This window comes from Campylobacter concisus (assembly GCF_050447445.1).
In the GTDB taxonomy this organism is placed as follows: Bacteria; Campylobacterota; Campylobacteria; order Campylobacterales; family Campylobacteraceae; genus Campylobacter_A; species Campylobacter_A concisus_BI.
This window is the reverse complement of record NZ_JALMFW010000001.1, coordinates 1,785,817-1,842,656: the sequence shown is the minus strand read 5'-3', so window position 1 is coordinate 1,842,656 and position 56,840 is coordinate 1,785,817. Positions and strand designations below refer to the sequence as shown.

At 37.3% G+C, this 56,840-nt stretch carries 52 protein-coding genes and 11 tRNA genes (1 of these 63 running past the window's edge); 30 read left to right on the top strand and 33 right to left on the bottom strand.

The window, feature by feature from the left end; all coding sequences use genetic code 11:
- Positions 1 to 171 precede the first annotated feature (171 nt).
- From MTT30_RS09580 to ccoG, 9 genes are all read right to left on the bottom strand, one after another.
- Positions 172 to 318 carry a hypothetical protein gene (locus MTT30_RS09580; protein WP_429801791.1) on the bottom strand — a complete coding sequence of 49 codons (147 nt, stop codon included), beginning with the start codon at positions 316 to 318 and terminating at the stop codon, positions 172 to 174.
- The gene (locus MTT30_RS09575) at positions 308 to 976 is read right to left on the bottom strand and encodes a tRNA 2-selenouridine synthase (protein WP_429801790.1); all 669 of its coding nucleotides are present in this window, start codon (positions 974 to 976) and stop codon (positions 308 to 310) included. The genes MTT30_RS09580 and MTT30_RS09575 overlap by 11 nt, the downstream gene beginning before the upstream one ends.
- 36 nt (positions 977 to 1,012) lie before the next feature.
- Complete coding sequence (locus MTT30_RS09570) at positions 1,013 to 1,702, bottom strand: tRNA 2-selenouridine synthase (protein ID WP_429801789.1); 690 nt, start codon at positions 1,700 to 1,702, stop codon at positions 1,013 to 1,015.
- Between the two features lie 27 nt (positions 1,703 to 1,729).
- Positions 1,730 to 1,957 (bottom strand): hypothetical protein, encoded by a 228-nt coding sequence (locus MTT30_RS09565; protein WP_021090435.1) that lies wholly within the window; start codon positions 1,955 to 1,957, stop codon positions 1,730 to 1,732.
- A 16-nt stretch (positions 1,958 to 1,973) separates the two neighbouring features.
- Positions 1,974 to 3,356, bottom strand: coding sequence for an efflux transporter outer membrane subunit (locus MTT30_RS09560; protein WP_429801788.1), 1,383 nt, complete (start codon positions 3,354 to 3,356; stop codon positions 1,974 to 1,976).
- Positions 3,346 to 6,471 (bottom strand): efflux RND transporter permease subunit, encoded by a 3,126-nt coding sequence (locus MTT30_RS09555; RefSeq protein ID WP_429801787.1) that lies wholly within the window; start codon positions 6,469 to 6,471, stop codon positions 3,346 to 3,348. The genes MTT30_RS09560 and MTT30_RS09555 overlap by 11 nt, the downstream gene beginning before the upstream one ends.
- A gap of 10 nt (positions 6,472 to 6,481) precedes the next feature.
- On the bottom strand, positions 6,482 to 7,639 hold the full coding sequence (locus tag MTT30_RS09550) for an efflux RND transporter periplasmic adaptor subunit (RefSeq protein ID WP_429801786.1): 1,158 nt from the start codon (positions 7,637 to 7,639) through the stop codon (positions 6,482 to 6,484).
- A 108-nt stretch (positions 7,640 to 7,747) separates the two neighbouring features.
- A complete protein-coding gene (locus MTT30_RS09545; protein WP_429801785.1) occupies positions 7,748 to 8,374 on the bottom strand; it encodes a TetR/AcrR family transcriptional regulator in 627 nt (208 codons plus the stop codon).
- A 30-nt stretch (positions 8,375 to 8,404) separates the two neighbouring features.
- On the bottom strand, positions 8,405 to 9,730 hold the full coding sequence (ccoG, locus tag MTT30_RS09540; RefSeq protein WP_429801784.1) for a cytochrome c oxidase accessory protein CcoG: 1,326 nt from the start codon (positions 9,728 to 9,730) through the stop codon (positions 8,405 to 8,407).
- Between the two features lie 138 nt (positions 9,731 to 9,868).
- Here ccoG and rpsU point away from each other — a divergent pair, with 138 nt between their 5' ends.
- The 28 genes from rpsU to MTT30_RS09400 all read left to right on the top strand — a co-directional run bounded on the left by rpsU (position 9,869) and on the right by MTT30_RS09400 (position 38,261).
- Positions 9,869 to 10,081, top strand: a complete 213-nt coding sequence (gene rpsU / locus MTT30_RS09535) for a 30S ribosomal protein S21 (protein ID WP_009294994.1) — start codon at positions 9,869 to 9,871, stop codon at positions 10,079 to 10,081.
- A 103-nt stretch (positions 10,082 to 10,184) separates the two neighbouring features.
- Complete coding sequence (locus MTT30_RS09530; RefSeq protein ID WP_429801783.1) at positions 10,185 to 10,817, top strand: DNA-binding protein; 633 nt, start codon at positions 10,185 to 10,187, stop codon at positions 10,815 to 10,817.
- Positions 10,814 to 11,431: a UPF0323 family lipoprotein gene (locus tag MTT30_RS09525; RefSeq protein WP_429801782.1), complete on the top strand. Its 618-nt coding sequence runs from the start codon at positions 10,814 to 10,816 to the stop codon at positions 11,429 to 11,431. Before MTT30_RS09530 ends, MTT30_RS09525 begins: the two co-directional genes overlap by 4 nt.
- A 3-nt stretch (positions 11,432 to 11,434) precedes the next feature.
- Positions 11,435 to 12,616 (top strand): glutathionylspermidine synthase family protein, encoded by a 1,182-nt coding sequence (locus MTT30_RS09520; protein WP_429801781.1) that lies wholly within the window; start codon positions 11,435 to 11,437, stop codon positions 12,614 to 12,616.
- Positions 12,617 to 12,618: 2 nt separating this feature from the next.
- On the top strand, positions 12,619 to 13,554 hold the full coding sequence (locus MTT30_RS09515; RefSeq protein WP_429801780.1) for a D-2-hydroxyacid dehydrogenase: 936 nt from the start codon (positions 12,619 to 12,621) through the stop codon (positions 13,552 to 13,554).
- On the top strand, positions 13,554 to 14,312 hold the full coding sequence (locus tag MTT30_RS09510) for a hypothetical protein (protein WP_429801779.1): 759 nt from the start codon (positions 13,554 to 13,556) through the stop codon (positions 14,310 to 14,312). Before MTT30_RS09515 ends, MTT30_RS09510 begins: the two co-directional genes overlap by 1 nt.
- A gap of 16 nt (positions 14,313 to 14,328) precedes the next feature.
- Positions 14,329 to 14,826 carry a YajQ family cyclic di-GMP-binding protein gene (locus MTT30_RS09505; protein WP_429801778.1) on the top strand — a complete coding sequence of 166 codons (498 nt, stop codon included), beginning with the start codon at positions 14,329 to 14,331 and terminating at the stop codon, positions 14,824 to 14,826.
- 276 nt (positions 14,827 to 15,102) lie between these two features.
- On the top strand, positions 15,103 to 15,894 hold the full coding sequence (locus MTT30_RS09500; protein ID WP_429801777.1) for a YegJ family protein: 792 nt from the start codon (positions 15,103 to 15,105) through the stop codon (positions 15,892 to 15,894).
- Positions 15,895 to 16,006: 112 nt separating this feature from the next.
- Positions 16,007 to 17,464 carry a hypothetical protein gene (locus MTT30_RS09495; protein ID WP_429801776.1) on the top strand — a complete coding sequence of 486 codons (1,458 nt, stop codon included), beginning with the start codon at positions 16,007 to 16,009 and terminating at the stop codon, positions 17,462 to 17,464.
- Positions 17,465 to 17,466: 2 nt separating this feature from the next.
- Positions 17,467 to 17,835, top strand: coding sequence for a hypothetical protein (locus MTT30_RS09490; protein ID WP_429801775.1), 369 nt, complete (start codon positions 17,467 to 17,469; stop codon positions 17,833 to 17,835).
- Between the two features lie 238 nt (positions 17,836 to 18,073).
- Positions 18,074 to 19,165, top strand: a complete 1,092-nt coding sequence (locus MTT30_RS09485; RefSeq protein ID WP_429801774.1) for a hypothetical protein — start codon at positions 18,074 to 18,076, stop codon at positions 19,163 to 19,165.
- A 185-nt stretch (positions 19,166 to 19,350) separates the two neighbouring features.
- Complete coding sequence (locus MTT30_RS09480; RefSeq protein WP_429801773.1) at positions 19,351 to 20,715, top strand: coproporphyrinogen III oxidase family protein; 1,365 nt, start codon at positions 19,351 to 19,353, stop codon at positions 20,713 to 20,715.
- Positions 20,715 to 22,349 carry a multidrug ABC transporter permease/ATP-binding protein gene (locus tag MTT30_RS09475; protein WP_429801772.1) on the top strand — a complete coding sequence of 545 codons (1,635 nt, stop codon included), beginning with the start codon at positions 20,715 to 20,717 and terminating at the stop codon, positions 22,347 to 22,349. The genes MTT30_RS09480 and MTT30_RS09475 overlap by 1 nt, the downstream gene beginning before the upstream one ends.
- Positions 22,350 to 22,454: 105 nt before the next feature.
- Positions 22,455 to 22,844, top strand: coding sequence for an NAD(P)H-quinone oxidoreductase subunit 3 (locus tag MTT30_RS09470; RefSeq protein WP_021090439.1), 390 nt, complete (start codon positions 22,455 to 22,457; stop codon positions 22,842 to 22,844).
- Entirely contained in the window at positions 22,826 to 23,338 is a 513-nt protein-coding gene (locus MTT30_RS09465) for a NuoB/complex I 20 kDa subunit family protein (protein ID WP_103624212.1), read from the top strand. Before MTT30_RS09470 ends, MTT30_RS09465 begins: the two co-directional genes overlap by 19 nt.
- Entirely contained in the window at positions 23,335 to 24,093 is a 759-nt protein-coding gene (locus MTT30_RS09460) for an NADH-quinone oxidoreductase subunit C (RefSeq protein ID WP_429801771.1), read from the top strand. Before MTT30_RS09465 ends, MTT30_RS09460 begins: the two co-directional genes overlap by 4 nt.
- On the top strand, positions 24,090 to 25,319 hold the full coding sequence (nuoD, locus tag MTT30_RS09455; protein WP_429801770.1) for an NADH dehydrogenase (quinone) subunit D: 1,230 nt from the start codon (positions 24,090 to 24,092) through the stop codon (positions 25,317 to 25,319). The genes MTT30_RS09460 and nuoD overlap by 4 nt, the downstream gene beginning before the upstream one ends.
- Positions 25,316 to 25,546, top strand: coding sequence for an NADH-ubiquinone oxidoreductase subunit E family protein (locus tag MTT30_RS09450; protein ID WP_072593998.1), 231 nt, complete (start codon positions 25,316 to 25,318; stop codon positions 25,544 to 25,546). The genes nuoD and MTT30_RS09450 overlap by 4 nt, the downstream gene beginning before the upstream one ends.
- On the top strand, positions 25,543 to 26,253 hold the full coding sequence (locus MTT30_RS09445) for a hypothetical protein (RefSeq protein ID WP_429801769.1): 711 nt from the start codon (positions 25,543 to 25,545) through the stop codon (positions 26,251 to 26,253). Before MTT30_RS09450 ends, MTT30_RS09445 begins: the two co-directional genes overlap by 4 nt.
- Positions 26,250 to 28,550, top strand: a complete 2,301-nt coding sequence (locus tag MTT30_RS09440; protein WP_429801768.1) for an NADH-quinone oxidoreductase subunit G — start codon at positions 26,250 to 26,252, stop codon at positions 28,548 to 28,550. The genes MTT30_RS09445 and MTT30_RS09440 overlap by 4 nt, the downstream gene beginning before the upstream one ends.
- The gene (gene nuoH / locus MTT30_RS09435) at positions 28,543 to 29,538 is read left to right on the top strand and encodes an NADH-quinone oxidoreductase subunit NuoH (RefSeq protein WP_194168630.1); all 996 of its coding nucleotides are present in this window, start codon (positions 28,543 to 28,545) and stop codon (positions 29,536 to 29,538) included. Before MTT30_RS09440 ends, nuoH begins: the two co-directional genes overlap by 8 nt.
- 8 nt (positions 29,539 to 29,546) lie before the next feature.
- A complete protein-coding gene (gene nuoI / locus MTT30_RS09430; RefSeq protein ID WP_429801767.1) occupies positions 29,547 to 30,164 on the top strand; it encodes an NADH-quinone oxidoreductase subunit NuoI in 618 nt (205 codons plus the stop codon).
- A gap of 23 nt (positions 30,165 to 30,187) precedes the next feature.
- Positions 30,188 to 30,724: an NADH-quinone oxidoreductase subunit J gene (locus tag MTT30_RS09425; protein WP_429801766.1), complete on the top strand. Its 537-nt coding sequence runs from the start codon at positions 30,188 to 30,190 to the stop codon at positions 30,722 to 30,724.
- Positions 30,721 to 31,023: an NADH-quinone oxidoreductase subunit NuoK gene (gene nuoK, locus MTT30_RS09420; protein ID WP_084041822.1), complete on the top strand. Its 303-nt coding sequence runs from the start codon at positions 30,721 to 30,723 to the stop codon at positions 31,021 to 31,023. The genes MTT30_RS09425 and nuoK overlap by 4 nt, the downstream gene beginning before the upstream one ends.
- Positions 31,024 to 31,026: 3 nt before the next feature.
- Positions 31,027 to 32,865: an NADH-quinone oxidoreductase subunit L gene (nuoL, locus tag MTT30_RS09415; RefSeq protein ID WP_429801765.1), complete on the top strand. Its 1,839-nt coding sequence runs from the start codon at positions 31,027 to 31,029 to the stop codon at positions 32,863 to 32,865.
- Positions 32,865 to 34,376 (top strand): NADH-quinone oxidoreductase subunit M, encoded by a 1,512-nt coding sequence (locus tag MTT30_RS09410; RefSeq protein ID WP_429801764.1) that lies wholly within the window; start codon positions 32,865 to 32,867, stop codon positions 34,374 to 34,376. Before nuoL ends, MTT30_RS09410 begins: the two co-directional genes overlap by 1 nt.
- Entirely contained in the window at positions 34,373 to 35,863 is a 1,491-nt protein-coding gene (gene nuoN, locus MTT30_RS09405; RefSeq protein WP_429801763.1) for an NADH-quinone oxidoreductase subunit NuoN, read from the top strand. Before MTT30_RS09410 ends, nuoN begins: the two co-directional genes overlap by 4 nt.
- Positions 35,864 to 35,885: 22 nt before the next feature.
- Entirely contained in the window at positions 35,886 to 38,261 is a 2,376-nt protein-coding gene (locus MTT30_RS09400) for a tetratricopeptide repeat protein (protein WP_429801762.1), read from the top strand.
- Between the two features lie 575 nt (positions 38,262 to 38,836).
- On the opposite strand, the gene MTT30_RS09395 is transcribed toward MTT30_RS09400, so the two are convergent.
- The 19 genes from MTT30_RS09395 to tig all read right to left on the bottom strand — a co-directional run bounded on the left by MTT30_RS09395 (position 38,837) and on the right by tig (position 48,140).
- Positions 38,837 to 38,911: transfer RNA gene (locus tag MTT30_RS09395), tRNA-Glu, on the bottom strand.
- A gap of 8 nt (positions 38,912 to 38,919) precedes the next feature.
- Positions 38,920 to 38,995 (bottom strand) — tRNA-Lys (locus MTT30_RS09390).
- 121 nt (positions 38,996 to 39,116) lie between these two features.
- Positions 39,117 to 39,193 (bottom strand) — tRNA-Asp (locus tag MTT30_RS09385).
- A gap of 8 nt (positions 39,194 to 39,201) precedes the next feature.
- Positions 39,202 to 39,277: transfer RNA gene (locus MTT30_RS09380), tRNA-Val, on the bottom strand.
- Positions 39,278 to 39,295: 18 nt separating this feature from the next.
- Positions 39,296 to 39,371: transfer RNA gene (locus MTT30_RS09375), tRNA-Glu, on the bottom strand.
- Positions 39,372 to 39,384: 13 nt separating this feature from the next.
- Positions 39,385 to 39,460: transfer RNA gene (locus tag MTT30_RS09370), tRNA-Lys, on the bottom strand.
- 139 nt (positions 39,461 to 39,599) lie between these two features.
- A tRNA-Leu gene (locus MTT30_RS09365) sits at positions 39,600 to 39,684 on the bottom strand.
- A gap of 15 nt (positions 39,685 to 39,699) precedes the next feature.
- Positions 39,700 to 39,776: transfer RNA gene (locus MTT30_RS09360), tRNA-Arg, on the bottom strand.
- A gap of 15 nt (positions 39,777 to 39,791) precedes the next feature.
- Positions 39,792 to 39,868 (bottom strand) — tRNA-Arg (locus MTT30_RS09355).
- Between the two features lie 6 nt (positions 39,869 to 39,874).
- A tRNA-His gene (locus MTT30_RS09350) sits at positions 39,875 to 39,951 on the bottom strand.
- A gap of 9 nt (positions 39,952 to 39,960) precedes the next feature.
- A tRNA-Pro gene (locus tag MTT30_RS09345) sits at positions 39,961 to 40,038 on the bottom strand.
- Between the two features lie 425 nt (positions 40,039 to 40,463).
- Positions 40,464 to 41,186: a TerC family protein gene (locus MTT30_RS09340; protein ID WP_429801761.1), complete on the bottom strand. Its 723-nt coding sequence runs from the start codon at positions 41,184 to 41,186 to the stop codon at positions 40,464 to 40,466.
- The gene (gene purN, locus MTT30_RS09335) at positions 41,179 to 41,766 is read right to left on the bottom strand and encodes a phosphoribosylglycinamide formyltransferase (RefSeq protein WP_429801760.1); all 588 of its coding nucleotides are present in this window, start codon (positions 41,764 to 41,766) and stop codon (positions 41,179 to 41,181) included. The genes MTT30_RS09340 and purN overlap by 8 nt, the downstream gene beginning before the upstream one ends.
- Positions 41,748 to 43,151 carry an NAD(P)H-hydrate dehydratase gene (locus MTT30_RS09330; protein WP_429801759.1) on the bottom strand — a complete coding sequence of 468 codons (1,404 nt, stop codon included), beginning with the start codon at positions 43,149 to 43,151 and terminating at the stop codon, positions 41,748 to 41,750. Before MTT30_RS09330 ends, purN begins: the two co-directional genes overlap by 19 nt.
- A gap of 1 nt (position 43,152) precedes the next feature.
- On the bottom strand, positions 43,153 to 44,658 hold the full coding sequence (locus MTT30_RS09325; RefSeq protein WP_429801758.1) for a YifB family Mg chelatase-like AAA ATPase: 1,506 nt from the start codon (positions 44,656 to 44,658) through the stop codon (positions 43,153 to 43,155).
- Positions 44,655 to 45,173, bottom strand: a complete 519-nt coding sequence (gene def / locus MTT30_RS09320; protein ID WP_429801757.1) for a peptide deformylase — start codon at positions 45,171 to 45,173, stop codon at positions 44,655 to 44,657. The genes MTT30_RS09325 and def overlap by 4 nt, the downstream gene beginning before the upstream one ends.
- Positions 45,174 to 45,187: 14 nt before the next feature.
- Positions 45,188 to 46,210 (bottom strand): GGDEF domain-containing protein, encoded by a 1,023-nt coding sequence (locus MTT30_RS09315; RefSeq protein ID WP_085657935.1) that lies wholly within the window; start codon positions 46,208 to 46,210, stop codon positions 45,188 to 45,190.
- Between the two features lie 8 nt (positions 46,211 to 46,218).
- Positions 46,219 to 46,809 (bottom strand): ATP-dependent Clp endopeptidase proteolytic subunit ClpP, encoded by a 591-nt coding sequence (clpP, locus tag MTT30_RS09310; RefSeq protein ID WP_054196008.1) that lies wholly within the window; start codon positions 46,807 to 46,809, stop codon positions 46,219 to 46,221.
- Positions 46,809 to 48,140, bottom strand: coding sequence for a trigger factor (gene tig, locus MTT30_RS09305; RefSeq protein ID WP_087577216.1), 1,332 nt, complete (start codon positions 48,138 to 48,140; stop codon positions 46,809 to 46,811). The genes clpP and tig overlap by 1 nt, the downstream gene beginning before the upstream one ends.
- Positions 48,141 to 48,277: 137 nt before the next feature.
- On the opposite strand from tig, the gene folE reads away from it, so the two are divergent.
- The gene (gene folE, locus MTT30_RS09300; RefSeq protein WP_021090409.1) at positions 48,278 to 48,850 is read left to right on the top strand and encodes a GTP cyclohydrolase I FolE; all 573 of its coding nucleotides are present in this window, start codon (positions 48,278 to 48,280) and stop codon (positions 48,848 to 48,850) included.
- Between the two features lie 11 nt (positions 48,851 to 48,861).
- On the top strand, positions 48,862 to 50,154 hold the full coding sequence (fliI, locus tag MTT30_RS09295) for a flagellar protein export ATPase FliI (RefSeq protein WP_429801830.1): 1,293 nt from the start codon (positions 48,862 to 48,864) through the stop codon (positions 50,152 to 50,154).
- A 771-nt stretch (positions 50,155 to 50,925) separates the two neighbouring features.
- Here the strand turns inward: fliI and MTT30_RS09290 are convergent.
- The 5 genes in view from MTT30_RS09290 to MTT30_RS09270 are tightly spaced (at most 12 nt apart) and all read right to left on the bottom strand, a layout consistent with a single transcriptional unit that may run on beyond the window.
- Positions 50,926 to 52,659: an ATP-binding protein gene (locus MTT30_RS09290; protein WP_429801756.1), complete on the bottom strand. Its 1,734-nt coding sequence runs from the start codon at positions 52,657 to 52,659 to the stop codon at positions 50,926 to 50,928.
- The gene (locus MTT30_RS09285) at positions 52,659 to 54,335 is read right to left on the bottom strand and encodes a fatty acid--CoA ligase (protein ID WP_429801755.1); all 1,677 of its coding nucleotides are present in this window, start codon (positions 54,333 to 54,335) and stop codon (positions 52,659 to 52,661) included. Before MTT30_RS09285 ends, MTT30_RS09290 begins: the two co-directional genes overlap by 1 nt.
- Positions 54,336 to 54,347: 12 nt before the next feature.
- Complete coding sequence (locus tag MTT30_RS09280; protein WP_429801754.1) at positions 54,348 to 55,577, bottom strand: OmpP1/FadL family transporter; 1,230 nt, start codon at positions 55,575 to 55,577, stop codon at positions 54,348 to 54,350.
- On the bottom strand, positions 55,574 to 56,425 hold the full coding sequence (gene nfo / locus MTT30_RS09275; RefSeq protein ID WP_429801753.1) for a deoxyribonuclease IV: 852 nt from the start codon (positions 56,423 to 56,425) through the stop codon (positions 55,574 to 55,576). Before nfo ends, MTT30_RS09280 begins: the two co-directional genes overlap by 4 nt.
- On the bottom strand, positions 56,422 to 56,840 hold the 3' portion of the coding sequence (locus tag MTT30_RS09270) for a hypothetical protein (RefSeq protein WP_149702392.1). 52 nt of this gene lie beyond the right edge of the window; the window shows 419 of its 471 coding nt (coding positions 53-471); its start codon lies off the right edge, out of view; the stop codon is at positions 56,422 to 56,424. Before MTT30_RS09270 ends, nfo begins: the two co-directional genes overlap by 4 nt.

Sequence of the window (56,840 nt, the reverse complement as noted above, 5' to 3'; positions counted from 1 at the left end):
AGAGTGTTATAGCTAGAAATTTCATTGGTTATCCTTTTATGTTTGAAATTTTAGTTTGGATATTTTATTGTTATTGTATTTATAATATTATTAATTTATTATGTGCTGTTTGGGGTTTATTAAATTTATTATGTAGATAAAAATTTATTTCAAGTATTTTTATAGCTTACTTCATTTATCATAAAGCTCATCAAGTCCATTTCTTTCATTCTCAAATACATTATGAAGCATTGCATAACTTGCATCACTTGCATCAGCTATATCAATATAGTCTTTAAAGCAATTTATTAGCTCTTTATTTGATTTTTTAGTTTGCACTTGCTTGTCCTTGTTTGCTTTTATGAAATTTGTTGTTTGTTAAGTAGAAAATATTATCTCCTGATTTTGTACCAAAAGACTCTTTGGTAAATGATACACCTCTACCTTCATCACCAAATAGTCCATATTTGGTTTCAATATAAGTATATGAAAGATATATTTTTATAATTCTCATCTCTTTTCCATCAAAATACATATATTTAGGATAAATTCTAGGTTCTTCTTTTAAAAAATTATCTCCAATAAATTCTTTTATTTTATTTATATAAATTTCTGGTACTTCTGCTTTTTTACCGGTATCTCTTTCATAATCTATCCAACGAATATAATATTTTTTACCATTTGAGAGGGTTTGAGGGAATTTTTGATTTACCAAGGTCATGTCTACATCATATATCGTTATAAATTTATCACCTTGTTTTATCTTTCTAGGATTAGATCTTATTTTATCACCTAAATTTTTGGCTAGCTCTTCTCTTTCTTTTTCTCTTCTCTCTATCTCATCAACAAATTTTTGATTAAATATATACACTCCACCATATTGTTTAGCTAAGTTTTCTAGTTCAGAGTTACTTATCTTTTTATTTGCTTGATTAGCTGAGCAAGCTATTAAGAATATACTTGTTAGAAGTAAGAGTGTTATAGCTAGAAATTTCATTGATTATCCTTTTATGTTTGAAATTTTAGTTTGCACTTACTTGTCCTTGTTTGCTTTTATAAATTTGTTGTTTATTAGAATGAATCTATCTTTACTAGTTCTTGTTACAAAATTTTGTTTACTTAATTTAAAACCCCTTCCTTCGTCACCATATAAGCCATAGCTGGTCTTTACATATGTATAAGATACTCTTACAGTTACAGGTATAGCCATATCTTTGTCTTCATATAGATAAAGCATTAGTAATTCTGGTCTTTGTTTGCTAAAATCATCTCCAATAAATTCTTTTATCTTATTTATATAAACTTCTGGTACTTTGGCCTCTTTACCAGCTTGGTTCTCATAATCTATCCAGCGAGTATAGTATCTTTTACCATTTGAGAGAATTCGTGGAAGTTTTTCATTAATAGGCTTTGGATCAATAGCGTAAAGCCCATCACCCAAATCTCTACCTTTCATTTTTTTACTTAACTCTTTTCTCTCAGCTTCTCTTTTCTCTATCTCTTTCTCAAATTTCTCATCAAATATATATACTCCACCATATTGTTTAGCTAAGTTTTCTAGTTCAGAGTTACTTATCTTTTTGTTTGCTTGATTAGCTGAGCAAGCTATTAAGAATATACTTGTTAGAAGTAGTAATATAAATGCGGTAAATTTCATAAATAAATTTTTAAAATAAATAATCAAAAATCTAAGAATTTTACATAATGAAGTCAAGGAGTTCATCTAAGGATTTTGTCCTTAGATGAAAGATTAAGATTTTTTGATCGCTCTAATAGGAATAACAAATATTGCTGCGATCACATAAAAAGCAATACAAAAAACAGCCGCCATCATAAATATCTCACCGATATCATAAAAGCTTGACTCAAGCCTAAATGTATCCACGTAATTTATCGCAAACCATAATGCTACGCCAAGAGCGATAGCAAAAACGAAAAAACCCCAAGAAAACAAGAAATTTAATATCTTAGTTCCCAATTTCTCTCCTTTTTAATTATTTTTCTAACTTAAAACCGCCACCAAAAGCTCTATAAACTTCGACTGCGCTATCGACCTCATCAAGCTTTGCCGAGACATCTTGTAATTTTGCTTGAAGCAAATTTCTCTCCGCATCAAGAAGCTCTAAATGTCCAATATAGCCAGCATCATATTGCTCTTTAGCAAGCGAGTAAATTCTTTGTTGGGATTTTAGCAAATTTTTCACTTGTTCCAAAGAAATTTTTGCATTTTGCCTTGAAACAAGCGCATCTCTTACTTCGCCAAGAGCCGATTTTACCGCTGCTTCATAATTAACAGCGGCAATTTGTTCATTTGTTTTAGCCACCGCTACATTATTTTTTGTCCTACCAAAATCAAAAATTTTCTGAGCTAAAGAGCCCCCTATACTCCATGTATTGGCATTTCCAACAAAGATATTTTCAAAATCAATACTTGAAAAGCCAAAAAGTCCAGTCAGTGAAATGCTTGGAAAATACTCAGCCCTTGCAACACCAACAAGAGCATTTGTAGCTTTTAAATCAGCCAGTGCCTTTGCCACGTCGCTTCTTCTTAGCAAAATTTCAGAACTAATGCCAGCACTTATCTCGGGAGAAGCTGGTAAATTTTGCGAGCTAGCAATAGCTCCACTTAAAATTTCATTATTACTTTTACCAGTCAAGATAGCTAGTGAGGTGATAGCTTTTGACTTTGCATTTAATATAGAAGTAAGATTGGTCTTAGCGCTTTCTACTGCTGCCTTGCTTTGCAAATAGGTCATCTCGTTTATGCTTCCAAGATCAAGCTGTGTTTTGCGAAGCGCTAGCGTGTCTTCATAAGTTTTTAAAGTCTCTCTTAGCACAGCTTCTTGCATATTTAATGAAACTAACGCAAAGTAGCTTTTTGCAACACTTGAGCTGATACTTAGTCTCGCGCTATCGTAGTCAAATTTGGTTGCATTTAGGCTTTCTTCGGCCGCAGCTACATTATTTCTTACTCTACCCCAAAGATCAATCTCATAGTTTAATCCTAAATTTATATCTGATTTTCTATAACGAGTTTGTGGTTGTTTAGTATATGTTTCGCCGCTACTTTTTGCTTTTTCGTAGCCTACATTTAAATTTATACCAGGAAGCAAATCTGCCTCAGCTACGCCAAGGCTTGCTTTTGCTTTCTCTAAATTTAAATAAGCAACACGTAAATTTGTATTTTTCTCAAGTGCATTTTCTACTAGAGAATTTAAATTTTCATCGTTAAATTCTCTCCACCAAAGATCCCTTATATCGCTTGTCTCATAAGTGTAAGTAGATGTGAAATTTGTATCTACATTTGGCATATCTGGACGAAATGAGCAACCAGTTAAAAACGCCGCCGTTATAAGTATAAACGCCTTATTTCTCATCTTTTTTTGCTCCCTTTTTCCAGTATTTTTCATTTAAATTTTCAAGCAAATAGTAAAACAACGGTACAAAAAATATCGCTATCGTCGTAGAAGCGATCATGCCACCAACCACGCCAGTTCCAAGCGAATGGCGAGATGCAGCGCCTGCGCCTGCGCTTATAACCATAGGAAATACGCCAAGTGTAAATGCGATTGATGTCATTACAATTGGTCTAAAGCGAAGTCTAGCTGCATTTATCGCTGAGTCAAATATACTCTTACCACTATCACGCTCTTGCATTGCAAACTCTACGATCAAAATGGCATTTTTAGCCGCCAGACCGATGAGTAGCAAGAGTCCGATCTCAAAGTAGATATCATTTGTTAGGCCTCTTATCCAAACAGCTAGCAACGAGCCAAATACCGCAAATGGAACGGCTGTGATAACCGCAAGTGGAATGAGCCATCTCTCGTACTGAGCAGCAAGGATGAGAAATACAAAGATCATACCAAAGATAAAAGCAACCGTGCCAGTACCCTGAGAATTTACCTCTTGATACGCCGTTCCCGCCCAGCTTATAGCGTAGTCCTCGCTGCTTAGCGTGTCATTTACGACCTCTTGGATCGCTCTGATCGCATCGCCTGACGTATAGCCAGGTTTTGGATCGCCCATGATCTTAGCTGATGGAAAGAGGTTAAATCTATCAACGATATCAGGTCCAATCGTTCTTGCAAGTGTTGCTACTGAATTTAGTGGCACCATGCCGCCATCATATGAGCGGACGAAAATTTTTCTTAGATCCTCAGGATTATTTCTAAAACTTTCCTCAGCTCTTGCATATACTCGGTAAGATTTACCAGCAAGATTGAAGTCATTTATATAGTAAGAGCCAAAAGTAGCTGCTACCGTGCTAAAAATTTCACTCTCGCTTACACCAAATAATTTAGCTTTTTCTTTATCAACTGTTATCTTGAACTGACGATAATTTGTCTCAAGCGTGGTTCTGACATTTGTTAGCTCAGGTCTTGCGTTTGCTGCTGCAGCTACCTTTCTAGCATCTGCTTCTATCTCGTTGTAACTCTTGCCGCTTTTATTTTGTAGATACATCTCAAAGCCACCAGTCATTGATAGACCCATAATAGGCGGTAAATTTACAACAAATGTCATTGAGTTTTTTGAGCCCCAAAGCATACCATTAAACTGGCCAGCTAATGTATCAGCTCCATTGTTAACGCCTTTTCTCTCACTCCAATCTTTTAGCTTTATAAAGCTAACGGCTGAATTTTCCCTAAGCGAGCTAGCTAGTATGTCATAACCTGCAAAAGCCATAGTAAACTCAACATTTGGGTTGCTTAAAATGGCGTTGCTAATCGAGACTACTTCTTCTTTTGTCTTTAGCATATTTGTTGAAGGCGGAAGTGAGGTGATAACCATTAAAGCACCCTTGTCTTCTGAAGGCACAAGTCCTTTTGGCACAGCATCAAATAGCTTATAAGTGGCAAATCCTAAAATACCAATTACAATAAAGCTAATAATAATATGCCTTAAAATTTTAGCCACTCCAGCCGTAAAGAGTCTAGTGCTAAAGTCAAAGAAGTCGTTAAATTTCTGAACTATCCAAAATGGCTTGCTCTCTTGTTTCTTAAGCATAACCGCACAAAGCGCTGGCGTAAGTGTAAGAGCAACAAAGCCTGAGATACAAACAGAAATAACAAGTGTTAGAGCAAACTGCTTTTGTATAACGCCAACAAAGCCTTCCATAAATGAAACTGGCACGAAAACTGCGCAAAGCACGAGTACGATAGAGATAACCGGAGTTTGCACCTCCTCCATTGCCTTAAATGTCGCGTCTTTTACGCTGATCTCTTTATCTTCATGCAAAATTCTCTCGACATTTTCTATGACGATAATAGCATCATCTACGACGATACCAATAGCAAGAACTAAGGCAAAAAGTGTAATCAAATTTATACTAAAGCCCATTACATAAAGTCCGCCAAATGTACCTATGATAGAAACTGGCACAGCAAGCATCGGAATGATAGTCGCCCGAAAACTTTTTAAGAAAAAGTACATTACGATTAAGACGAGTACCATCGCTTCAATGAAAGTTTTTATAACCTCATCAATTGAAACATCTATAAATTCTGTTGGATTGTAAGCTATGGTGTGCTCTAGGCCAACAGGATAAGTTTTCTTTAGCTCGTTAAGCTTTTCTTTTACAGCATTTGCAGTAGCAAGAGCATTCGCATCGTTTTGTAAAAATAGCAAAAGAGGAATAGCTGGTTTGCCGTTTAACATCGCGTCGTTAGCATAGCTAGCTGCTCCAAGCTCTATGGTAGCTACATCTTTTAGCTTCAATACTGATCCATCAGAACTTTTAATTATTATATCGCCAAACTGGGTTGCATTTTTAAGACGTCCATCGGTACGAACAGAATAAACATAAGGATTACCACCATCAGATGGCTGTTCGCCTATCTTGCCAGCAGCGTATTGTGAGTTTTGAATTTTTACTTGAGAAATGACGTCACTTGGAGTTAGTTTAAAATGAGCTAGTCTATCTGGCTTTAGCCAAATTCTCATAGAATACTCTTTAGTACCTATCAATACTGTATCACCTATACCACTAACCCTTTTTATCTCATCAGCAATATTTAAATTTACATAGTTATATAGTTCGATCAAATCCATATTTGGATTTGTAAAGCCAACAACTTGAAGGATCGAGCCACTTCTTTCACGCACTGTTACGCCCATATTTTGCACTTCTTGGGGCAATCTTGAAAGAGCTGCTTGCACGCGGTTATTTACATCGATCGTAGCTTGTTTTGACGATGAGCCGATCTTAAAATATACGCTTATATTCATAGTACCTGCTGAGCTTGATGTACTTTGCATATAGAGCATATTCTCAACACCATTTATCTGATCTTCAATGGCACTTGCGACTGAGTCGGCGATAGTCTGCGCATCAGCGCCGCTATATGTCGCACTTACAGAGACAGTAGGCGGGGTAAGACTTGGATACTCCTCTATAGGAAGCCCCTTGATACCCATAAAACCTGCTATAACTATGATGATAGATATAACAGTTGCAAATATCGGGCGGTTTATGAAAAATCTTGAAAACATCTATCTGCCTTTACTTGCTACTTGTAGCGTTTGCATCTTTGTTTAAGAAATTTGCGCTTAAGTCTTTATCAGTTTCAACTGGTGCGCCAACTCCGATTTTAAGGAAGTTATTAACTATTATCTTATCGCCATCTTCAAGACCTTCAGTGACTGCTACCATATTTTTTGTTTGATATCCTATTTTTACATTTTTTTGGCTTACTTTGCCATCTTTTACGACTAAAACATAAGTGTTTGTAGCGCTTTGCTGAAGGGCAACTTGCGGTATGTTAAAGGCATTTTTTTGAACAAAGCCGCTCATCTTTATATGACCAAACGCACCTGGTAAAATTTTACCTTCACTATTATCAAAACTAGCCTTTGCCAAAACGCTACCAGTTGCAGTATTTACAACGTTATCTATAAAATTTACTTTACCATTAAAATTTTCTCCATTGACACTTAACACAGCGTCACTATTTAGCTGCTGCCATGAGCCGTTATCCAAATTTGTCTTTCTAGTTAGATTATCCACATCAGCGATATAAAATTCTGCTTCAATAGGATTTATTTTTGTAAGCCTTACAAGTTTTGTTTGGTTTGCTACGACAAGCGAGCCAACATCTACTTGGTTATCGCCCACTACACCGTCAAATGGCGCTGTGATAGTCGTGTAGCCAAGATCTATTTTTGCATTTTTTAAATTTGCTTTTGCACTTACTAAATTTGCATTTGCAATATCATAGGCTGCAACTGCTGCGTCGTAGTCTTTTTGAGAGACTGCATTTTTCTTATAAAGGGCAGAAATTCTTTTAAACTCGGTCTCGGCATTTTTTAAATTTGCATTTGCTACTCCAACAGAGGCATCAAGTGAGTCAAAGCTAGCTTGATATTTTTCTGGATCTATCAAAAATAACTTATCGCCCGCTTTTACTTTACTTCCTGGCTTGAAAAACTGCTTTATGATAGTTCCGCCAACTTTTGGATAGATAATAACATCTTGACTACTTGTAACCGTTGCGGTGTAATCAAAACTAATAGGCATGTCTGTTTTTTGTGCGGTAAAAATATCCACATGAGATAGCGGCATCTGGCGACCTGCTGCCGCTTTATTCTCTTTATTTTCAAAACAACCACTTAGAAATAAAACTGCAACCGAAAGCACAAGAACACTCTTAAAATTTGCCATAAAAACCTCTCTTAATTTTAAATTTTAATATCATATTTAGTTTTTGTAATAATTGTTACAAAAATTTAAAGTTCTCGATTCTATTAGAAAACAAATAAAAAGTCAATTTTATTTTTTACCAATTCCATTCAAAAACAGCTCTACACACAAGCCAATATGCTTTTTACGCTCTCTTTCACTAAGCTTTGGTTCTTCATTTATCAAAAGCGAATCATAGTAATAAGCCCCGATCACGCTTTGTATAAAGTACTTTGCAGCAAATTTGGCTGAAAATTTTGGATCAAGTTTGGCTTTTACTTCGTCTCTTTCAAAGAAATTTATAAGCACAAGATCGATCTTTTTTAAAATTTGATCTAAAAACGTCTTACCAAGCTTGCCACCATTTTTAGAACCCTCGCTCATCATTATCCTACCAAGAGAGATATGCCTTTTGCTACAAGTAATAGAAAATATTATGGTTGCAAATTTGGTTAAAAATTCCTCCAAGCTGTGAGAAATTTTAAGATCTATTTTCTCATCGATCTCTTTTATAAGGCTATCTATCTCTTGCTCAACGATCGCCTCAAAAAGCCCCTCTTTGTTCTCAAAAAATGTATAAATGCTAGAAAGCGATCCGCAACTTATCGCTACGATATCACTTAAGCTTGTCTTTTCGTATCCTTTTTCTAAAAATAGCTCAAGTGCTGTTTTTACGATAAGTTCGTATCTTTTTTTACCCTTTTCTGAGATCGCCATCTTATTTCCTGTTAAATTTTTGCTATTTTATCATCCTTTAGGATAGATAAAAGTGCTTTGCCTTTGAACGCTGATAGCTGGCTCGTCAGTGGCGTAGGCTTTTATATTTATATGTTTTAAAAGATCTTTATCGCTTAAATTTTCATTTTTTGATTTTAGCGTGACGATTACTCGTTGTTTTGCGCCAGCTTTTAATATAAATGGCTTATTTGGACGAGAAATTTCTATATTCTTATCGTCTACTTCAAAGTAAAAGGCGTGCTCTTTATTTTGTGTGTTTTGCACCAAAAATACGTAAGAATTTTCGACTTCATTTTCACCTAAAATTTTATAAAGCTCGCTTGTTCTATTTATATTTAAAAGCATACTTTCTTTTTTGCCACTCATCAATACCCCAGCTGTCAAAATAATGCCCAAAATGACAAGATAAGCAACCGTTCTAAAGCGTAAAATTTTGACTCTTTTTTGCTCTTTTATAGAATTTATACTTCTCCACTCAATAAGCGAGCTTTCATCAAAATGCTTCATCACTTTAGCGCAAGCATCGCTACACTCTAGACAATTTATACATTCAAGCTGCATACCTTTTCTTATATCAATGTGTGTTGGGCATATCCTCACGCATGCCTCGCAGCCAGTACATAGCGCACCCTCTTCTTTTGGCTTTTTAAATTTCTCTTGTCCATTATAGATTACGCCGCCTCTTTTTTGATTGTAAATAACTTGGATCGTATCGTTATCAAACATTACTGATTGCACCCTCGCATACGGGCAGACATAGACGCAGAAATTCTCTTTTAAAATGACCACGTCATAGACTAGCCAAGCGGCTATGCCAAGCCAAAATGCAAGTAAAATTTTATGTTCGCTTGGCTCGCTTATATAGGCTAAAAAATCAAATGGCGGCACAAAAAACCACATGAAATTTGCAGCTATGATAAGGGCTAAAATACACCAAATTCCAACTGCTAAAGCACGCTTTAAAATTTGTCCTTTTGGCTCATTCTGCTTATTTTGTATATTTTTTCTGACCTTTAAAATTTTAGTTTGCAAAAGGTCACGAAATATCGTTCTAAAAATAGTTTGCGGACAGCTCCAACCGCACCAAACGCGCCCTGCAAGTGTCGTTAGAAAAAATATGCTTAAGAACAAAATAATAAATAAAAATGGTAGCAAGTACAGCTCTTGCATATCAAATTTTGTAAAAAAGAGATCAACTCTACTTTTATCAAAACTTAGCAAAAATAGCTGCGCATCATTTACTCTGATAAATGGCAAAACAAAGACAAATAGCGTAATACAGGCGAAAAAAATGTAACGCCTCTTGGCGTAGCTAAGATGAAAATCCTTTGACATAATAAGCCTTTTTTGAAATTTTATGATTATAAAGCTTATGGCATTAAAAGAGTTTTAAAAAAAAATAGTTAAAAGCTTAAATTTATGAAAATTAAACTATACTCACGGCTTATTTTAATCTGAAAGGTGGTGAGGACGTTGCCTGGTATTAAGGTACATCCTAACGAGTCATTTGACGAGGGTTACAGAAAGTTTAAGAAACAAACTGACCGTAACTTAGTAGTAACTGAAGCAAGAGCTAGACGCTTCTTTGAGCCTAAAACTGAGATCCGCAAGAAACAAAAAATTGCTGCTCGTAAGAAAATGCTTAAACGTCTTTATATGCTTAGACGCTACGAGTCAAGACTCTAAAACCAAGACAAAGAGGGCTTTGCTCTCTTTGTTTAACTCTTCTTTTAGCCTTATTTTTTTATAATCAAAGCAATTTTTTTATTTTATTTTAAACGGAAATTCGATGCAAAAGCTAGCTATAAACGAAGCTGCAGAAATTTTAGGCATAACAAAAGAAGCAGTCTATAATAGAATCCGCCGTGGTTCGATAAATACAGTCATTGAAAATGGCACAAAATTTGTCATCCTTGATGAGAAACCAAGTAGCGAAAAAGTCACAAAATCCGCTCCAAAAAGTACAAAAACTAAATCCCAAAATGATGAGTTTGTAAATTATTTGCTAAATGAGTTAAGCGAGTTAAAGAGTTTAAATTTAAACTTGCAAGCTGACAAGGACAGGCTTTTTAAAGAAAAAGAGCAGATGCTAATCGAGCGAAAAAATGAAATTTTGCAAATTTATAAAGATAGAGATGAGAAACTCATGCAGTTTCTAAATGCTATGCAAAGGCCACTTTTAGCACAAAAAAATGACGATATGCCAAATAATGAAGCGATAGAGGCCGAGATAGAAAATGAGTCAAAATGGATAAATTTAAGTGAATTTTTAAAGGAGCTAAATCTAAAGCCAAAGGCAACGAAAAAAGCCAGTGAAAAGATAATAAAAGCAATACACCACTCAAAATTTATAAAATTTAAACGAGGTGTGATACTTGTTAGAAGACATAAAAATTTAAAAGAGTTGATAGGAGAGATATGAAACACATTAAAAAGATAGCTACTTATGCTGCAGTAGGCGGATTTGGTGCGATCGTTATGGCTGGCCTTGCTGGTTGCGGCAGTAACAATGGCGGTAATGAAAACGCACTAAATGAGGTTGCACAAAAAAATGGTGCCTTTGTCATCATCGAAGAGAGCGCACCTGGAGTTTATAAAATTTTAGAAGAGTATCCAAGTACTGAAACTAGAGTCGTGTTAAAAGATATCAACGGCACTGAGCGTATGCTAAGCAAAGACGAGATCGATAAGCTCCTAGCTCAAGCAAACGCAAATATCGACAATGGCACTTCAAATTTAACAAAAACGAGCGACGCCCAGCTAAGTAGCGGTGGGCTAAGTCTTGGTGAGACGATACTTGCCTCAGCAGCCGGTGCGATACTTGGTAGCTGGATAGGTAGCAAGCTTTTTGGAAATCAAAATTTCCAAGCTACTCGTCAAAATTCTTACAAAAATCCAAGTGCATACACAAGAAGCGTTGATAGTTTTAACAAGCAAAAAGCGGCAAATTCTGCTGCAAGAAGTAGTGGCGGCAAGAGCGGATTTTTCGGTGGTGGCTCAAAATCAAGCTCTAGCTCATCAAGCTTTGGAGGCTGAAAAATGATAAATTTAAGAAAAATCACCCCGTTAAATAACGAATTTATGGGAAAAATCGGCTTTGCGTGGCATACAGATAACGATAACAGCTCATATATCGCAGATGAGATCGTACAGGTAAAAGCAAGCGAGGCGGATGCTTACTACGAAGCAGCAAATGAGCTATATGATATGTACGTAAATGCCGCTCAGTACGTCATTGACAACAACCTTTTTCACGAGATAGGCATACCATTTAACCTCGTTGATAGTATCAAAAAAAGCTGGGAAAATGACGTTCACTGGCATCTTTATGGCAGATTTGATCTTGCTGGTGGGCTTGATGGCAAGCCGATAAAACTGATCGAATTTAACGCCGATACGCCAACGGCAGTCTTTGAAACAGCGATCATTCAGTGGGCGATGCTAAAGCTAAATCACATGGATGAAGCTGAACAATTTAATAACCTTTACGAAGCTCTAAAGCAAAATTTTAAACGCCTTATCACGCTTGGCGATAATAATGTAAATTTTGAGGATGTTTACGAGGGCTGGGGGATACTCTTTAGCTCTATCGCTGGCAGTATCGAGGATGAGCAAACCGTAAAATTACTACAATACATCGCAAAAGAAGCCGGCTTTAAAACCGACTTTGCTTACGTTGATGAGGTCGTTTTTAACGATGATGAGGGCATTTTTAAAAATGATGAAAATTTTGAATACTGGTTTAAGCTTGTGCCTTGGGAGAGCATAGCGATCGACGAAGGTGAGCTAGCACTTATACTTTCAAATATCATCAAAAACCAAAAAGCCATCATCATAAATCCCGCCTATACGCTGCTTTTTCAAAGCAAGGGAATTTTAAAAATTCTTTGGGATCTATATCCTAATCACCCACTCTTGCTTGAGACCTCAAACGAGCCACTAAAGGGTAAAAAATATGTGAAAAAACCACTCTTTGGTAGGGAGGGCGCAAACGTCTCGATACATGATGAAAACGGTGCAAAAATAGCAAGCAACGACGGCGAATACGACTCAAACAAAGCTATCTATCAAGAATTTTACGAGTTTAACCAAGATGAGAGAGGCGATAACTACCAAGCCGGCGTATTTTACGCTTATGAAGCGTGTGCGCTTGGATATAGAAAGGGCGGCAAAATTTTAGATAACTACTCTAAATTTGTAGGACATTTCATTAAGGACTAAAGATGAAGATCGTTTGTTTAGACGCGGCAACGCTGGGAGAGAACGTTGATCTTAGTGTTTTTAAGAAATTTGGCGAGTTTATCAGCTACCAAAAAACCAAAAGCGAAGAGGTCGTGCCCCGTCTAAAGGGCGTTGATGTTGTCATCACAAATAAGGTCGTCATCGACAAAGCTGTGATGGACGCGCTAAATTTAAAGCTTATCTGCATAAGCGCAACTGGGATGAATAATGTTGATCTAGAGCATGCAAAAGCTAAAAACATAGCTGTTAAAAATGTCGCTGGCTACTCAACCGCAAGCGTCGTGCAGCATACGTTTGCGATGCTTTTTGAGCTAACAAATCACATAAAATTTTATGATGAATACGTAAAAAGTGGCGAGTGGGTGAGGAGCGAAATTTTTACCTATCTTGGCGCAAACATCAGCGAGATCGCTGGCAAAGAATTTGGCATCATCGGACTTGGCGAGATAGGACGTGGCGTGGCGGTAGTGTCGCGCGCATTTGGCGCAAACGTGAGCTACTACTCGACAAGCGGAGTAAATAAAAATAGCGAATTTAGGCAAAAAAGCTTAGACGAGCTACTAATAAGCAGCGACATCATCAGCATCCATGCACCACTAAATGAAAAGACTAGAAATTTACTAGGTATAAACGAGATAAATTTACTAAAAGATGATGCGATAGTGCTAAATTTAGGACGCGGCGGCATAGTAGACGAAGTAGCGATGGCAAGAGCGATAGATGAGAGAAATTTACGCTTTGGTACGGACGTTTTAGAAAGCGAACCGATGAGCGAAAATAGCCCATTTTTAAATGTAAAAAATAAAGAAAATCTACTCATCACGCCGCACGTAGCGTGGGGCAGCTTGGAGGCTAGAAAGACGCTCATCGCAAAGATTGTCGCAAACATCGAAAATTTCATCAATGAGAGCAAGTAATGGGCTATGATATAAGCTATCACGCCATTAGCGAAGATGAAATTTCAAAGTGGTATTTTGAGGCACTTGAGCTTGTAAGGGCTGGTAAATTTGACGAGGTTTTAGCACTTGCTAGCAAGGCTGGCGTAGAGGAATTTTACGCACAAAAGTACAAAGATACGCTAAGTGCTGCGTTGCAGTATAAAGACGATGAAATTTTTAACAAAACTCACGGCTTTTGTATCGCCGTCACGCAAGGATTTTTTAGAAAGTATTTCTACACTCGTGGTACATCGCTAAGCTCTTTGGCGCAGCAAAACGAGAAATTTAAAAACTACGTCAGCAACTGGCGAGAAATTTTACCAAGTGAGTTTTTGGATAAATTTAGTGGTGAAATTTATAATGAGATCACCGAAAACTACTGTTGTGGCGCTTATGTAAACGCTCAAAACGTAGCTAAACTAAAAGCTGACTATGAAGCAGGTGGTGAGATAAAAGAGGCAATTGATGGCTTTTACGCTCAAAATTTACCTGCATTTTTAGATGCGCTAAACTACGCATGCGAGCTAGAAATAGGCCTGCTCGAGGCCACTGAGGTCGTGGAGCCAAATCCACTTGATCTAAACAAATCAAGCTCATATTCAAATCTCTTTAACTGCGATCCAAAGGGTGCTATTATCTACGCACAGATCGCAGTGCAGCAGATTGGCGAGGCGATAAATCAAGAAGAGACTGGCAAAAAGTCGATTTTTGAGAAGATCAAAGGGCTATTTAAATAAATTTGAAAGGATAAAAATGGCAACCGAACATAGCTTTGATATAAGTGCTGAGGTCGATATGATGGAGGTTAAAAACGCTCTTGAGACAGCGAAAAAAGAGATTGCTGCGAGGTATGACTTTAAAGGACTTGCGGCCGAGGTCGAGCTAAATGAAAAGGAGAAATTTATCACGCTTCTTAGCTCAAGCGACAACAAGATCGATGCATTAAAAGACATCGTGATCTCAAAGCTCATCAAGCGAAACATCCCACCAGTAGCGATCACAGAGACAAAAAGAGAGCTGGCAAGTGGCGGAAATTTAAAGGCGACGCTAAAGCTAAACGACACGCTTGATGGCGAAAACTCAAAAAAGATCACCAAAGCGATCAAAGACTCAAAGATCAAGGTGAGCGCGCAGATAAGAGGCGAAGACATCAGGGTGACAAGCAAAAGTATAGATGACTTACAGGAGTGTATAAAGCTAGTGAGGGGGTTAAATTTAGAACTTCCGATAAGCTTTAAAAACCTAAAATAGCACGCATTTTCGCTTCATTATGCGTTGTTGATTCAAATTTTTGCTAGGTCATTACCCACTCTCGGTAACTCCCGTCACAAAAATTTAAATCGCCTAGCCTAATTTTGAGAAAACGTCGCATGATTTTCATGTTAAAATTTGGCAAATTGCTTGGATAAATTTGCGAAATTTCGTATGATTTTGTATCTAAAATTTGGCGTATTCGTTGATAAAATTTCGCCTTATCATTTTGCATTCAAATTTGATCTATCTAAAATAAAAAATAAGGACAAAAAAATGAGCTTTTTTAAGAAAATTCTCGGTAAACAAATCGATCTTGGCAAGCAAATGCCGATCTATTTTGTAAGTAGCGACGAAGACTACATGCAGCGTGCGTTTGAGCAGGCCAGAGAGAGCTTTAGATATTTTTGGCGTGAGGTTTACTGGGAGCGCCACAGGATCGTACCTATGCTTGATTATGCGATGGTAAAAATTTGTTTCTTAGATGTCGTAAATGGCGAAGAAGTTGGCGAGCACATGTGGATAGACGATGTGGAATTTGACGGCGAAACGATATATGGTACACTCATAAATGAGCCTGATAGCGTGCAAAACGTAAAAGTTGGTGATCAAGTAAGCGCGAAGATAGATGAGATGAGTGACTGGCTCTTTTCGATAGATGGACGCGCATACGGCGGATTTAGCGTGCAGGCGATGCGCTCACGCATGCAAAAGAAAGAGCTAAAAGAGCACGATAAAGAGTGGGGGCTTGATTTTGGCGATTTTAACGATATTTTGGTAGTTTACGAGCAAAAAGAACACCCTGAAAATTTGATAGAACATCCAATGAGCAAAAATACATATGAGCAAGTAAGGCAATATATAAAAGAGCACCCAAATATGGTCACGGACGCTGATGAAATTGGCTATACGCAGCTTCACCACGAGGCGATCGCTGGGAATTTAAACCTTGTAAATCTTTTGCTAGAAAACGGTGCTGATAAAAATGCCCGGACAAAAAGTGGCAAAATGGCGGCTGATTTTGCTGAGAATTTGGGCTGGAGCGAAATCGCGAAGGTGCTTAGCTAGTTAAATTTTTATAGGAGATAACTTTGAATTATCAAGATAATTTAAAACAGAAAGAAAATAATATTGCTAGGATAGACGAATTCATACTTTTTTAAGAGAAACTTTTGAAAACTTGGATAAATATGATAATAAATACGGTCAGTTAATAGTTCTTTTAAACAAGGAAAAGAGATTATATAGTGGTTTGGATAAAGATGATCCTGATGTTTTCTATAAAAAACTAAGAGAAATAAAACATCAAATATATTCCAAAATATCCGAGATAAAAAATAGGATTAAATTTGATAATATAAACATTCATGAAGAACTAACTTTATCATATCAAGACCTAATATTAAAAGAAAATATATCCAATATAAAAAATAGTTTACAAAATAGCATTAGCGATCAAAATTTTTTATCATTATCAAATTTACCAAAAAACAACGACGACAAAGACAAGGTAGAGGCAATTAAAAACTTTAAAGATTTTTGTAAGAGTCATTTTCCAGATTTTGAGTACTTGAAGTACAATATTTCAGACTTATTATCAGATTTAGAAAAGAACATTAAAGAAGGTGCAGAAAAAGAAAAATATACAAGAACAAAAATAGATCAATTGATATATGAAATAAAAAATAAAATTTCAAATTCTAATTCTATAAGGGATTTAAAAGAGCAAGTAAAAATCACTGATAAGTATATTAATGATAAAAAAAATGAATTACTGAATAAGGATAGCATTAAAATAAAAAATAAACTGCTTTCTAACGAACATTTTAAATATTATTTAACAAAATCTTTTGAAGAAAGAGGTACAAAAGACTATTTTAATGCTCTTTTAAAATTTCATCCATTGATACTATCTGGCATTAGCTTGGTTGGCATGATCTATTATTTTGCATATTTTGGATTTAAGTTGAAATATGTTCCTGATTTAGGTGGAGCAGATGTAGCATATGTTGGTGTATCATTATTTTTTATGCTAGCAACTATTTCTCTTTTCTTTATTTTGCCTTGTTTATGTTATCCAGGCTATCACAAGAAAGATATAGGATGGATATTTTTCTTTGGGCTTTCTTTGCTTCCTCTTTTTACATTGGTTTGTATGGCAACATTAAATACTATTATAAACAAATCACTTGACGTTTTATTTTGGTTTTCTTTGATAGGATCATTTATTTATTTGATTATTGTTATTTGCACAGATAAATTTACAACTTTCTCTTTATGTAAAGTTGCTATATTAATAATAATCTTTCCCGAAAATTTTAGTTTCAATGGATGGTTTTTTTCTTCAATAGTTGGACTTTATCTTATGACACTTGTATACTTTAAAGGTTTGGAATATTTTTATAACAATAATGACTTACTTCAGTTTGTAGTTGCTTTCATAATTGTAGTATTTGCAATTCTTTCTTGGTTTGTAACAAATGAATTCGCAAATAGGCTTGGCATAGCAAATGTTGAATATAAATATTTATCTATTGAAAAAAGTGCATTGGGTGCTTTACCAAAAGGAATTTATGATATTAGTAAAATAGCTCCATTTGAAAAAAGCCAGTTTTCTCATATATTGATAATAACTTGACTATGGAACATGATGAGAAAAACAACACAATATCTTATACTAATGTTTCACATAAGTATATACAATTCGGATGCGAAGAAAAAAATTGTAACGATATAAAAGACGCAATAAACATAAATTATAAGGATAAGAAGCTAAGCTATACAACAAAAGACAAAGAGGACATATCAAAGGAAAATAATTTTACTATTGAAACTACTGCTAACCTAAAAACAAAAGATAATATAACCTACACAGAAGAAAGCAGAGATATCATTTGGCTTCACAATATAAAAGCCATTTCAACTCTTGGTAAGTTTTATTATTTAGAGACAAAAGATGGAACAAAATTCGAGCTTGACGCAAGTAAAATCATCTCAAGAAAAAAATAAGAAAGGTAAATTTGAGTTATCAAGACATTTTAGATGAAAAAGATGAGAGTGTTAAAAACGCTAAAAAATTTGTAAATTTTTAAAGGCAAATTTTTCAAACTGCGAGATAAGAAGCAGCAAACAAGGTAAACTTATAACTCTTTTAAATGCAGAATATGAGTCTTACCTTGAGCTAAATAGAACAAATTTTATTGAAATTTCAAAAAAGCTTAACGAATTAAAAAAGCAAATTTGTTTTATGATTTTGGATATAAAAGATGAGATTACAAAAGATTTCAATGAGAAAAACTATGAAATTTATATAGGTGCAAGCTATAAGGAACCAGAATATCTTGAAAAAATTAAAAATGATTTGCTAAATAACACTTATTTTGAGAGTAGACTTAGCGAATATTCGGCAAATTTAAAGACTAATTTTATAAAAAATTGCGTGGCAAATTTCTTTAAATATTCAAATTTTATCGTACCAATCGCTAGTATCTTTTGCTACTTTTTATATTTTGGCTTTGAAGTAAAATATTTTCCGATTTTAGACAGCTCAGAGATGATATTTACGGGCATTTTGCTATTTTGTGCGACTGCATTTATCACGGTTTTTGAGATCGGTATCTTAGTCTTTGTCTCAAACCTTTATCAAAATGATAATAAAAAATACAAATTTAAAAAGCCAAAATTTCTCTTTTTCTATAGCTCAAATTTCATATATTTTTTGACATCCATATCATTTTTCATTTTTGCTTTTATAGCTCATAGGCTTTCTTATAATTTGCTAATGATACTATCGCTATTTCCGCTTTCTTATATCTGTGTAAATTTAGCAGTTTTCTTTAAGGATAGATCAAATTTTGTTATATATTTCTTGACTATTATAATGCTTATTTTATTTATCGCATCGATTGTTATTTCAAATAGCATTAGTGGATTTTTGGCACTTTGGATATTATTTTGCTCTTTTATGCTCTCATTTATTCTTGGAATAGCTAGCATAAAAGAGACGAAAGATTTTACTATTATTTTTTATTCGGCGCTCATTTTCATGATCATTTCAAACTCTCTTTTATTTATAAAATACACAGCAAAAACGCTTGCTATAGGAAATATTGATTATAAATTTTTGCTTATTGACAAAAGCGCTTTAAAAGCTTTGCCAAGCTCGTTTTGCGAGGCAAAAGGTAAAGGTCAAACTTCTTGCGAGATAGATGAAAAGGCAGTTAAAATTTATGACGTGAAGTCGCTTTGCAATATTGGTAAATTTTATTATTTAGAAACAAAAGACGGAGAGAAATTTGAGCTTGACTCGAGCAAGATCATCTCAAGAGCCAAGGATTAATTTCCTTAAGCTTTGGGATTAAAATTTGATCAATACGTGAAATTTGCGGATTCAAAAAATTAAAAATTTATAGGCCAAATTTATGTGGCTAAGCCAAAATTTTCTTTAGCACAAGGCTAAATTTATTAAAAGTTAGCTATCCTAACACATAAATTTAAAACCAAACTTATTTAAGGCGATTAGTTATGATCTTTAAAAATATTGTCGAGAATTTTGCCGTAAATTACGCTCATAATTCTATTCAAAGATCACTATATAATGAATTTAATATAGACATTTTAACCACAACTTACAACAAAACTCCCAAAAAAGACAAAAAGTATATGCTCTACGCGCATGTACCATTTTGTCACACATTCTGTCCATATTGCTCGTTTCATAAGTACCACTATGAGCAAGAGCTTGCAAAAGTTTACTTTGAAAATTTACGTGAGGAGATGAGGCAGGTTAAAGAGGCTGGATTTGACTTTGATTCACTTTATGTTGGTGGTGGCACGACGCTTATAAATGAGCCTGAGCTTGAGAAAACACTTAAGCTTGCAAAAGAGCTTTTTAGTATAGATGAAATTTCAGCAGAAAGCGATCCAAATCATATCTCGCCCGAGAGTTTAGCTAGATTTGATGGATTAATTGATCGCTTAAGCGTTGGCGTACAAAGCTTTGATGATGAAACGTTAAAAAGAGTTGGCAGATACGAAAAATTTGGCTCAGCCAAGGAGATAAAAAGAAAACTTGAGCTCGCTCTTGGAAAGATCCCAGTCATTAGCCTGGATCTCATCTTTAACCTGCCAAATCAAACAAAAGAGCAGCTCATAAACGACATAAATACTGCAAAATCGATCTCTCCACAACAAATCACCTTCTATCCACTTATGAAATCAGAGCTAACAAGAGAGAATATAGCTCGCTCGCTTGGTGTTTCAAACGTAGATAATGAGCGTGAATTTTATGAGATAATCACTGAAGAATTTAGCAAAAGTAACTACAAACAAAGCAATGCTTGGGCATTTTCAAACGAAAAAAGTGCCGACCTTCGCGACGAATATGTTGGCTCAAATTTAGAGTATCTTGGCGTTGGCAGTGGAGCATTTAGTTTTCTTAACGGTGAGCTTGTAATAAATGCGTTTAATCTACTTGAATACGGCAAAAGGATAAAAAATAGGCAAAGCCCAGTCATTGCAAAATGTAGTTTTAGCAAGAAAGAGCGACTTAAATACACATTTTTAACAAGGCTTTTTGATGGCGGAGTTGATATTAAAAGATATAATGACGAAAATAACACAAACATTAACAAAGCCTTATTTATGGAGCTTAGCTTACTTAAGCTTGTAAATGCGGTATATGAAGAAAATGGCATTATTAAGCCGACATTTTTTGGCAAATATATCTGCATCGTGCTTATGCGTGATTTTTACGCCGGTATGGACAAAGTTCGTGCGATATTTAAGGATGACGCTAAGATAAGACGAAGCAAAGTGCTTCGTATAATGAGCGAAAATACTGAACAAAAGTATGAGCCAAATATCATTCAGCCACGAGCTGCGATGTAATGCTTGCAAATTTAATCAAAAAAAACATATATCAAATTTCTAAAATAGTGTTATTAACACTCCTATTTAGCGGACTTGGTGTCTGGACTCTTTCGTTTATAAACAATGAGCTTGTAAGTTTAAAAGAATTTGATCCGATTCTTGCGATTAAATTTATAGCAGTTTTACTTTTATTTTTTATAAGCGCCATCGCCGCAAATATATCGCTTACAAATTTTGGGCATAAATTTATCTATGAGCTAAGATATCAAAGTGTAAAGCAAATTTTAGATACACCAAATAGCGTGATAAATGAGATCGGCAAGGCAAAGATTATAGCTAGCCTAAACAACGACATAAAAACGATCACATTTGCCTTTATGAGCGCTACTGGCTTTATACAAAGTCTAGTTTTTATCGTCTGTGCCAGCATCTATCTTTGTGTAATCGCTCCAAAAATTTTTATCTTTTTATCCGTTTGGATCGGTGCGACTCTTTTTATAAATACGCTTTTTATGAAAAAAATTCATCTTTATTTTAAGCATTCTAGAGTTCAAGATGACGCATTGCAAAAGCACTACGACGATATCGTAGAGGGGCATAGAGAGCTTAGTTTAAATAGAGCAAGGGCAAGTGTCTGCTTTGATGAGTTAAATTTTACAGGCGATAAAAAACGTCAAAATATGGTAAAGGCCGATATTTATCACGCATTAAGTGATAATTTTACAAACATTATGCTTCTTGGCTCAGTTGGACTTTGTGTATTTTTGTGCGTAGCATTTGACTGGGCGAGCCTGCAAACGGCACTAAGCATTAGCCTAACGATACTATTTTTAAGAGGCTCATTTATGAGCATGGTTGGCTCCATACCAGCTGCACTTAGCGCAAAAGTAAGTTTAGAAAAGATCATGAGCTTAAATCTCAATAAATTTAAGGAAGGCTTTAAATTTGACGATAGCCTAAGCGATAATTGGCAAAACATAAAGCTAAAAGATATAAATTTTAACTACACTCACGGCAAATTTAGCCTAAAAGATGTAAATTTAGAGATCAAACGCGGTGAGATAACATTTATCATCGGTAAAAATGGTAGCGGCAAAAGTACGCTTATAAATTTACTTTGCGGGCTAATGCGCCCAAGTAGTGGCGAGATTTACCTTGATAGCACAAAGATAGATGAAAGAAATTTACAAAGTTATCAGGCAAAGATTAGCGCTATTTTTGCTGATTTTTATCTATTTTCGCAAACGCTCTCTCATAATGGCTTTGCTAGCCAAAGCGAAATAGACGAGCTTTTAGCCTTACTTGAGATCGACAAAAAAGTAAGTGTCATAGATAATAAGCTTAGTACCACGCAGCTCTCAACCGGCCAGCGAAAGCGACTAAGCCTACTAATAGCTATTTTAGAGCACCGCTCTATCCTTATCCTAGATGAATGGGCGGCCGACCAAGATCCGCTATTTAAGCGAAAATTTTATAAAGAAATTTTGCCATTTTTACAAAGTAAAGGTATCAGCATAATCGCTGTTAGCCACGATGATAGCTATTTTGATGTAGCAACTAGGATCATCTTGGTAAAAGATGGCTTTGTGCGTGAGCTAGATGAGAGCGAGCGAATAAGTGCTGCAAAAGATGCAGTTGAGAAGATAAAATAGGAGTAATTTTTACACAAAAGCACAATACTCACCCTACTCTTAAGCCGTTTCAAGCTCAAATAAATTTAAATTTAGTAGAATCTTAAAAATTAAAAAAGGCAAAGTATGTCACATTCGGAGCTTGAAAGCACCTATTTTGGTGCATTTATCATACTTTTACTAGCGACTTGTTCATTTTGTTTAATAACATTCTTATCTTCGAAAATAAGCAAAAAACTAGCCAACCGCAATACCCAGCGTCTAAAACTTGGCTTTTATGAGTGTGGTCCAACCACTGTAAAACAGCCAAATAAGATAAATATCCACTACTTTTTTTATGGAATTTTATTTATTTTGTTTGATGTTGAAGTCATTTTTATGTATCCGTGGGCGGTGGATTTTAGGCTACTTGGAATTTTTGGACTAATCGAAATGTTGCTTTTTGTGGCGATTTTACTTATCGGCTTTGCTTATGCTTGGCAAAAAGGAGTCTTTAAATGGCAAAGCATCAGATAAATTACGCTGCAAATGGTGGCTTGCCAGTCGCTTTAACAACCGTTGATAAGCTAGTTCAGTGGGGCAGGAGCAACTCGCTTTGGGCACTTAGCTACGGGCTTGCTTGCTGTGCGATCGAGATGATGGCAAGTGGCGCTAGTAGATATGACTTTGATAGATTTGGCACCATTTTTAGAGCAAGTCCAAGACACTCAGAGGTGATGATCATAGCTGGCACGCTAACTAAAAAACACGCTGAGTTTACAAGACGTCTTTATGATCAGATGCCTGAGCCAAAATGGGTCATCTCAATGGGTAGCTGTGCAAACACTGGCGGCATGTTTAACACCTATTCAACCGTTCAAGGTGTTGATAGAATAATACCAGTTGATATCTACATCCCAGGCTGTGCTCCTCGCCCAGAAACGCTTCAATACGCGCTTATGATGCTTCAAAAAAAGATAAGAAAACAAAGTGCATTTAGGGCGCAAAAGCCAAGAAAGCTTGAGATATGAGAGAGTATAAGCCAAAAAACGATCTGCAAAAAAAGCAGTACTATAGCGAGAAATTTTATATCGCCAAGCAGACGCCAAAAGAAGCAGCAAGTGGCTCTAAATTTGACGAGGAGCTGGCTGTTTTAGAGCAAAGCGGAGTAGAAAATTTATCTAGCTACGTGGAGTTTAATCAGCTTGTAATTTATATAAATTCTAGTGAAAATTTTAAAGCTCTTGAGACACTAAAAAGCTTTGGTTACGAACAGCTTAGTGAGCTTGCAGCACTTGATTTCATAAATCAAAAAGGTGGATATGAAGTCTTTTATCAGCTTCTTAGCATTAGTAAAAATAGACGCGCTCGTGTAAAATGCTTTGTAAAAAAAGATGAAATGCTAAAAAGTGTTTGCGAGCTTTATAAAAGCGCAAACTGGGCTGAGCGCGAGATGTATGATCTAAGCGGCGTTCTCATTAAAGATCATCCAAATTTAAAGCGCCTCATCATGCCTGATGACTGGCACTCACACCCGCTCTTAAAGAGCTATCCGCTAGTGGGCGACGAGGCTGCTAAATGGTACGAGGTGGATAAAATTTTTGGGCGTGAGTTTAGAGAGCAAATTGGCGAAGAGAACCGCGACCCAGCATATGTGGACGAGAAAGATACCTTTGGATTTTCAAGGGTGTTTAGCGAAGAGTACGAGTATCAAGAAGATGGTGGCGTAAAATTTGTCAAAAAGGCTAAATTTAGCCAGAGCCAGATAGTAAAGGAAAGACCTTGAGCCAGTCACCAAACCGCTTAAAACCATTTTTTGAAAATTTAGAATTTGAGCAAAATGACGGCAAGATGATATTAAATTTTGGCCCACAGCACCCAAGCGCTCATGGTCAGCTAAAGCTCGTGCTTGAGCTTGATGGCGAAAAGGTCGTGCGTGCCATGCCAGAGGTTGGTTTTATGCACCGAGGCGTTGAGAAGATGGCTGAAAATATGACCTATCAGGAATTTATCCCAGTGACTGACAGGGTTGATTACATCGCATCAAGTGCAAATAACTACGCATTTTGCGCGGCTGTGGAGAAGCTTTGCGCTATCGAAGTGCCTCGCCGTGCGCAGATTATTAGAGTGATGCTTTTGGAGCTAAACCGCATCAGCTCACACCTTTTATTTTTAGCCACGCATGCCCTTGATGTGGGGGCAATGAGCGTCTTTTTATACGCATTTAGAGAGCGCGAATACGTCCTTGATCTTATAGAAAAATACTGCGGCGTAAGACTAACTCATAGCTCGATAAGGATCGGTGGTGTGCCGCTTGATCTGCCTGATGGCTGGTGCGAGGAGCTGCTTAAATTTTGCGAAAAATTTCCAAGCGATATCACGCTTTATGAAGATCTGCTAAGTGAAAATAGAATTTGGCAAGCAAGACTTGTTGATGTGGGCGTAATTAGCAAAGAGCTAGCCCTTAGTAGCGGCTGCTCTGGCGTCATGCTAAGAGCAAGCGGGATCGCACGTGATATAAGAAAAGAAGAGTCTTATCTCATCTACGACGAGTTAGAATTTGACGTACCTTACGCCACTAAAGGCGACTGCTACGCAAGGTATCTGCTTTACATGAAAGAGATGCGCGAGTGTGTGAAAATTTTAAAGCAGTGCGTTAGCAAGTATCAAACAAGCAGCCCCGCTATCATCGCCGACGCGCCAGATTACGTGAGCGCTTCAAAAGAGCAGATAATGAGCCAAAACTACTCATTAATGCAGCATTTTGTGCTAATAACTCAGGGGCTAAAGCCTCCAAAAGGTGAAATTTACTTTGCTAGCGAATCGCCAAAGGGCGAGCTTGGAATTTATATAAACTCAGATGGTAGCGCAAGCCCATATCGTCTAAAAATTCGCACGCCAAGCTTTTGGCACTGCGCTATTTATGAAGATTTATTGGTAGGCCAGTACGTTGCTGACGTCGCTACGATAATTGGTAGCACAAATATCATCTTAGGCGAGGTCGATAGATGAGAAGGGTCGATCTTAGGCACTTAAAGAGTGAGTTTTTGAGCGCTCTTGGACAACAGATAAAGGCTAGCGAGGCTGGCGAAGTGATTATATTTTTATTTGAGATAGGCGATTTTAGTGGTGTGACAAAGGCTGTAAATTTAGCCTATAATCTAAACTGCGAAGTGATGAACTCGCTTAAATTTAACCAAGTTGATTGGGTATTAACCATAAAAAAGGGCAAGATATGAAATTTAATGATTTAATAGCAGGCAAAAGCTTAAGCATTGCAAATTTACTAAGCTTGAGCGATAAAAATTTAGCAAAAAAGATGAAAGAGCACGAGTTTAAGTACATCTCTTGCATCGAAGATAGCGAGCTTGGCGGCGAAAATTTAATCCGCTGCGAAATAGGCTCAATAAGCTACGTCTTAGCTCTTCTTTGCAAATACGCAAATTTATCTTGTGATGAGTTTTTTAGCGAGCTTGATGATGGGCTGATAAGTGGCGAGTGCAATGTTGGAGAAGAGGAATTTGAAGAGCTAGGCGAGTGGATAAAGGACGTTAAAAACATCGTTATTGATGATTCATTTTTTACTCATTCAGATAAAGATGCGATCTTTTGGCTACTTGAAATTTTAGGCAAAAATATCGTTTTGGCTGGTGATTACAAGAAAGAATTTAATGATTATCACAAAATAGACGAGCTAAAAGAGCTTGAAAATTTTGACGGAGCGGTCGTTTATCTAAACAAAAACGCAAGCGATGAGATCGTGGGCGGCGTGCAGTTTGGCATCGTAGCAAAGGCAAAAGATGGCGATATGCTAGAGCTTAAAGCAAAAGATTTTAGCGTGAGGGCAAAATTTAAACTAGACCATTCGCTAAAAGGCACAGTTGCCGTGCTTGGCGCAAAAGATTTTGATGGATACGCATTTAAACAAGTAGTAGTTAGTAAATGAAAATAAGCATAAATGATCAAATTTTAGAAGCAGATGAAGGCGAGAGTATCCTAAATATCGCAAGAGCAAATGGAATTTATATCCCAGTTCTTTGCTATCTTAGCGGCTGCTCGCCAACTCTTGCTTGTAGGCTTTGCATGGTCGAGGTAAACGGCAAAGTAGTTTATAGCTGCAATGCCAAAGCAAAAGAGGATATGCAAATTTATACAAACACGCCAGAAATCGCTGCCGAGCGAAATGCGATCATGCAGACTTACTGTGTAAATCATCCGATTCAATGTGGCGTTTGTGACAAAAGCGGCGAATGTGAACTACAAAATTTAACCACACATCTAAAAGTAAATGAGCAAAAATTTGCCATCGCTGACACGCACAAACCGCATAAAAAATGGGGGCTAATCAACTACGATCCAGCTCTTTGCATAGTCTGCGAAAGATGTGTCACTGTTTGTAAGGATAGGATCGGAGAGAGTGCACTAAAGACCGTACCAAGGGGCGTTGAAGTGCCAAAAGAGCTAAAAGAGAGTATGCCAAAAGATGCCTATGCAGTTTTTAGCAAGATGCAAAAAAGCTTAATAGGTCCAAGCGTTGGCGAGAGTCTAGACTGCTCATTTTGTGGCGAGTGTATCAGTGTCTGCCCTACTGGAGCGCTTATTAGTTCGCATTTTCAATATAGCACAAATATCTGGGAGCTAAACCCTATCCCAGCAGCAAATCCACATCAAAGCGACTGCGAGCTAATTTACTATGATGTAAAAGAAAAGAGCACTAGCGATAGAAGTAAGCAAATTTACCGCGTCAACAATGATTTTACATTTGGTGAAGTAAGTGGGGCAGCTAGGTTTGGCTATGACTTTCACAACGAGCTTGCCTGTAAGAATAAAGAGAAATTTGAAGAGATTGTTTTAAATATTAAAAATGGCGCGATCAAAAATATAAAATTTAATAGCTTCATCACAAACGAAGAGGCCCTTATTTTAGAGCATTTAAGAGAAAAATTTGATCTAAATTTAATAAACAATGAAGCGCTAAATTATCAAAAATTTTTAAATAAATTTAGCGAATTTAGTGGGCTTAGCTCATATAACGCAGACTATGAAGATATTAAAAATAGCGATTTTATCATCAGTGCTGGTAGTTTTTTAAGACACGAAAGCCCAGTGACAAGCTTTAAGTTAAATAACGCTTTAAAAATGAATAAAGCAGCTGGAATTTACTTTCATCACATAGCCGATGAGATCGTTAAAAAATATTCTAAAAATTTTATCTATGTAACGCATGAAGCTGGAAAATTAGAGCAAATTTTACTCTTTGTGCTTAAAAACTGGGGCGAAAATTTATCTAGCACGCTTACATCAAAGCTTGAAAATTTTGATGAAAATTTTGGCTTAGATGTACCAGCTTTAAGCGAGGGCAAAAGCAAATTTATGCTCATTTTAGGAAGCGATTTTTACACAGATGAAAATGCGAATTTACTAGCAGCACTTACTGGAGTGATCGCTAGAGCTACGCCTTTTCGTGTGATGCTAATACCACCACGCACAAACTCACTTGGCGTTGCTAAAATTTGCACTCTTACAAGCGAGAAAAAGCCTGGCAAGACGCTTGGCTATAACGAAAATGGCGATTATAAATTTAGTATTTTTGAAGGTGACATCGATGCTAGCGCGCTAAATCAGCAAGAAGGCACATTTACAAGCATAAATAACGCCCTAGTGCCAACAAATGTGGCGATACCGCACAAAGGTTATTTTCTAAACGATATTGCAAATGCGCTTGGACTAATGGCTAAAGATACGATTGATTACACGCCAAATTTACCAAAAGAAAAGGGTTACAAAGGCATTAAATTTGATGATTTAGAAAATTTTTACGCAAACGACGGCACAAGTCACAGAGGTTATAAGCTTGAAATTTCAAATTTCACACCAAATGATGATATGGAGCCACTTTTTAAAGAGAAAAATGAGCTAAATTTAAAAGACGACGAAGCACTCATAAGTCTTACAAATCCTATAAATTTGCCATCATTTTTTGCAAACTATGCCACACAAACAGCCAAAAGAGCGAAGCTTTATGCAAGTAGCGAATTTATGGCTAAATTTGAAATTTCACAAAATGAAGCGATTATTTTAGAAAAAGATGGGCACAAGCTTGCCATTTGCGTGGAGCTTGATAGCGAGCTTGGTGGAGTTGGTGCGTATTTAGGTGATTATGACGATAAGCTTGATGTGGGCGTTATATTTAATGGCAAAAGCTACGCCGCAGTTAAAATCATAAAGGCAAAAGATGAGTGAAACGCTATTTTTTGTGCTAAGCACTATCATTAAAGCCGTGGTCATTTTAGCCGTCATGGCTAGCCTTGCAGGACTGGCGACCTATGCTGAAAGAAAGGTACTAGCCTACATGCAGCGCCGCGTGGGACCTGATATGGTTGGACCTGCTGGAATTTTACAGATAGTAGCTGACATGATAAAACTCTTTACAAAAGAGGACATCGTACCAGCAAATACGAATAAATTTATCTTTTTAATAGCTCCACTAATATCAGCCATTGCCGCATTTGCAGCGCTTGCACCTGTGCCATTTTTACCTGAGTTTGAAATTTTTGGACATACATTACGTCCGATTCTCTCAGATATTAATGTTGGTATTTTATACATCGCTGGTGTTGCTTCAGTTTGCGTCTTTTCTCCACTTGCAGCAGGTCTTGCAAGCTATAATAAATTTGCATTAATTAGTGCAGCTCGCGCAGTAGTCTCACTTCTTAGTTTCGAAATAGTCGCTGGCATGGCTCTTTTAAGCGTCGTAATGGTAACTAGCTCACTCTCACTTGTGGATATAAACAACTATCAAAAAGGAATTTTTGGCTGGCTTATATTCAAGCAGCCCCTTGCCTTTTTACTCTTTTTAATAGCAAGCTTTGTGGAGTGCAACAGAACACCATTTTGCTTAACAGAAAACGAAACAGAGATAGTAGCAGGCTATGGCACCGAGTATAGCGGCATGAGATGGGCGATGTTTTTCATCGGCGAATACACAAATATGATCGCTGCTAGCATCATCATTACGATTTTATTTTTAGGTGGATTTAACGAATTTTTATTTATCCCAGGTGCTTTGATGATCATCTTAAAATCAAGCATTGTCTTTTTCTTTTTTCTTTGGGTGAGGGCTTCATGGGCACATTTAAGAGTTGATCAGTTAAGTGCATTTTGCTGGAAAATTTTACTTCCGCTTGGAATTTTAAATATCGTAGTCACTGGCTTTATGCTACTAATCTAAGGCGAAAAATGAGCGAGAAAAAATATATTTTAATAGATGAAAAGTTAAAGCCAAAGAGTGTATTTGATAAATTTAAACACTTCATCGCTATCACATTTAAGCCTGATCTTTTGATCGGACTAAAAGTTACGATAAAGCAGATGCTCTTTAGCAAGTCACATACTTTAAAATACCCTATGCAAAAGATGGAGCTAAACGCTAGATATAGGGGCATTCATAAGCTTTTGAAATTTGTTGAAAGTGAAAATGAACGTTGCATTGGGTGCGGGTTATGTGAGAAAATTTGCGTTAGCAACTGCATTTCGATGAAGACTTCACTTGGCGAAGATGGCCGCAAAAAGGTCGCAAGCTACTCAATAAATTTAAGTAGATGCGTGTATTGTGGATTTTGCGCTGATGTTTGTCCTGAGCTTGCGATAGTTTGCGGACAAGAGTACGAAGTCGCAAGCGAGAGCAGGATTATATTTGGCACAAAAGATGAGTTTTTGACAAAGGATAAATTTTTAAAAGATCAAAGCGAGTTTGAAGGCTATGGCGCACTTCCTAAAAATGCTGATAGCTTAATCAAAAAGACGCCAAATGCATTTATAAGCAAAAATGAAAATGAGACAAAAAGTGATGAGTAGTATAAATTTCAAAAAGGCAAAAGATGTATGAGAGCTTTGCATTTTATATTTTTAGCGCCTTGGTTTTAGTTAGTTTTTCTTTTAGCGTATTTTGTAAAAACGCACTAAATGCAGTCTCTGCACTAGCTGCTGGCATGGTCTTTATCTCGGCTATATTTTTCTTACTTGGAGCGGAATTTCTAGGCGTAGTGCAGATAATAGTCTATACAGGCGCTGTGGTAGTTTTATATGCATTTGCGATGATGTTTTTTGATAGCAGTAAAGAGTGTGAGCCAAAAAGTAGCAAAAAAGCAAAGATCACCATCTATCTTTTAAGTAGCTTTATAGCGCTTCTTTTGATATTTATATTTTTAGCTCCTATTTATGGTGCAAAATTTGATGGATTAAGTCCCATTGCTAGCGAGCTTGGCAATATCGAGGCTATCGGAATTTTGCTTTTTAGCAAGTATTTAATCGCTTTTGAGATGTGTGCTGTAATGCTTCTTGTGGCAATGGTTGCTGGCATTATCTTGATACATAAAGACCTAAATACTCAAAATACGCTAGAGGAGATGCTATGATAGGGCTTACTCACTACCTCATCCTTGCAAGTCTGGTCTTTGTCATAGGGCTAGTTGGCATAATGCGAAGAAGAAATTTGATCATGCTATTTTTCTCAAGTGAAATTTTACTAAACTCGGCAAATATCGCACTCGCGGCTATCTCAAAATACCACTTTGATCTAACTGGACAAATAGTTGCATTTTTTATAGTTGCCATCGCTGCTAGCGAAGTCGCCGTGGGGCTTGGCCTGCTCGTGCTTTGGTATAAAAAGACTGGTAGCATTAGTCTAGATTCGATGACAAATATGAAAGGCTAAGAGATGACTTTATTTTGCATTTCACTATTTTTCCCGCTTCTTAGCTTTATCGTTTCTGGACTCTTTTCACATAATAGTAAAAATTTTTTACTTGGTATCTTTTGCTCACTTTTAATGATAATTAGTACAACCGCCTCGCTCATGCTAACAGCTAGCCTTGGCATAGATGAACCATTAAATTTATCACTAAAAGAATTTATAAATTTTGGCGGTCTGGATTTAAATTTTGGCTTCTATCTTGACGCCATTAGCCTTGTTATGCTTAGCACCGTTGGTATCGTAGCAAGTATCGTGCATATCTACTCGGTTGGCTACATGAGAGATGATGCAAGCTTTAACCGCTTTTTTAGCTACTTGGGGCTCTTTGTCTTTTGCATGAACGTCCTTGTCTCAAGCGATAACTTTATAGGCCTTTTCATCGGCTGGGAGGGCGTTGGGCTTTGCTCTTGGCTACTCATTGGCTTTTGGTATAAAAGGCCTAGTGCAAACGTCGCTGCAAATGAAGCCTTTGTGATGAACAGAGTGGCTGATCTAGCCATGCTTGTTGGTATCTTTTATATATTTTATAGCTTTGGCTCACTTAAATTTAGCGAGGTTTTTAACGCTAGAAGCGACTTTTCTGGGCTAAAGTTAGGCATCATCGCCACACTTCTTTTTATAGGCGCTATGGGTAAAAGCGCTCAGTTTCCATTTCACACATGGCTTGCAAATGCCATGGAGGGGCCAACTCCAGTCTCAGCACTCATTCACGCAGCGACCATGGTAACAGCTGGCGTTTATCTAGTGATACGCGCAAATTTTATCTTTATAAACGTGCCTGAAGTATCGCACTTTATCGCTTACCTTGGCACATTTGTAGCGATATTTGCGGCTAACATCGCGCTAGTGCATAATGACCTTAAAAAAATAGTCGCCTACTCGACGCTTTCGCAACTTGGTTATATGTTCGTAGCTGCTGGCCTTGGCGCTTATAAGATCGCACTTTTTCACCTTGTCACGCACGCATTTTTTAAGTCACTTCTCTTTTTATGTGCTGGCAATGTCATGCACGCGATGAATGATGAGCTAAATATCAAAAAAATGGGCGGACTTTATAAATTTATGAAGCCAACTGCGCTCCTTTCTATCATCGCAAGCTGTGCGCTGGCTGGCTTTTATCCATTTGCTGGCTTTTTCTCTAAAGATAAAATTTTAGAGGTTGCTTTTAGTGAGAATAAATTTTTATGGATTATTTTACTCTTTGGTGCCGTACTTACGGCATTTTATAGCTTTAGGCTTGTTATGCTCGTCTTTTTTACAAAGTCAAAGAGCGAGAAACACGTGCATGAAGCTAAAAACTACATGCTAGCCGGCATGGGCGTACTTGGAATTCTCTCAGTCATAAGTGGCTTTTTTTGGAGCAACTTTAGTGAGTTTTTAGAAAAAAGTTTAAAAGATTTCTCACTAAATTTATCTCACGGTAGCGAAATTTTTTTACTTGTTTTAACACTTAGCTTAGTGCTAGCAAGCGCTGGCTTTGCAGTATTTGCCTATAAAAGAGAAATTTTTAAAGAGAGTGTTTGTGAGAGCAGAATTTATAAAATTTTGCAAAATGCCTACTTTATCCCAAAATTTTACGAGAAATTTTTCATAAATGGCTATACGTTAATTTCACAAATTTGTAAGAAATTTGACGAGATGATAATCGATCGTAGTGTCGATCTAGTCGCAACAGCGCTAAATAAATTTGCATTTTTAGCAAACAAAATGCAAAGTGGCGACTTAAGCATCATGCTTAGATTTATGGTTGCAGGATTTGCCTTGCTTTTAAGCTTTATATTTTTATTAAACGGAGCCAAATAATGCTAAGTGTCATCATATTTTTCCCAGCAATAAGCGCAATACTTGGCTTTTTAATAGAAAATAAAAGCATCAAATTTTATGGAGCAAGCATCGCTCTCATAGAGCTTTTGCTAGCCATTTTTATCTGCGTCAATGTCGATTTTCAGGGTTATGACTTTGTTTTAACGCATCAAGTCTCGCTCATACCAAGCCTAAATATCAGCTATTTTGTCGGCATCGATACCATCTCACTTGTGCTTATAGTCCTTAGCGCATTTATGAGCTTCATCTCTATCGCAGCCCTTAGCGATGATGGAAATTTAAAGCATCTAATTATTAGCGTGCTCTTTTTAGAGAGCACGATGATGGGCGTCTTTAGCGCACTTGATATGATCTTGTTTTACAGCTTTTGGGAGCTTAGCCTCATACCGCTACTTTACATCATCGGCGCATTTGGTAGTAAAAATAGAATTTACGCGGCGATTAAATTTTTCATCTATACATTTTTAGGCTCTGTCTTTATGCTAGTAGCGATCATCTTTATCGGCTATTTGTGCTATCAAAAAAGCGGTGTCTTTAGCTTTAGCTTGCTTGACTGGTACAAGCTTGGTATCGGGCAAAGCGCTCAAATTTGGCTATTTTTAGCATTTTTCTTCGCCTTTGGTGTGAAAACTCCACTATTTCCATTTCACACGTGGCTGCCTTATGCACACGGGCAGGCTCCGACCATCGGCTCAGTGCTGCTTGCTAGCGTGCTTTTAAAGATGGGAACATATGGTTTTGTGAGATTTTCACTACCACTTTTTCCAGATGCGAGCCTGCTTTTAAGCGGTGCTATTTGTGTCATAGCCATCATCATGATCATCTATGCAGCCCTCGTTGCCTACGCTCAAAGCGACATGAAGCAAGTGATCGCTTATAGCTCGGTCTCGCACATGGGCGTCATCATACTTGGCATCTTTTCGCTAAATTTGATAGGTCTTGGTGGCTCTATATTTTTGATGATAAGCCACGGTATCATAAGCGGCGCACTATTTTTACTAGTTGGCGTCATCTATGAGAGGGTTCACACAAAAGAAATTTGCGAATTTGGTGGCCTTGCCAAGGTCATGCCAAAGTATGCTCTGATATTTTTTATAGCAACGCTTGCTAGCATTGGCCTACCACTAACGATCGGCTTTGTGGGCGAGTTTTTGAGCCTGCTTGGCGTCTTTAAGCTAAATAAGCTCTTTGCGCTACTTGGTGGCCTTAGTATCATCGTGGGCGCTGTTTATATGCTGGTACTTTATAAAAGGGTCTTTTTTGGCGAGTGCAAAGAGAAAAATTTAAGCCTAAAAGATCTAAATTTTAAAGAGTTAGCCACTCTTGTAACACTTTGTTTGCTTATCATCGCCCTTGGTATCGCACCAAATTTGATCCTAAAGCCACTTGAGCCAAGCGTGCAAAATATCATAAACAAAATGCAAAGTCGGGCGATAGATAGCGGCACAAAGGATAAAATTTTATCCCTAAATGAGAGGAGCAAACTATGAATGAAATAGCCCTTTTAGATCTAAAAGAGATATCGCTATCATCGATCGCTCCGATGCTTAGCATGCTAGTTTTTGCATTTTTTATATTAATTGTTGGAACTATAAAAAAAGATCTCTCAAGAAATTTCTACTGTATTTTTTGCATCATCGCTATATTTGTAAATTTGGGTCTTATATTAGATTTTAATGGTCTTAGTCTTAGCTTTTGGGATATGCTTTTAGTAGATGGAATTTCTATCATCTCGCAAGTGATCATCCTCATCGCCTCAGCCCTTTTCATACCACTCGCACTTAGCACAAAAGAGTATTTTGAGTATAAAATTTACGAGTATTACGCGCTATTTTTGTTTATGATCGCTGGATTTTTGTTTATGGTGAGCTCAAGCAATCTGCTCATCATATTTTTGGGCCTTGAGATCAGCTCGCTTTGCCTCTACACGCTTATTGCCCTTCACAACAAGGCAAAAAGTGTCGAGGCCGCGATAAAGTACTTTGCGATGGGCTCACTCTCGGCTGGTTTTTTTGCGATGGCGATAGCGATGTTTTATCTAGCAACAAACTCAATAGACATCGCTCGTATCGGCGTTGTCATAAAAAATCTTAGCCTAAATCAAAATTTAATCATCCTGCTCGCCTGCGTTTTTATTGCCTCAGCCATTGGTTTTAAGCTCTCACTCATACCATTTCACACATGGATACCAGACGTTTATGAGGGCTCAAATGCTCCGCTAGCAGGCTATATGTCGATCGTGCCAAAGGTAGCGGCATTTATCGTCGCACTTCGCGTCTTTGCCATGCTTGAAGCCTCGCAAATTTCGTGGATAAAAGACCTGCTCTACATCATCGCCGTGCTTACGATGAGCCTTGCAAATATCATGGCGCTAGTGCAAAAAGACGTCAAAAGGATGCTGGCCTTTAGCTCGATAGCTCACGCTGGTGTCGTGCTTTGCGCGCTTGTGGCAAATTCTCACGAGGCAAATGTCGCCTTGTTTTTCTACTGGATCATGTTTTTGTTTGCAAATTTGGGTGCATTTTCTATGCTCTGGGTGGCAAGGTGCGACGATGTCGTCTGCTGGGATAAGCGTTTTAAGCATCCATTTGAGAAATTTTCAGGGCTTATTAAAATTTTGCCAAGTTACGCCGTGATAATGGGAATTTTTATGATAGCCCTTGCTGGCATTCCGCCTTTTAGCGTATTTTGGGGCAAAATGGTACTTATAGCCTCGCTCATAAAGGCTGACTACGTCGTACTTAGCGTAATTATCATGGTAAACTCCGCCATTGCTATCTACTACTACCTAAAGCTCATCGTCTTTATGTTTTTAAAAGAGCCTATCGTGCAGGATAAAAACCTCTACACCGCAAACGTCTCAATGGCACTAAAGGTAATAGTTGGCATCGCAGTGGCCGGAACGGTCTTTGCCTTTTTGTTTTCTGGGGCGATTTTAGAATTTATTGGGCATTTTGTCTTTGCTTCAGGATTTTAGAAAATTTAACTATAATGGCGGCATGAAAAAGCTCTTAATCATTTTATTTTTTCCGCTTTATCTAACTGCTTTTAGCCTTAGTCTAAACAGCGGCGCAAATAGCGATAAACCTTATAGCGTTCTTCAGCTAAGCGATGAGCAAGAATTTGAATGCGTGGAGCAAATTTTAGCTTACGATACCAAACGCTATGTCTGCATGCTTGATGATGAAATTTTGCCAAAAATTGAAGATACGACACTGCCATTAATGGATATAAAATATAAAAAGCAAGATGGCAAGCTTTTTATCGTCATAATGCCAAAAGCACCGTCAAAACTGCTAAATATAAAAACTGAGCTTTATAGTAGCCAAAACGTACAAGATAGCCCAAAAACAACCATTTCAAAACACTTTAGCATAATCATAGACACTTCACTCAGTGAAAATAGCAAGAGAAAGTCTGGGCTAAATTTTAAACCTGATTTTAAAGATATGCTAAATCCTAGTATCGGAGCGCTTGATCTCAACAAAGCTCCTATTGCTGGACTTGATAGTAATGACATTGATATCTACATAAGTATAAAACGAGCTTATGAAAAGGGCTCTTATGAAAATATAGTAAAAGATACTCAAACAGCGATAAAAAGGCATCCAAATAGTCTTTTTTCAAGTGAATTTTTACTATTTCGTCTAAGGGCTCTTGATAAAATTTTTGAGACAAAAAATGAGTTTGAAGAGATCGAGCCAAAAGATATTGTAAGCGAAGGCAGAGCCTGGATCAGAAAATTTCCATCTGACGAGAACTATCCAGAAGTGCTTTATCTGATCGCGAGAGCCTATCTAAAAGACAGCATCGCAAGTGATGCAAAATATATGCTTGATATCTTAAACGAAGAGCACGCAAACTCAAAATTTACAAAACTTGCAGTGCTTGATTATGCTGATTATCTCTACAAGATAGGCAGACAAAAGGAGGCGCTAAAAGACTATGAAAAAGTGCTTTACTCTACAAACGACATCGACCTTGCAAGTAGGGCAGCACTAAGCCTAGCTGATGCAAATATCGATAAAGAAAAATTTGATGAAGCAAAGAAATTTATACTAAAAATCGCAAATGCGAATGAAAAATTTTTTATGAATAACCCAACAAAGTCGATGAATCTTGCAACTACATTTGCAAGTAAAGATATGCCTGATGTGGCTGCTAAAATTTATGAAATTTTGATAAATAATAGCGATAGGACGAAAGATTTTTATGAAGTTGCTTTAAAAAATTTAGCACTAAATCTAGCCAAAACAAAAGATGAGAAAAAAGCATACGAATACTTAAATAGATATGAGACAGAGTTTAAATATGGTGATTATATCGATGAGGTGACCAAAGCAAAAGATGGTTTATTTTTTGAAGAAAAGGATAAAAATGCTACTGCACTTCATGCTAGATATAAAGAGCTAATTGAAAAATATGCTGGGACAAATATTAGCCAAAAGGCTCTAATAAGCGAGCTTGAGCTGGATATTAAAGAGCGTAAATTCTCCGATGCACTATCTTACAAAACCATGGCAAAAGATGGAAATTTAAGTAAGGCAATGAAGCTGATAAATGAGGCTGCGCTAGAGCTTACAAAAGAGTATTTTATAAAAGATGATTGCACGGCTGTTATAAATTTACTTGAAAACTACGATATAAATAAAATCTCATTACCACAATTTAAACTCTTTAACTGCTATTACAGAACGGCCCGCTACAACGATGCACTTGAGCTCGCAAAAGCTCATGCAAAAGATGAAAATTTAGAAGATAGGGTCGAGTGGCTGGTAAATTTGAGCAAAATTTTATATAAAAACAAAGACTACGAGCATGCGATCATTGCCGCAAATGACGCACTTTCACTTGGCTCATCAGTCGAATACTCAGATCCAACACCATCTCTTTTTGACAGGTTTTACTCATTGCTTGCATTAAAACGCTTTACGGAGGCGATCTCAACTATTAGTGCTATCGAGCAGCTAAGGGGTCAAGACTTTAAGATTATCGAAGCATATACAGCTATAAGCGACTATGCGATGAAAAGTAATGATTACGCCATAGCTACAACGTATGCTAAAAAAGCTCTTGAGCTACAAACAAAAGCCAAGATAAATACATTTTCACCAAAGATAAATTTTAACTATTCAGAAGCTTCACTAAAGACAGATAACCTAGGTGAGGCACTTGACGAGGCGAAATTTATACTAAATATGAAGCTTGAGCCAGAAGACCGCTTACACGCTTTAAATTTGATAAGCGAAATTTATATAAGGCAAAAGCAGTTTAAGTTGGCTAGGACTTATTTAAATGAGTGCTCTGACTCAAATTTTATAAGCCCGTATAAAGATGCTTGCAAAGCCAAGCTTGATATGATAGGCAAAAACTAAACATAAAGAAATAGCTTGCTTGCTAGTTTTATGTTTAAGTTTAAAATTAGTAGGCTTTATTTTTGCTATTTAAGTTAAGCTTTCTTCAATTACGTATTTAATTTTTTATATTGCCATCAAATGCTCTTTATATTATAAAAAGAGCTATATTTTATCGTAAGCCTTAATGTATTTTTAACGCACGAGCATGGCTGGTATGTTTAAATTTTAAGCATCTTTCTCATAAATAAAGAGAATTGGCCATTTTATTAAATCAACAATACTAAATGTAGGCTGTTTTACGATTTATAAGCTTAAAAATTAAAAATACTTAATGAGTTTTACCCAATAGATCAAAGCAAAAAACAACTTGTAACGCTTGTAATTATATTTATATGATGTGTTTTATTGTATTTATAGAAATTTTTAGCTTATTGTAAATTAGCTTCTAAAATTTATCACTTACTACACACTAATTAAACAACATTATAAAAAATGGTTTTTACGTTTTTAGTAGCAATTTGCTAAGCAAATAAGTATACATTCTTAATAAATTTTCTATGTAACAAATTGAAAAGTAACAAAGATTAGAAAAATGGTGACCCATACGAGACTCGAACTCGTGTTACCAACGTGAGAGGCTGGTGTCCTAACCGCTAGACGAATGGGCCAAAATGGATGGTGCCCCGTGTAGGCCTCGAACCTACGACCCTATCATTAAGAGTGATATGCTCTACCAACTGAGCTAACGAGGCAAGATTAAATAGTAATAATAAATCTTAAAGTGTTATCTTAGAACTTATAATCTTAAAATTTAATTTGACACTCAATAATGGGTGCTTTATGAGACATTACCTTAACCTAAGGTTTAATAGATGGCGCAGCGGACGGGGCTCGAACCCGCGACCTCCGCCGTGACAGGGCGGCATTCTAACCAACTGAACTACCGCTGCACCTAAAATGGTGGTCGCTATAAGACTCGAACTTATGACATCCACCTTGTAAGGGTGGCGCTCTACCAACTGAGCTAAGCGACCTAAAAATTTAAAAATATCTGGCGACCCTTAGAGGATTTGAACCTCTGTTTCTACACAGAGAAAGTAGAGTCCTGAGCCACTAGACGAAAGGGTCATAAACCCAAAAATGGTGTCCTGCGTTGGATTCGAACCAACGGCCCCCTCATTAAAAGTGAGATGCTCTACCGACTGAGCTAGCAAGACATTTGTTTAAAAAAGAATTGAGATTATACAAAAAACATTATTACATGTCAAGAAACAAGAAAAAGTACCTAATACTTTCTATAATAAAGATTAACTTTAATTTTTAACAACATAAGATTATCTAAAACTATAAAAAGAATGGTGCGGATGAAAGGACTTGAACCTTCACGCCGTGGGGCACCAGATCCTAAGTCTGGCGTGTCTGCCAATTTCACCACATCCGCACAACAATAATAAAGTGGTACGCCCATCAGGATTCGAACCTGAGGCCTACGGCTTAGAAGGCCGTTGCTCTATCCAGCTGAGCTATGAGCGCATAAAGTATTTTAAGTGGCGCGCCCGATAGGAGTCGAACCCATAACCTACAGATCCGAAGTCTGTCGCTCTATCCAATTGAGCTACGAGCGCCCAAAATGGGGTGAGTGATGGGAATCGAACCCACGACCCTCAGGACCACAATCTGATGCTCTAACCGACTGAGCTACACTCACCATTTAACATGGTCGGGGTGAAAGGATTCGAACCTTCGGCCCTCTGGTCCCAAACCAGATGCGCTAACCAGACTGCGCTACACCCCGCCTGAGTCGTGTTTGTAAGTTTATGCCACTACCTCATTAAAAAGTCGTATTTTAACTTGTTTTTTTTATAAAGTCAATTAAAAAACACTTAAATTAATAGAAATTATATATAAAAAATAATTCGATCAAAAATATTAATTAGCACTTTACTAAATACATAATCTTTTAAACGAGCTAGCTTTCTATGCTTCTATATTTTGCTATCTACTACAAATTTAACCTTTATTTCATGGATTTTTAGTAGCTTGATAAGAATATTTTACACTGATATTACAACGAAACAAACATCGGTCTATTATCTATTATGCATTTTATGCTTATCAAAATTTTACCTTTAAATTTCAACATATTTATCTTTTCGGACTAGAATTTTTTGATTAACATTTTATCCATCATATCATTAGTTTTTCATCGTCGTAAAAATATTATTTAGCTATTGCTTTCTTTTTTGCATAGATATTTATACTTTCTACTGCCAATGAAAATGCCATCGCAAAATAGATATATCCCTTTGGAATATGAAAACCTAATCCTTCAGCAACTAGTGTCATACCCACAAGCACCAAAAATGCAAGTGCTAAAATTTTTATAGTCGGGTTATTATCTACAAAATTAGAAATACTTTTTGATGCTATCATCATTACACCAACTGCTAAAATAACAGCTATGATCATTATCTCTATATGCTCAGCCATTCCAACAGCCGTGATAACACTATCAAGAGAAAAAACAATATCCAAAACAGCTATCTCGCTTACAATAACCAAGAAATTTGCATGTGATTTTTTACTGTTTTTATACTCTTCGCCTTCACCCGAAACACTAGAATGTATTTCAAGTGTTGATTTTACAAGTAAAAATAGACCGCCTAGTATAAGCACCAAATCTCGGCCGCTTATGCTAAATTCTGCGATAGTAAAGAGTGGCTTTGTTAGCTTCATGATCCAAAACAATGAAAGTAAAAGTAAAATTCTAGTCACCATAGCTAGCCCTAGGCCGACAATCCTACCACTGCCGCGTTGCTCTGGAGGCAGTTTGCCTACCAAAATAGCGATAAATATAATATTATCTATGCCTAAAACTATCTCTAAGCCAGTTAACGTAAGTAGTGATATCCACGCTTCTGGCGAACTAAACCATTCAAACATTTGCTTCCTTTGTTAAAATTTTTATTATGCTATCAGGCAAAATTTCATGCTCTATCGCATGGATTTTGCTCTCCCAATCCTCTAAGTTCATACCATCTTCTCTTTCAAACGCTCTTTGTGCGATGAGTTTACCCCCATCAAGCTCCTCGCTCACGTAGTGCACGCTGACACCACCTATCATCATATCGCTCTCAAAGCTCTCTTTTATCGCATGAGCGCCTTTAAAAAGTGGCAGTATAGAAGGATGTAAATTTATGGCTTTTATCTTTGATGTAAAAACAGGAGTTAATATCCTCATAAATCCAGCAAGCACCGTTAGTTCAGCGCCACTTTTTAAAATTTGCTCCACAACTGCTACGTCAAATTCTTCTCTGTTTGCAAATTTGGCACTCTCTATTATCGTCGTATCAAGCCCAAATTTCTTAGCGCGCTCGATACCGTATGCGCCTGGCTTGTTGCAGATACAAAGGCAAACTTCAATTTTTACGCCATTAAAAATTTGATTATGAACTTTTTTAAGTATCGCTTCTAAATTTGAGCCACTACCGCTAAAAAGTACGGCTATTTTTTTCGTAAGCATTTTACTCCTTTTATAATGTCTGTTGGCTCGAGCGCGTAGCTGTTTTTGCCAAAATTTCTAAGGCTAAGCGCATGAGCTAGTGTAGCCGAGATGGCAGCATCTAGAGGCTCGTAGCCTTGAGCTAAAAGGGCAAGTACGAGTCCGCTTAGCACGTCACCGCTACCACCTTTTGCAAGCGTATTTTTACCATAAGGCATGATATAAATTTCTCCATCTTTAGCAATTATTGTATTTGCGCCTTTTAGAACAAGTACTGCCTTAAATTTCTCGCTCCAAGACTTAGCATAGGCAAATCTATTTTCTTGTAATGTTTTTACGTCGATATCTGCTATATTACAAAGATTTAAAAGTGAACAAAACTCCTTTGGATGGGGCGTTAAGACACAGTTTTCATTTAGTAGATCAAGCACTTTTGGGCTGTAAAAAACATCAGCGTCAAGCACTAGCTTTTTGTCTTTTAAAATTTGCACCTTAAGCTCTTCTACGCCCTTTTTGCCAAGCCCCATACCAACGGCTCCAGCGTTCATTTTCTCGCTTATCTTGCTAGCTTGCATGATATGCGTTGGCAAATTTAGACTCTCATTACTTATCACATTAACTAGCCCAGTCCCAAAGGCAAATGCTGCCTTTGCACAAAGTTTACTAGCTCCTATGTGCTCGCCAGATATGATAAATGCGTGGCCAAAGTCGCCCTTATTTACGCACTGATTTTTTCTATTTGGAAGCACAAGGTCGCATTTTTCAAGCAGATGATAGTCGCTCTCGCACTCGTAGTTTTGAGCGCTTATGCCAAGTGTGGCAACCCTTATCTTGCCCACGTAGTCCTTTGCCACGTCACTATAAAGCCCTAGCTTTCTAGCTCCCATCGTGATCGTCGCGTCTGCTTTTACACAAGCGCCAAGCACCTTGCCATCGCTATTTAGCCCGCTTGGCAGGTCGCAAGCGATGATGTAAGCGGGGCTAGCGTTTATTTTTGAGATGAGAGCACTTAAATTTTGATCTAAAGCTCTATTTAGCCCTGAGCCAAAAAGCCCGTCTATGACGCACTTTGCACTATTTAAGCTATTTTCTGCGTCTTTGCTTTCTCGCACGCCAGCAAATTTAGCTCTTTCAAGCTGTTTGGCGGCAAGTGGCTTTAAATTTTTACTAGCTAGGATAAATTCACACTCATACTCGCCCTCTAGCATCCTTAAAGTGCAAAGCACGTCAGCGCCGTTGTTTCCGCCACCGCAAATGCCAAGCACTCTCTCGCCTTTTTTAAATTTCTTACGTATGAAATTTGCTATGCCTGCGGCTGCATCTTCCATTAAAAGCTCTTCGCTAAGGTCAAATTTCTCGCCTGCTCGCTCGTCTAAAACTCTCGTGTCTAAATATAAATTTTTCATTCTATGCCTTAAAACTAAGCGCCTCTAGGATGTGGGGCTTTAAAATTTGCTCGCTCTCATCAAGATCAGCGATGCTTCTAGCCACTCTAAGTGTTCTTTTTATGCCTCTTTGAGAAAGATTGTACCTCGAGGCCGCCTTTTGTAAAATTTCTCTTGCTTCATTATCTAATAGACAAAATTTTTCTACTTGTGCGTCATTTAGTTTGCCATTTAGCTCATCTTGATCGCGCTTTTTTTGAAAGATAAAGGCTTTTAGGACCATTTGACTCATCTGCTGTGAACTCAAACCTGCTTTGTCATTTGGTGAGCTCTCATCCATCGCGACTTTTAGATCGATGCGGTCAAGCACTGGGGCTGAAATTCTTGATTTGTAGTTTTTTATCTCATTTTCGCTGCATTTGCAATTTAGATTGCGAGAGAATAAATTTCCACAAGGGCAAGGATTTTGAGCGGCTACGAAGATAAATTTAGTCTCATAAGTCACTTTTGAATTCACTCTTGCGATATGGATTTGATTGTCCTCTAGTGGCTCTCTTAGGCTTTCTATCACCTGCTTTGAAAAGTGAGGAAACTCGTCAAAAAAAAGTACTCCGCCATTTGCAAGTGCGATTTCACCGATCTTTGCGACATTTGAGCCACCACCAAATATTGAACTTTTTGTCGAGGTATGATGTGGTGAGCGAAAAGCTCTAGTGCTTGTAAATTCACTATCTTGAAGATTTAAAGAGCGGTAAGCGGCAGACTTTAGCACCTCTTCTAAGCTTTGTGGTGCCATGATATAAACTAGGCGTTTTGCGCACATACTTTTGCCGCTTCCTGGGCTGCCTTCAAATAAAATATTGTGCATACCAACGGCCGCAATAACGCAGGCTCTTTTTGCGCGATCCTGACCCAAAACATCCCTAAAATCAAGCTCGAAGTTTAAATTTGGAACATATCTTTTACCAGAAATTTCTATCACATTTGAAAATAGTTCATGAGTAGCGTTAAAACGTATGCTTTTCGCAAATTCTGCGTCGTTAAAAAACCTAATCGCCTCTTCTAGAGTACTAACCGCATAAATCTCTAAATTTGGGATCATTGAAGCTTTTTGTGCTATCTCTTTTGACACTAAGACTTTTGCGTTTTTTACCTGCGTGCTTAAAAAAAGAAGGATTGAGAATAAATTTGCCGTGCTTTTTACACTTCCATCAAGTCCAAGCTCGCCAAATACAAAAATTTTCTCTAAGCTTTTTGCCTTTTGAAGAGCTATAAGAAGAGCGATAGCCAGGTCAAAATGTGAGCCGCTTTTTGGCAGATCTGAAGGGGATAAATTTATGGTTATCTTTTGTGCTGGGAAGGAAAAATCAAGTGCCAGAAGCGCTGCTTTTACACGCTCTGTACTCTCTTTTATACTTGTGCTTGCAAGCCCAACGATGCTAAAACCAGGAAGCCCACGAGAGAAGATAGACTCAACGTCAATTATCTTTAGCCCATCGCCGTAAGTAGCACATCTTAGGGACTTCATGATATTTTTTCTTTTTTCTGCTTTTTGTATTCCTTGTCAAATTTTTTGCGTTTGTTAAAGCCGATTTTTTCTATAAAAAGATGTCCATCTAAATGATCGTTTTCATGCTGGATAGCGATAGCCAAAAGCCCATCAGCCTTTAAGCTTTGCTCTTTGCCAAAGCGATCTTGATATTTGATCGCCACAACCTCATTTCTTTTTACATCTTCATAATATCCAGGCACACTAAGGCAACCCTCTTGATATACGCATTCTCCTTCACGTAGTTCAAACTTTGGATTTATGATCTCGATTAAATTTTCTTTATCTTGCACGCCCTCATCATTGGCTAGATTTATAATAAAAATTCTTTTTGCGACACCTATCTGAATAGCTGCAAGGCCGATGCCTTCTTTTGCAATCATCGTATCATACATATCATCAAGTAGTTTGTGAAGTTCCTCATCAAAAATTTTAACCTCTTTTGAGACTTCGTAAAGCTTTTTATTTGGATAAGATAAAACCTCTAAGATCAAGCCCAAACTCCTACTTATTCACCCAAAAATATAGGCTGCTCATCATCTTGTGTTAGTATTAGTTGATCTAACGAGTAAGAGATTAATTCTTCAGCGCTTCTTGTTTTTGTTATCATGCTTGAAACCACTTGGATATCAAGCTTGCACTCTTCACCATCTATCTTCCAAGGTATAGATGAAAGCATATTTAAAATTCTGCTACCGGCTTGTTTTGTGCCATTTTCATCAGTATATTTCATAACCATAGCAAAACAGCCATCACCGTAATGAGCTACTATATCGCTTCTTCTAGAAGTTCTTAAAAGAAGCTGTGATATAGCTTTATACATATTGTTTCGCTCTTTTAAATTTTTAACACGATTTGTAAATCTATCTTTTGCTCTTACTAGTAAAAACGATGCGTTATAGCCATATCTCTTAACAGCTTCTACTTCACTTTGTACTGTGGCTACTAGAAATTTTTTATTATAGACGTCATATGTCGTATCATAAATCGACTGCTCTTCAATAGATTTAAGCATCTTAGCTACTTCGTCATAGCTTACTTTAATGACATCAAGATGCTTATCCATAAGGCTGTTTAATTTTATTAGGTCATGATTAAATGCGCTTAAAACATTTTGAAGAGCTAGGATATTTGTATTATTTTTGAGTGCATCCATGCGCTTTTGCACTAGGCCTCTCATAATGCCTAAATTTTTATAGATTAGCACCACGGCTTGAAGCATGCTTTTTATTTGGATAAATCCTTGCTTTATCTCTTTTTCAATAGAGATATTGCTGCCTGATGGCACTGAGATCTCGGAATTTATGACTATCATATCACCGATCTCTTTTCTAAATTCATCAGGCTGCCCATCAAGCATTTTCTCAAAATAAATAGAGTAATTATTTGGCGTAGATGGAACATTATCGTCGCTTAATTCATGCAAAACATTTTCTGAAAATTTGTAGATATCTACCTTTTCTTTTTCTAGAATATGTTTTACCTCAACCGCTTTTTTCTTAGGGTCTGGTGCATTATCTATCTTTATCACTTTGGGCCTTATTTAAAACTTTTCTCCAAAATTTTATCAACAAGTCCGTACTCTTTGGCTTCGGCCGAACTCATAAAAAAGTCACGTTCAGTATCTTTTACGATCTTACTTAGCTTTTGACCTGTATTTTTGGCCAAAATTCCGTTTAAAATCTCTTTCATACGTAAAATTTCACGAGCTTGTATCTCGATATCAGTCGCTTGTCCTCTAGCGCCGCCAAGTGGTTGATGTATCATGATGCGAGAATTTGGCAACGCATATCTTTTACCTGGTGCGCCACAGCTTAGCAAAAATGCACCCATACTAGCAGCTTGGCCGATACAGATCGTGCAAACATCTGGCTTTATGTAGTTCATCGTATCATAGATGCTAAAGCCACTTGTTATAACGCCACCTGGTGAGTTTATATATAGATAGATATCTTTATCTGGATCCTCAGCCTCTAAAAATAGAAGCTGAGCGACGATAGAAGCGGCCATGCCGTCCTCTATCTCACCACTTAGCATAACGATCCTGTCTTTTAAAAGACGGGAGTATATATCATAGCTTCGCTCACCTCTACTAGTTCTTTCAACTACGACAGGAACGTAATAGCTCATTACTCGGCCTTCTCTTTTTTACTTGCTTTTTTCTCGTCTTTTTCTTTGTTAAAGAGCTCACCAAATAGCTTCTCTTCGATCATTGACATCTTTATAGCTGGAAGCATGCCTTGGTTGCGGTACATCTCAAGGTGTGCTTTTGGGTCTTGACCGCTTCTATACGCCTCAAAATAGATCGCTTGAACAACCTCTTGATCGCTTACTTTCACGCCTCTTACGCGAGCTAGCTCATCGATAATGAAAGTTAAACGAACGCTATTTTCAGCGTCTTTTCTAAACTCATCACGTTTTTTAGAAAGAGCATCTTTGTCCTCTCTAAATTTTTTCATATCATCTGGAGTAAATGAGCTCCATGCGTTTCTAAACTGCATATCAATCTCTTGCTCGACAATATTTTTTGGCACGTCAAATTTAAATTTCTCAACCGCAGCTTCAGCAAATTTTGGCTTAAGCTCATCATTTATAAGTTTATAAATTTTCTCTTGGCGGATTTGCTCTTTTATGCGCTCATCAAGTAACTCTTCAGTTGGTTTTTCTTCATTTGGAAGTAGAGTTTTTAACATCTCTTCATCTAGTTTTTCAGGAATTTTTCTCTCTTGAATTTCATGAAGTTTTATTTTAAAGATAGCGTCTTTGCCAGCTAAATGTGCAGCGCCATAGTTTTCTGGGAATTTAACCTCGATATCTTTTTCGCCACCAGCTTTTATGCCTACCATGCCATCTTCAAAGCCTGGGATGAATTGATTTGAGCCGATCTCAAGCACATAGTTTTCAGCCTTGCCACCATCAAATGCAACGCCATCAACAAAGCCCTCAAAGTCAAATTTAGCAAAATCGCCAACTTTTAGGCCTCTTTTGCTCTCTACTTTTTCAAGTGGAGCTATCATTTTTAAAAGTTCAGTTTTTTTCTCATCGATATCTTTTTTCAAAACACGTGGGTTTGAAAACTCAGGTATCAAGCTCTCATAGCCGCTCACATCGACACTTGGCTTAAATGAAACTGTTAGCTCAACATCGATCTTACCATCTTTTCTGTCAAATTTTGAAACAATAGGCTCGCCGATAAGATCATCATTTTTCTTGCCTGCTTGTTTTATAGCCTCATCAACAACATCTCTTAAGACATCTTGCTCAGCATCATTTGTTAGCTCTTTCTCGTAGCGTTTTAGCACAATAGCAACTGGCACATGGCCTTGTCTAAAGCCATCTACTTTCATAGTTTTTGCTGCTTTTTTTGCTAGTTTTTCTACGCTAGATTTTATAGCATCCGCACTTATAGTCGTGCTTGCTAAGGTATTTACGCTATCTAGAGCTTTTGTTTTGATTTCCATCTAATTCCTTTATGAATACAAATTTTTAGCCCAAAATATAGCAGAATTTTCCTTATTTCATTGTAAATTTGTAAATTTTTATAGATATAAAAGGCGTTTTAACGTAGAATCTAGCAATAAAATTATGGAGAAAATTTATGCAAGAGAGTTTTGAAAATTCGGTTAAAAACATGCTAACGATAATAGGCGAAGATCCAAATAGAGAAGGCCTTATAAAGACGCCTGAGCGTGTCTTTAAAGCATTTAAATTTCTAACTAGCGGATATGATGAAGATCCAAAAGAGGTTCTTGGTGACGCACTTTTTACTAGCTCAAATAATGAGATGGTTTTAATGCGAAACATCGAATTTTACAGCCTTTGTGAGCACCATTTGTTGCCTATTATTGGCCGCGTGCATGTAGCATATATTCCAAATGGCAAGGTCGTTGGCCTTAGTAAAATTCCACGCATGGTAAATATCTACGCAAGACGCTTACAAATTCAAGAGCAGATGACTGAGCAGATAGCAAAAGCACTTGAGGACGTGATCGCTCCAAAAGGCGTTGGTGTCGTCGTCGAGGCTAGGCATATGTGCGTTGAGATGAGGGGTGTGCAAAAGATAAACTCAACTACGACGACCTCAGCACTTAGAGGCTGCTTTATCAAAAACGCAGACACAAGACGAGAATTTTTCTCACTTATAAACTCTCCTAGGGAAACGCATTTTTGAGCTTAGAGCATATAAATTTAAAGCTTAAAGAGGGTGTGAAACTCTCAAACACCTTTGGCATCATAACCAAAATCACAGCTACAACTATCGAGATCACTGGACTTCGTCCAAGTATCGGTGATATCGTGCGTATAGTTGCAAAAGATAAGAGTAAAAATGGCCTTGGCATGGTCACACAGATAAAGACAGATGGCGCTTATATCAGTCCATTTGGCTTTGTCGAGGGCTTTAGGATAGGCGACTTTGTCTACGAGAGTGATCAAGGCATGAGCATACCTGTGGGGCCAAATTTACTAGGCCGCGTGGTCGATCCATTTATGAAGCCGATTGACGGCAAAGGAGTGATTGAAACGACTGAATATATGCCGATCATGAGAGCACCGATAGATGCGATGAAGAGAGGGCTTATAAATGAGCCATTTAGCGTCGGCATAAAGACGATAGATGGGCTACTTACATGTGGTAAAGGGCAAAAGCTGGGAATTTTTGCAGGATCTGGCGTGGGTAAATCAACCCTTATGGGCATGATCGTAAAAAACACGCTTGCTCCCATAAAAGTAGTAGCGCTAATAGGCGAACGTGGTCGCGAGGTGCCTGAATTTATCGAAAAAAACCTAGGTGGCGACCTGGAGGGCACCGTGATCATCGTAGCGACCAGTGATGACAGCTCACTAATGCGAAAGTACGGCGCATTTTGTGCGATGAGCGTGGCTGAATACTTCAAACAGCAAGGTAATGATGTGCTTTTCATCATGGATAGCGTGACACGTTTTGCGATGGCACAGCGTGAGATCGGCCTTGCACTTGGCGAGCCACCGACCTCAAAAGGCTATCCGCCAAGTTCGCTCACACTCTTGCCTCAGCTAATGGAGCGTGCTGGCAAAGAGGAAGGCAAGGGTAGCATTACAGCCTTTTTCACCGTGCTTGTCGAGGGCGATGATATGAGCGATCCGATAGCTGACCAAAGCCGCTCTATCCTAGACGGCCACATCGTGCTAAGCCGGGAGCTAACAGACTTTGGAATTTACCCACCCATCAATATCCAAAACTCGGCCTCGCGTGTCATGGGCGATGTGATCAGCAAAGAGCATAAGCTAAATGCGATGAAATTTAAGCGTCTTTACTCGCTTTTAAAAGAAAACGAAGTCTTGCTTCGTATCGGTGCTTATCAAAAGGGTAGCGACAAGGAGCTTGATCTTGCGATCTCAAAAAAAGAATTTATGGAAAATTTCTTGAAACAAAGCTCAGAAGAAGCCTTTCCCCTTGAAGAGGTTGAAGAGCTGCTCAATAAGATCAATCAGTAAATTTCTAAAATTTATAAGCCTTTTTACAAAATTTGGCTACTAAAAATATAATCAATTTTTTATACTAATTGTTAAAGTGATCACGCATTACTTCTTTGTTTCGGGTATAAAAATTGCGCTCAAAGACCTATAAATTTCTATTTTCTCATCTTTTTTTGATTTCAAAAAGCGCCGCCACAAACATCATGAAAGAGAATTTGAAATTTATGAGACTTTTTATTTTAAACTTCGTGAGGACAGTTTTTGTGTTATACAAAACTACAAAGTATTAAAAACTCTTTCTAAGCACAATACGCATTCCAAACAGCGATCACAAAGTGGGTAAATTCAAAAAAATTAGGATTTTTTGACAAAAACTACTTGTTTGATAAAGACCATGTTACTATTTTAAGGCAATTGAGCAAGCTAAATTTATACTAAGTAGCTATATACTGATATCTGGCTTGCTGTAAATTTTGGTGGCAATTATGGCGTAAATTTAACTATGAAAGCAAAATTTTACGTTTATATCAGTAATCCCTAGCACTTTAGACTTTGCCAAGTGACGCAAAGCATATGCTACATGAGATAGTAAAATTTGGAAGAGCTTAAGAGCCAAGACCTATTTTTTCTCATCAAAACTTTACTTTAGCCCACACTTTCCCTAGCTTTGGCGGTAACAAACGTGCGAATTCTAACTAGATAAAAGCAGATTCCTCGCCAATGTCAGAGGCTCTTGCTTATTTATATTTATTTAAATTTATACAAACAATAAAATCAAGAGAGAAAGGCTTAAGAGCCAAATCCCATCTTTTTATCTTCGCCAAAACTTGAGTTTAACTCGCGCTCTATCGTCGTTTTGAAGTCCTCAAAGGTAAAAATCCCATCATCTTTTATAGCTACTTTTAGTGCGGTATTTTTTAGTGCAAGGACGATCTGCGCACCACTTAGGTTAAACTCAGCCAGCCTTTCAACGCTAAAGCCATCTTCAAAGCTCGCGTTTTCAGGCAAAATTTTACGCCAAATGGCAAGCCTGCCGTTAAAATCAGGCTTTTTAAACTCGATCTTGTAGTCAAACCTTCTAGAAAACGCCACATCAAGACTTTGTAAAAAATTTGTCGTGGCGATCAGCACGCCCTCAAAACGCTCGATCTGCTCTAAAAAGATATTTTGCATTTGATTATGCATCTTTTCAGCCCCGTTTGAGCTCTCTACTCTCGTGCTTAAAAATTGATCTGCCTCGTTTAGCAAAAGCACCGGCTCGCTGCCACTTTTTTTGCAAATTTCTTTGTAAGTATCAAAAATTTTCCTTACATTTTGCTCGCTCTCGCCGACATATTTGCTTAAAATTTTTGAACAGTCAAAGCTTAAAATTTGCTTCTTTAGGCTCTTTGCAAGCCCAACGGCGCTCATCGTCTTACCAGTGCCAGGCTCGCCGTAAAAGATGATCTTGGCATCTATGTTTTTTCTAGTTTTTATGCCCCAGCTGCTAAGTCTAGCAAGCACTTTTTTATCGACTTGCTTTAGTATCGTGCTTAAAAGCTGCTTTGTCTTTTCGTTTAGCACGACGTCTTCTAGGCTCGTTACTGGCTCTATTAGCTCAAAAATTTCTTGCTCTTTTACTAGGCTTTCGATCTTGATTTTCTTGCTGTTTTTGTCATTTTTTGGGTGCATTATGCTTTGCAAAATTTCTTCGTTTATAAAAAAGCTTTTGCTAACGTTGCCATAAGCGTTTAAAACCTCGTCGTAGTCGATAAGTGCGCCCTCTATGAGCCTTGAGCCGTCTTCTAAGAGAGTGCGATTTTTGATGCGTTCAAGCTCATCTTTACTGATAAGCCCAACTAGCGTGTTTAGGTCGCGGCCATTTTCAAAATCGCCCGCGTACTCCTCTTTTAAAAGGGCTAAAAATATGATCTGCTCTTTTTCATCAAGTGAGTTTTCTTTAAAAATTTGCTCTATCTTTAGGCTGATCTTGCTTAGTTTTACGCGCTCATTGATTCGCTTTGTAAGCTCAGAAATTTGCTCATTTATGCGCTTTTTGGCATCACTTGAGCCATCGCCAAAAATAGCAGCCTTTGAGTAAAGCTCTACCTTTAAAAACTGATCTTTTAAATACTCCAAATGATCCTCATATGGCGTAAGCTCTGGTAAATTTATATCAGCGTTGCCATCTTCAAGAATTTTTAAAAATGTGGCTGATAGAGAAATTTCAGAATGAAGCAACGAAAGAAGCCCTTGAGCTGAAGCCCTTTGCGTGCTCTCAGGTATTTTAAAAAGACTATAATTTTGTACAATCCAACCGCTATCAAGCAAATTTTTTATAAATTTTAGATACAAAAGCTGCTTATCATTTTGCGTGCCAAAGACTGCTCCAAGTAGCTCAAAAACACTCATATTAGCTGTTCCTTGCACATAAGCTTTACTTAGATATTTTAAAATTTCTCCCTCTTCGTCGCCGCACTTTATCAGCTCGTAAATTTTGCTTTTTTTAAGGTCCTGGTTTAAAAAATCAAGCAAGTATTTCACTAAAATTTATCCTTCATCTGCTCTATTTGCTCTTTTAATACACGTTTTAGCACCTTGCCAGTGGCATTTCTAGGCAACTCTTCGGCAAAATAGATACTCTTTGGTATCTTGAAATTCGCTAAATTTTTCCTTAGATGCTCTCTCACTGTTTTTTCGTCTAAATCCATACCCTCTTTTACTTGTATAAAGGCCACAACCTCTTCATCGGCATGTATGTCTTTTACGCCGATGACTGCTGTTGCTTCGACTGCTTCAAGTTTGTAAATAACCTCTTCGATCTCGCGCGGATAGATATTAATGCCCTTTGATATGATAAGATCTTTTTTGCGATCAACGATATAGATAAAGCCTTCTTCATCGACTTTGCCAAGATCTCCGGTCTTTAACCAGCCGTTTATTATGGTCTCATCAGTGATGCTTGGCATACCATAGTAGCCTTGCATGACGCAGTCGCCCTTTACAATGATCTCGCCGATCTGGCCAACTGGAAGCTCCATCATCTCATCATTTACGATCTTTACCTCATAGCCATCAAGTACAGGCCCTACACTTAAAAGCTTTTGTTTATCATATAAATTTGCAGCTACGACAGGTGAGCATTCACTAAGGCCATATCCCTCGACAAGTGTTGCACGTGGGAATTTCACCCTAAAGTCATCTATCGTCTGCTTTGCAAGCGGAGCTGCACCACTTACAAATAATCTAATGCGATTAAACCATCTAAAATACCAAGGAATTTTTGCCTTACCGATAGCTGTATAGATGGCTGGAATTCCCAAGAATACAGTTACACGCTTTAGCAAAGTTTGCTTTAACACATTTGAAAATGGAAATACTGATTTTACAAGAACCATCGAAGCGCTCGCAAATATCGGAAGCAACACCATTGCAGTTAGCGTAAAACTATGAAACATCGGCAAAAAAACTATGAAACGATCGCTTTTTTTCACTATAAAACGATCATGAGCTCCAATTAAATTTGAAAAGATATTTTTATAGCTTATCATCGCACCCTTTGGCTTGCCAGTAGTGCCTGAAGTGTAAATTATATGCATTAAATCATCTATTACCGGATACTTTGTGATACTAAGAGCATATTTATGATTTAAAGCTTCAGTAAAATTTACATTTTTAATGACTCCATTATTTTCATAGCCCTTGCTCATATCCTCTTTTGAAATTTGAGGAGTTGAAGTGAGATACGCGCTCTCGCCATACTCTTCGTCAGTGTCTATATATTCATCTTTTGAGGCACTTTGAAGTTTCTTTGGTATTGCTCCGATCCAGATTATTTTTCTTAAAATTTCAAGCTCATTTAATGCGATTAACTCTTTTGCAAGCGAGCTAGACGCAAAAAGTACCTTTGCGCCGCAATCATTTATGATATATTCAAACTCGTTTGCCTTTAAAAAAGTATTCATAGGCACTGCAATACCACCTATTGCGGTTATCGCAAGGTATGAGATGATAAATTCTTTCGAGTTTGTAACCGCCATAGCTACTTTATCACCAAATTTTACTCCAGCAAGTTGCAAATAAGCTGCCACTTTATCGACATTTTGCTTTAATTCGCGATATTTTAGCTTCTCTTTTTCTTCAAAAAGAACTACCTGATTTGGGTTTTCCTTTGCTACTTTGGTTAAAATTTCATAAAAATTATTATAAGAGTATCGCATTATTGACCCTAACTAAAATGTATATTTAAAAGTCGTACCAAGGATCTGGATCTTGCCAGTTTCAAACTCACCTGACATTTTTCCAGCAGCTGTTGAAATACCTGTTGCACGCTTTTTGTCACGATGTTGATAGACATATCCAAGTGCCATTTCAAGATTTGGTGTAAATTTATAATTTACTCCAAAAGAATATACCTTAGACGTAGTATTTGGAAGCTCTAAGCCAGTATGCTTGCTACTTGTAATGTCTTCATCATAGGCAAAGCCAGCCATTAGTCTAAATTTTTCATTTACGTCGTAGGCAAGACCTAGTCTATATGTATTTGTATCTTTTGCATTTTTAATGACTGGATCGTCCATGAATCTTGCAAAAGCAGGATGCGAGTGAGCTGGACCTTTATCCATGTATTCAAAGTCATAGCCTTTAAATTTAGACCAATACGTCCTCTCAAAAGCTAGTAAAAGGGTAAAGTCGCTAAATTTATATCCAGCAGCAAGCACAAGCTGTGCAGGAAGTGGGATCTCAACTTTTGTTTTGCCATGATAGCTTATAGGAGATAGTGCTCCGTTAAAATCAGCATCTGTATGGCCTTTAAGTTCTAAATTTACATTTGAGCGGTAAGTAACAGCAAAGCTTAAATCCTCAATAGGTCTATAAGTAAGTGCAACATTATAGCCATAGCCCATACCATCGCCTTTTATCTCTCTGTAGCCTATTCGTCCAAAGTCACTTGCTATCTTACCTTTACTATAAACGCCTCTAGCACCAAGAGCAACGGCAAGTTTATCGTTTATGCGGTAAGCCACGGTTGGATTTAGCTCAACAACTTGCAGCTTAAACCTTTTAGCGGTAAACGCAGTAGCTGGATCCTCCCATGATACACCAACAGCAGCAGGAACGGCAAGAGCTAAACCAAATTTCCAGTTTTCATAAATTTCTGGCGTTACAAAACTAAATGTACCAGCTAGCGAGTCAAATTTTTCTGACCTGTAGCTTTTGCCACTATCACTTTTAAACTCGAGCTTATTTATATGAAACCAGCCAAGGGTACTTTCTATGTGATGACGTCCATCTAAAAACATCATATTTGCAGGGTTAAAATATGCCGCGTCAGCTCCAAAACTAAAGGCTACGTTACTAGCAGCAAGGCCTAAAGAATCAGCACTTTGCTCAGGAACTTTATAACCTCCAGCATTTAGCAAAGTAGATGCCATAATAATGATTAATAGCACTTTTTTCATAGTTTTTCCTTTTCGAAATTTCTTAAAATTTTTATCTCGTCTTCCCAAATACTCTCGTCAATCGTCTCTAATATTAAAGGAATTTCGCCTATTTTATCATCATTTATTATATTTTTAAAAGCACTAAATCCAAGCTCACCCTTGCCAAGGCTCTCGTGTCTATCTTTTTTTGAGCCAAGTCCAAATTTTGCATCATTTAAATGCATGCCAGATAAAAATTTATAGCCAATGATCGCATCAAATTCCCCCATCGTCTTGGCGTAGGCCTCTTTACTTCTTAGATCATATCCAGCAGCAAATGCGTGACAGGTATCAAAGCAAACGCCAACTCTATTCTCATCGTCTACTCGCTCTATCAAATAAGCGATCTGCTTAAAACTAAAGCCTAAATTTGAGCCTTGCGCAGCTGTATTTTCGATGACTAGCTTTACACCGCTTGTGCGTTTAAGTGCCACGTTCATGCAGTTTGCAATATTATCTAAGCACTCTTTTTCGCTTATTTGTTTTAGATGTGAGCCTGGATGGAAATTTAAAAGCCCAAGCCCAAGCTTACTGGCGCGATCTATCTCATCCACAAAGGCTTCAAGCGACTTTGCTCTTGCCTCCTCATCCGGATGGCCTAAATTTATCAAGTAACTGCTGTGTGGCAAAACATGCTTTGTGCTTATGTCAGAAATTTTTAGATTTTCTTTAAACTGTTCTATCTCGCTGGCACTTAGCTCTTTTGCATTCCACTGGCGTTGATTTTTTGTAAAAAGCGCAAAGGCATTTGCTCCTATTTTTGCAGCATTTAAAGGTGCATTGAACACACCTCCGGCCGCACTTACGTGAGCTCCTATGTATCTCATTTTAACTCTTTTATTATCACTCTTATTTTATTTTTGCTATCTATAAATTTGACGTAGTTGTCGCAAACCTCGTATTTTATAAAATATGAACTTAGATCTTGACTAAAACCACACTCCGTATTTATCAAGCCTTTGCCATCATAAATCTTTTCTTTTTGCAAAATTTCCTCAAAAAGGCTCTCGTAGTGCGGGGCTAGAAAAAATTTCTCATTAAACTCAGTCTTGTTAAAGCAAGCATTATTTATGCAAATTTTATCTCTTATGCTTATATTTGCGGTATTTACACCGGAACTATAAATTTGCAAATTTAGCTCATTTTTATATTTATGGAAAAATCCAACATCATTTATCTTTATCATTGGTGAAAATAAAGTAACTTGAAAAGCTTGTGAATTTTGCGGCGTTTTAGTAGCCA

What these genes read in the sequence shown, in the direction of transcription:
- MTT30_RS09280 (WP_429801754.1), bottom strand. Translation starts at nt 55,577, where the DNA reads ATGAAAAAAGTGCTATTAATCATTATTATGGCATCTACTTTGCTAAAT.
- MTT30_RS09340 (WP_429801761.1), bottom strand. Translation starts at nt 41,186, where the DNA reads ATGTTTGAATGGTTTAGTTCGCCAGAAGCGTGGATATCACTACTTACG.
- MTT30_RS09400 (WP_429801762.1), top strand. Translation starts at nt 35,886, where the DNA reads ATGAAAAAGCTCTTAATCATTTTATTTTTTCCGCTTTATCTAACTGCT.
- clpP (WP_054196008.1), bottom strand. Translation starts at nt 46,809, where the DNA reads ATGAGCTATTACGTTCCTGTCGTAGTTGAAAGAACTAGTAGAGGTGAG.
- MTT30_RS09470 (WP_021090439.1), top strand. Translation starts at nt 22,455, where the DNA reads ATGTCACATTCGGAGCTTGAAAGCACCTATTTTGGTGCATTTATCATA.
- nuoK (WP_084041822.1), top strand. Translation starts at nt 30,721, where the DNA reads ATGATAGGGCTTACTCACTACCTCATCCTTGCAAGTCTGGTCTTTGTC.
- nuoN (WP_429801763.1), top strand. Translation starts at nt 34,373, where the DNA reads ATGAATGAAATAGCCCTTTTAGATCTAAAAGAGATATCGCTATCATCG.
- MTT30_RS09410 (WP_429801764.1), top strand. Translation starts at nt 32,865, where the DNA reads ATGCTAAGTGTCATCATATTTTTCCCAGCAATAAGCGCAATACTTGGC.
- ccoG (WP_429801784.1), bottom strand. Translation starts at nt 9,730, where the DNA reads ATGTCAAAGGATTTTCATCTTAGCTACGCCAAGAGGCGTTACATTTTT.
- MTT30_RS09550 (WP_429801786.1), bottom strand. Translation starts at nt 7,639, where the DNA reads ATGGCAAATTTTAAGAGTGTTCTTGTGCTTTCGGTTGCAGTTTTATTT.
- MTT30_RS09465 (WP_103624212.1), top strand. Translation starts at nt 22,826, where the DNA reads ATGGCAAAGCATCAGATAAATTACGCTGCAAATGGTGGCTTGCCAGTC.
- MTT30_RS09480 (WP_429801773.1), top strand. Translation starts at nt 19,351, where the DNA reads ATGATCTTTAAAAATATTGTCGAGAATTTTGCCGTAAATTACGCTCAT.
- MTT30_RS09555 (WP_429801787.1), bottom strand. Translation starts at nt 6,471, where the DNA reads ATGTTTTCAAGATTTTTCATAAACCGCCCGATATTTGCAACTGTTATA.
- MTT30_RS09560 (WP_429801788.1), bottom strand. Translation starts at nt 3,356, where the DNA reads ATGAGAAATAAGGCGTTTATACTTATAACGGCGGCGTTTTTAACTGGT.
- MTT30_RS09460 (WP_429801771.1), top strand. Translation starts at nt 23,335, where the DNA reads ATGAGAGAGTATAAGCCAAAAAACGATCTGCAAAAAAAGCAGTACTAT.
- MTT30_RS09525 (WP_429801782.1), top strand. Translation starts at nt 10,814, where the DNA reads ATGAAACACATTAAAAAGATAGCTACTTATGCTGCAGTAGGCGGATTT.
- nfo (WP_429801753.1), bottom strand. Translation starts at nt 56,425, where the DNA reads ATGAGATACATAGGAGCTCACGTAAGTGCGGCCGGAGGTGTGTTCAAT.
- folE (WP_021090409.1), top strand. Translation starts at nt 48,278, where the DNA reads ATGCAAGAGAGTTTTGAAAATTCGGTTAAAAACATGCTAACGATAATA.
- nuoI (WP_429801767.1), top strand. Translation starts at nt 29,547, where the DNA reads ATGAGCGAGAAAAAATATATTTTAATAGATGAAAAGTTAAAGCCAAAG.
- MTT30_RS09440 (WP_429801768.1), top strand. Translation starts at nt 26,250, where the DNA reads ATGAAAATAAGCATAAATGATCAAATTTTAGAAGCAGATGAAGGCGAG.
- MTT30_RS09575 (WP_429801790.1), bottom strand. Translation starts at nt 976, where the DNA reads ATGAAATTTCTAGCTATAACACTCTTACTTCTAACAAGTATATTCTTA.
- MTT30_RS09505 (WP_429801778.1), top strand. Translation starts at nt 14,329, where the DNA reads ATGGCAACCGAACATAGCTTTGATATAAGTGCTGAGGTCGATATGATG.
- MTT30_RS09425 (WP_429801766.1), top strand. Translation starts at nt 30,188, where the DNA reads ATGTATGAGAGCTTTGCATTTTATATTTTTAGCGCCTTGGTTTTAGTT.
- MTT30_RS09500 (WP_429801777.1), top strand. Translation starts at nt 15,103, where the DNA reads ATGAGCTTTTTTAAGAAAATTCTCGGTAAACAAATCGATCTTGGCAAG.
- MTT30_RS09445 (WP_429801769.1), top strand. Translation starts at nt 25,543, where the DNA reads ATGAAATTTAATGATTTAATAGCAGGCAAAAGCTTAAGCATTGCAAAT.
- MTT30_RS09485 (WP_429801774.1), top strand. Translation starts at nt 18,074, where the DNA reads ATGATTTTGGATATAAAAGATGAGATTACAAAAGATTTCAATGAGAAA.
- MTT30_RS09545 (WP_429801785.1), bottom strand. Translation starts at nt 8,374, where the DNA reads ATGGCGATCTCAGAAAAGGGTAAAAAAAGATACGAACTTATCGTAAAA.
- MTT30_RS09530 (WP_429801783.1), top strand. Translation starts at nt 10,185, where the DNA reads ATGCAAAAGCTAGCTATAAACGAAGCTGCAGAAATTTTAGGCATAACA.
- MTT30_RS09325 (WP_429801758.1), bottom strand. Translation starts at nt 44,658, where the DNA reads ATGAAGTCCCTAAGATGTGCTACTTACGGCGATGGGCTAAAGATAATT.
- MTT30_RS09475 (WP_429801772.1), top strand. Translation starts at nt 20,715, where the DNA reads ATGCTTGCAAATTTAATCAAAAAAAACATATATCAAATTTCTAAAATA.
- MTT30_RS09515 (WP_429801780.1), top strand. Translation starts at nt 12,619, where the DNA reads ATGAAGATCGTTTGTTTAGACGCGGCAACGCTGGGAGAGAACGTTGAT.
- MTT30_RS09510 (WP_429801779.1), top strand. Translation starts at nt 13,554, where the DNA reads ATGGGCTATGATATAAGCTATCACGCCATTAGCGAAGATGAAATTTCA.
- MTT30_RS09490 (WP_429801775.1), top strand. Translation starts at nt 17,467, where the DNA reads ATGGAACATGATGAGAAAAACAACACAATATCTTATACTAATGTTTCA.
- MTT30_RS09450 (WP_072593998.1), top strand. Translation starts at nt 25,316, where the DNA reads ATGAGAAGGGTCGATCTTAGGCACTTAAAGAGTGAGTTTTTGAGCGCT.
- MTT30_RS09570 (WP_429801789.1), bottom strand. Translation starts at nt 1,702, where the DNA reads ATGAACTCCTTGACTTCATTATGTAAAATTCTTAGATTTTTGATTATT.
- tig (WP_087577216.1), bottom strand. Translation starts at nt 48,140, where the DNA reads ATGGAAATCAAAACAAAAGCTCTAGATAGCGTAAATACCTTAGCAAGC.
- nuoL (WP_429801765.1), top strand. Translation starts at nt 31,027, where the DNA reads ATGACTTTATTTTGCATTTCACTATTTTTCCCGCTTCTTAGCTTTATC.
- MTT30_RS09330 (WP_429801759.1), bottom strand. Translation starts at nt 43,151, where the DNA reads ATGAAAAATTTATATTTAGACACGAGAGTTTTAGACGAGCGAGCAGGC.
- purN (WP_429801760.1), bottom strand. Translation starts at nt 41,766, where the DNA reads ATGCTTACGAAAAAAATAGCCGTACTTTTTAGCGGTAGTGGCTCAAAT.
- MTT30_RS09520 (WP_429801781.1), top strand. Translation starts at nt 11,435, where the DNA reads ATGATAAATTTAAGAAAAATCACCCCGTTAAATAACGAATTTATGGGA.
- MTT30_RS09285 (WP_429801755.1), bottom strand. Translation starts at nt 54,335, where the DNA reads ATGCGATACTCTTATAATAATTTTTATGAAATTTTAACCAAAGTAGCA.
- nuoH (WP_194168630.1), top strand. Translation starts at nt 28,543, where the DNA reads ATGAGTGAAACGCTATTTTTTGTGCTAAGCACTATCATTAAAGCCGTG.